The 56,656-nt window shown below is 64.5% G+C and carries 54 protein-coding genes (1 of these 54 cut by a window edge); 18 read left to right on the plus strand and 36 right to left on the minus strand.

Annotated elements, in window-relative coordinates:
- The 6 genes from livG to PanNE5_RS02115 form a co-directional block, all read left to right on the plus strand.
- A protein-coding gene (gene livG, locus PanNE5_RS02090; RefSeq protein ID WP_261939137.1) for a high-affinity branched-chain amino acid ABC transporter ATP-binding protein LivG crosses the window boundary here: on the plus strand, window positions 1-437 show its 3' portion. It extends 331 nt beyond the left edge of the window; 437 of the gene's 768 nt are visible here — the last part of the coding sequence; the start codon falls outside the window, past its left edge; it ends in the stop codon at window positions 435-437.
- Window positions 437-1,138 (plus strand): ABC transporter ATP-binding protein, encoded by a 702-nt coding sequence (locus PanNE5_RS02095; RefSeq protein ID WP_261939138.1) that lies wholly within the window; start codon window positions 437-439, stop codon window positions 1,136-1,138. Before livG ends, PanNE5_RS02095 begins: the two co-directional genes overlap by 1 nt.
- 253 nt (window positions 1,139-1,391) lie before the next feature.
- Window positions 1,392-2,513: a bifunctional 3,4-dihydroxy-2-butanone-4-phosphate synthase/GTP cyclohydrolase II gene (gene ribBA, locus PanNE5_RS02100; RefSeq protein WP_017235287.1), complete on the plus strand. Its 1,122-nt coding sequence runs from the start codon at window positions 1,392-1,394 to the stop codon at window positions 2,511-2,513.
- Between the two features lie 131 nt (window positions 2,514-2,644).
- On the plus strand, window positions 2,645-3,160 hold the full coding sequence (gene ribH, locus PanNE5_RS02105; RefSeq protein WP_017235286.1) for a 6,7-dimethyl-8-ribityllumazine synthase: 516 nt from the start codon (window positions 2,645-2,647) through the stop codon (window positions 3,158-3,160).
- Window positions 3,160-3,612 carry a transcription antitermination factor NusB gene (gene nusB / locus PanNE5_RS02110; protein ID WP_017235285.1) on the plus strand — a complete coding sequence of 151 codons (453 nt, stop codon included), beginning with the start codon at window positions 3,160-3,162 and terminating at the stop codon, window positions 3,610-3,612. Before ribH ends, nusB begins: the two co-directional genes overlap by 1 nt.
- Before the next feature lie 146 nt (window positions 3,613-3,758).
- Complete coding sequence (locus PanNE5_RS02115; RefSeq protein ID WP_017235284.1) at window positions 3,759-4,964, plus strand: pyridoxal phosphate-dependent aminotransferase; 1,206 nt, start codon at window positions 3,759-3,761, stop codon at window positions 4,962-4,964.
- A gap of 172 nt (window positions 4,965-5,136) precedes the next feature.
- Here PanNE5_RS02115 and PanNE5_RS02120 read toward each other — a convergent pair whose 3' ends face one another.
- Complete coding sequence (locus PanNE5_RS02120) at window positions 5,137-6,180, minus strand: lytic transglycosylase domain-containing protein (RefSeq protein WP_051060320.1); 1,044 nt, start codon at window positions 6,178-6,180, stop codon at window positions 5,137-5,139.
- Between the two features lie 570 nt (window positions 6,181-6,750).
- On the opposite strand from PanNE5_RS02120, the gene PanNE5_RS02125 reads away from it, so the two are divergent.
- Window positions 6,751-8,301 carry a UbiD family decarboxylase gene (locus PanNE5_RS02125; protein WP_261939139.1) on the plus strand — a complete coding sequence of 517 codons (1,551 nt, stop codon included), beginning with the start codon at window positions 6,751-6,753 and terminating at the stop codon, window positions 8,299-8,301.
- A gap of 536 nt (window positions 8,302-8,837) precedes the next feature.
- Window positions 8,838-10,454 carry an APC family permease gene (locus PanNE5_RS02130; protein ID WP_017235281.1) on the plus strand — a complete coding sequence of 539 codons (1,617 nt, stop codon included), beginning with the start codon at window positions 8,838-8,840 and terminating at the stop codon, window positions 10,452-10,454.
- A gap of 94 nt (window positions 10,455-10,548) precedes the next feature.
- Here PanNE5_RS02130 and PanNE5_RS02135 read toward each other — a convergent pair whose 3' ends face one another.
- From PanNE5_RS02135 to PanNE5_RS02170, 8 genes are all read right to left on the minus strand, one after another.
- Window positions 10,549-12,441: an EAL domain-containing protein gene (locus PanNE5_RS02135; RefSeq protein ID WP_261939140.1), complete on the minus strand. Its 1,893-nt coding sequence runs from the start codon at window positions 12,439-12,441 to the stop codon at window positions 10,549-10,551.
- A gap of 420 nt (window positions 12,442-12,861) precedes the next feature.
- Window positions 12,862-13,674: a MetQ/NlpA family ABC transporter substrate-binding protein gene (locus PanNE5_RS02140; protein WP_017235279.1), complete on the minus strand. Its 813-nt coding sequence runs from the start codon at window positions 13,672-13,674 to the stop codon at window positions 12,862-12,864.
- A 57-nt stretch (window positions 13,675-13,731) separates the two neighbouring features.
- Window positions 13,732-14,385, minus strand: coding sequence for a methionine ABC transporter permease (locus PanNE5_RS02145; protein WP_017235278.1), 654 nt, complete (start codon window positions 14,383-14,385; stop codon window positions 13,732-13,734).
- Window positions 14,375-15,409 carry a methionine ABC transporter ATP-binding protein gene (locus PanNE5_RS02150; protein WP_261939141.1) on the minus strand — a complete coding sequence of 345 codons (1,035 nt, stop codon included), beginning with the start codon at window positions 15,407-15,409 and terminating at the stop codon, window positions 14,375-14,377. The genes PanNE5_RS02145 and PanNE5_RS02150 overlap by 11 nt, the downstream gene beginning before the upstream one ends.
- A gap of 158 nt (window positions 15,410-15,567) precedes the next feature.
- The gene (locus tag PanNE5_RS02155) at window positions 15,568-15,990 is read right to left on the minus strand and encodes a response regulator (RefSeq protein ID WP_017235276.1); all 423 of its coding nucleotides are present in this window, start codon (window positions 15,988-15,990) and stop codon (window positions 15,568-15,570) included.
- A 13-nt stretch (window positions 15,991-16,003) separates the two neighbouring features.
- Window positions 16,004-16,648 (minus strand): response regulator transcription factor, encoded by a 645-nt coding sequence (locus PanNE5_RS02160; RefSeq protein ID WP_017235275.1) that lies wholly within the window; start codon window positions 16,646-16,648, stop codon window positions 16,004-16,006.
- Between the two features lie 139 nt (window positions 16,649-16,787).
- Window positions 16,788-16,949, minus strand: coding sequence for a DUF1328 domain-containing protein (locus PanNE5_RS02165; RefSeq protein ID WP_017235274.1), 162 nt, complete (start codon window positions 16,947-16,949; stop codon window positions 16,788-16,790).
- A gap of 97 nt (window positions 16,950-17,046) precedes the next feature.
- Window positions 17,047-17,223, minus strand: a complete 177-nt coding sequence (locus PanNE5_RS02170) for a DUF1328 family protein (RefSeq protein ID WP_017235273.1) — start codon at window positions 17,221-17,223, stop codon at window positions 17,047-17,049.
- A 200-nt stretch (window positions 17,224-17,423) separates the two neighbouring features.
- Here PanNE5_RS02170 and PanNE5_RS02175 point away from each other — a divergent pair, with 200 nt between their 5' ends.
- The 5 genes from PanNE5_RS02175 to PanNE5_RS02195 all read left to right on the plus strand — a co-directional run bounded on the left by PanNE5_RS02175 (window position 17,424) and on the right by PanNE5_RS02195 (window position 21,226).
- On the plus strand, window positions 17,424-18,974 hold the full coding sequence (locus PanNE5_RS02175) for a CHASE3 domain-containing protein (RefSeq protein ID WP_261939142.1): 1,551 nt from the start codon (window positions 17,424-17,426) through the stop codon (window positions 18,972-18,974).
- Window positions 18,975-19,227: 253 nt separating this feature from the next.
- A complete protein-coding gene (locus PanNE5_RS02180) occupies window positions 19,228-19,434 on the plus strand; it encodes a CsbD family protein (RefSeq protein WP_017235271.1) in 207 nt (68 codons plus the stop codon).
- Window positions 19,435-19,540: 106 nt separating this feature from the next.
- A complete protein-coding gene (locus PanNE5_RS02185; RefSeq protein ID WP_017235270.1) occupies window positions 19,541-19,678 on the plus strand; it encodes an entericidin A/B family lipoprotein in 138 nt (45 codons plus the stop codon).
- 117 nt (window positions 19,679-19,795) lie between these two features.
- Entirely contained in the window at window positions 19,796-20,386 is a 591-nt protein-coding gene (locus tag PanNE5_RS02190; protein WP_232424699.1) for a hypothetical protein, read from the plus strand.
- Between the two features lie 537 nt (window positions 20,387-20,923).
- Window positions 20,924-21,226 carry a hypothetical protein gene (locus tag PanNE5_RS02195; protein WP_017235268.1) on the plus strand — a complete coding sequence of 101 codons (303 nt, stop codon included), beginning with the start codon at window positions 20,924-20,926 and terminating at the stop codon, window positions 21,224-21,226.
- A gap of 124 nt (window positions 21,227-21,350) precedes the next feature.
- On the opposite strand, the gene PanNE5_RS02200 is transcribed toward PanNE5_RS02195, so the two are convergent.
- Entirely contained in the window at window positions 21,351-22,763 is a 1,413-nt protein-coding gene (locus PanNE5_RS02200; protein ID WP_017235267.1) for a methyl-accepting chemotaxis protein, read from the minus strand.
- Window positions 22,764-23,071: 308 nt separating this feature from the next.
- Between PanNE5_RS02200 and PanNE5_RS02205 the strand changes: the two genes are divergently transcribed.
- A complete protein-coding gene (locus PanNE5_RS02205) occupies window positions 23,072-23,980 on the plus strand; it encodes a LysR family transcriptional regulator (RefSeq protein WP_017235266.1) in 909 nt (302 codons plus the stop codon).
- A gap of 67 nt (window positions 23,981-24,047) precedes the next feature.
- Here the strand turns inward: PanNE5_RS02205 and PanNE5_RS02210 are convergent, their stop codons facing one another.
- The 6 genes from PanNE5_RS02210 to PanNE5_RS02235 all read right to left on the minus strand — a co-directional run bounded on the left by PanNE5_RS02210 (window position 24,048) and on the right by PanNE5_RS02235 (window position 29,307).
- On the minus strand, window positions 24,048-24,224 hold the full coding sequence (locus PanNE5_RS02210) for a flagellar hook-basal body complex protein FliE (RefSeq protein WP_261939143.1): 177 nt from the start codon (window positions 24,222-24,224) through the stop codon (window positions 24,048-24,050).
- Between the two features lie 182 nt (window positions 24,225-24,406).
- Complete coding sequence (gene ahpF / locus PanNE5_RS02215) at window positions 24,407-26,005, minus strand: alkyl hydroperoxide reductase subunit F (protein WP_261939144.1); 1,599 nt, start codon at window positions 26,003-26,005, stop codon at window positions 24,407-24,409.
- A gap of 206 nt (window positions 26,006-26,211) precedes the next feature.
- Window positions 26,212-26,775, minus strand: coding sequence for an alkyl hydroperoxide reductase subunit C (gene ahpC, locus PanNE5_RS02220; protein ID WP_017235263.1), 564 nt, complete (start codon window positions 26,773-26,775; stop codon window positions 26,212-26,214).
- Window positions 26,776-26,966: 191 nt separating this feature from the next.
- Window positions 26,967-27,644 (minus strand): glutaminyl-peptide cyclotransferase, encoded by a 678-nt coding sequence (locus PanNE5_RS02225; RefSeq protein WP_261939145.1) that lies wholly within the window; start codon window positions 27,642-27,644, stop codon window positions 26,967-26,969.
- Window positions 27,645-27,688: 44 nt separating this feature from the next.
- Window positions 27,689-28,921 carry a helix-turn-helix domain-containing protein gene (locus PanNE5_RS02230; RefSeq protein ID WP_261939146.1) on the minus strand — a complete coding sequence of 411 codons (1,233 nt, stop codon included), beginning with the start codon at window positions 28,919-28,921 and terminating at the stop codon, window positions 27,689-27,691.
- A 143-nt stretch (window positions 28,922-29,064) separates the two neighbouring features.
- On the minus strand, window positions 29,065-29,307 hold the full coding sequence (locus tag PanNE5_RS02235; protein ID WP_150563235.1) for a hypothetical protein: 243 nt from the start codon (window positions 29,305-29,307) through the stop codon (window positions 29,065-29,067).
- A gap of 241 nt (window positions 29,308-29,548) precedes the next feature.
- Between PanNE5_RS02235 and PanNE5_RS02240 the strand changes: the two genes are divergently transcribed.
- Window positions 29,549-29,986: a MarR family winged helix-turn-helix transcriptional regulator gene (locus PanNE5_RS02240; RefSeq protein ID WP_051060326.1), complete on the plus strand. Its 438-nt coding sequence runs from the start codon at window positions 29,549-29,551 to the stop codon at window positions 29,984-29,986.
- A 52-nt stretch (window positions 29,987-30,038) separates the two neighbouring features.
- On the plus strand, window positions 30,039-31,793 hold the full coding sequence (locus PanNE5_RS02245; protein ID WP_017235259.1) for a chloride channel protein: 1,755 nt from the start codon (window positions 30,039-30,041) through the stop codon (window positions 31,791-31,793).
- A gap of 77 nt (window positions 31,794-31,870) precedes the next feature.
- Here PanNE5_RS02245 and PanNE5_RS02250 read toward each other — a convergent pair whose 3' ends face one another.
- Entirely contained in the window at window positions 31,871-33,247 is a 1,377-nt protein-coding gene (locus tag PanNE5_RS02250; protein WP_017235258.1) for an MFS transporter, read from the minus strand.
- A 268-nt stretch (window positions 33,248-33,515) separates the two neighbouring features.
- Window positions 33,516-34,694, minus strand: a complete 1,179-nt coding sequence (gene pobA / locus PanNE5_RS02255) for a 4-hydroxybenzoate 3-monooxygenase (protein WP_261939147.1) — start codon at window positions 34,692-34,694, stop codon at window positions 33,516-33,518.
- 279 nt (window positions 34,695-34,973) lie between these two features.
- On the opposite strand from pobA, the gene PanNE5_RS02260 reads away from it, so the two are divergent.
- Complete coding sequence (locus PanNE5_RS02260) at window positions 34,974-35,903, plus strand: helix-turn-helix domain-containing protein (RefSeq protein WP_261939148.1); 930 nt, start codon at window positions 34,974-34,976, stop codon at window positions 35,901-35,903.
- 94 nt (window positions 35,904-35,997) lie between these two features.
- On the opposite strand, the gene pcaD is transcribed toward PanNE5_RS02260, so the two are convergent.
- From pcaD to pcaH, 5 genes are all read right to left on the minus strand, one after another.
- A complete protein-coding gene (pcaD, locus tag PanNE5_RS02265; RefSeq protein ID WP_017235255.1) occupies window positions 35,998-36,804 on the minus strand; it encodes a 3-oxoadipate enol-lactonase in 807 nt (268 codons plus the stop codon).
- A 13-nt stretch (window positions 36,805-36,817) separates the two neighbouring features.
- On the minus strand, window positions 36,818-37,243 hold the full coding sequence (pcaC, locus tag PanNE5_RS02270) for a 4-carboxymuconolactone decarboxylase (RefSeq protein ID WP_017235254.1): 426 nt from the start codon (window positions 37,241-37,243) through the stop codon (window positions 36,818-36,820).
- Entirely contained in the window at window positions 37,240-38,616 is a 1,377-nt protein-coding gene (locus PanNE5_RS02275) for a 3-carboxy-cis,cis-muconate cycloisomerase (RefSeq protein ID WP_261939149.1), read from the minus strand. Before PanNE5_RS02275 ends, pcaC begins: the two co-directional genes overlap by 4 nt.
- Before the next feature lie 140 nt (window positions 38,617-38,756).
- Window positions 38,757-39,347 (minus strand): protocatechuate 3,4-dioxygenase subunit alpha, encoded by a 591-nt coding sequence (gene pcaG / locus PanNE5_RS02280; RefSeq protein WP_261939150.1) that lies wholly within the window; start codon window positions 39,345-39,347, stop codon window positions 38,757-38,759.
- A gap of 3 nt (window positions 39,348-39,350) precedes the next feature.
- Window positions 39,351-40,061: a protocatechuate 3,4-dioxygenase subunit beta gene (gene pcaH / locus PanNE5_RS02285; RefSeq protein WP_017233227.1), complete on the minus strand. Its 711-nt coding sequence runs from the start codon at window positions 40,059-40,061 to the stop codon at window positions 39,351-39,353.
- Between the two features lie 119 nt (window positions 40,062-40,180).
- Between pcaH and pcaQ the strand changes: the two genes are divergently transcribed.
- On the plus strand, window positions 40,181-41,128 hold the full coding sequence (gene pcaQ / locus PanNE5_RS02290; RefSeq protein ID WP_261939151.1) for a pca operon transcription factor PcaQ: 948 nt from the start codon (window positions 40,181-40,183) through the stop codon (window positions 41,126-41,128).
- Window positions 41,129-41,171: 43 nt separating this feature from the next.
- Here the strand turns inward: pcaQ and PanNE5_RS02295 are convergent, their stop codons facing one another.
- The 13 genes from PanNE5_RS02295 to PanNE5_RS02355 form a co-directional block, all read right to left on the minus strand.
- Entirely contained in the window at window positions 41,172-42,077 is a 906-nt protein-coding gene (locus PanNE5_RS02295) for an amidohydrolase family protein (RefSeq protein ID WP_261939152.1), read from the minus strand.
- Entirely contained in the window at window positions 42,074-43,816 is a 1,743-nt protein-coding gene (locus PanNE5_RS02300; RefSeq protein WP_261939153.1) for an acyl-CoA dehydrogenase family protein, read from the minus strand. Before PanNE5_RS02300 ends, PanNE5_RS02295 begins: the two co-directional genes overlap by 4 nt.
- A 1-nt stretch (window position 43,817) precedes the next feature.
- Window positions 43,818-45,692 (minus strand): feruloyl-CoA synthase, encoded by a 1,875-nt coding sequence (locus PanNE5_RS02305; protein WP_261939154.1) that lies wholly within the window; start codon window positions 45,690-45,692, stop codon window positions 43,818-43,820.
- Window positions 45,693-45,773: 81 nt separating this feature from the next.
- Complete coding sequence (locus tag PanNE5_RS02310) at window positions 45,774-47,225, minus strand: aldehyde dehydrogenase (protein ID WP_261939155.1); 1,452 nt, start codon at window positions 47,223-47,225, stop codon at window positions 45,774-45,776.
- A 40-nt stretch (window positions 47,226-47,265) separates the two neighbouring features.
- The gene (locus tag PanNE5_RS02315; protein ID WP_017233221.1) at window positions 47,266-48,096 is read right to left on the minus strand and encodes a p-hydroxycinnamoyl CoA hydratase/lyase; all 831 of its coding nucleotides are present in this window, start codon (window positions 48,094-48,096) and stop codon (window positions 47,266-47,268) included.
- Window positions 48,097-48,237: 141 nt separating this feature from the next.
- Window positions 48,238-49,380, minus strand: a complete 1,143-nt coding sequence (locus PanNE5_RS02320) for a porin (protein ID WP_017233220.1) — start codon at window positions 49,378-49,380, stop codon at window positions 48,238-48,240.
- A gap of 146 nt (window positions 49,381-49,526) precedes the next feature.
- The gene (gene mhpT, locus PanNE5_RS02325; protein ID WP_261939156.1) at window positions 49,527-50,783 is read right to left on the minus strand and encodes a 3-(3-hydroxy-phenyl)propionate transporter MhpT; all 1,257 of its coding nucleotides are present in this window, start codon (window positions 50,781-50,783) and stop codon (window positions 49,527-49,529) included.
- A 281-nt stretch (window positions 50,784-51,064) separates the two neighbouring features.
- Window positions 51,065-51,607, minus strand: a complete 543-nt coding sequence (locus PanNE5_RS02330) for a MarR family winged helix-turn-helix transcriptional regulator (RefSeq protein ID WP_261939157.1) — start codon at window positions 51,605-51,607, stop codon at window positions 51,065-51,067.
- A gap of 149 nt (window positions 51,608-51,756) precedes the next feature.
- Window positions 51,757-52,122 (minus strand): response regulator, encoded by a 366-nt coding sequence (locus PanNE5_RS02335; RefSeq protein WP_017233217.1) that lies wholly within the window; start codon window positions 52,120-52,122, stop codon window positions 51,757-51,759.
- A 47-nt stretch (window positions 52,123-52,169) separates the two neighbouring features.
- Complete coding sequence (locus PanNE5_RS02340; protein WP_261939158.1) at window positions 52,170-52,811, minus strand: chemotaxis protein CheX; 642 nt, start codon at window positions 52,809-52,811, stop codon at window positions 52,170-52,172.
- A 39-nt stretch (window positions 52,812-52,850) separates the two neighbouring features.
- Complete coding sequence (locus PanNE5_RS02345) at window positions 52,851-53,420, minus strand: hypothetical protein (protein ID WP_261939159.1); 570 nt, start codon at window positions 53,418-53,420, stop codon at window positions 52,851-52,853.
- A 16-nt stretch (window positions 53,421-53,436) separates the two neighbouring features.
- The gene (locus PanNE5_RS02350; RefSeq protein ID WP_261939160.1) at window positions 53,437-54,165 is read right to left on the minus strand and encodes a methyl-accepting chemotaxis protein; all 729 of its coding nucleotides are present in this window, start codon (window positions 54,163-54,165) and stop codon (window positions 53,437-53,439) included.
- Window positions 54,162-56,567, minus strand: coding sequence for an MCP four helix bundle domain-containing protein (locus PanNE5_RS02355; protein WP_150563248.1), 2,406 nt, complete (start codon window positions 56,565-56,567; stop codon window positions 54,162-54,164). The genes PanNE5_RS02350 and PanNE5_RS02355 overlap by 4 nt, the downstream gene beginning before the upstream one ends.
- Window positions 56,568-56,656 lie beyond the last annotated feature (89 nt).

A 56,656-nucleotide genomic window follows, 5' to 3' on the forward strand; every position in this document is an offset into this window, starting at 1 on the left:
GCGGCTTTCTGCAAGGGCTGTTCTCGACGAGCGCGTTCCGTCGCGCCGAACGCGCGGCGCTCGAGCGCGCCAAGGCGTGGCTCGACCGGTTGGGCCTGACGGCCGTCGCCAACCGCGAGGCCGGCACGCTGTCGTACGGACACCAGCGACGTCTCGAAATTGCACGCTGCATGATCACGGAACCGCGTCTGCTCATGCTCGACGAACCGGCCGCCGGCCTCAATCCGCAAGAGAAGGTCGAGTTGCAGCAACTCGTCGACAACCTGCGTCACGAGTTCGGCATTTCAGTGCTGCTGATCGAGCACGACATGAGCCTCGTCATGGGCGTGTCGGACCGGATTCTCGTGATGGAACACGGCAAGCCGATCATGACCGGCAAGCCCGACGAGGTGCGGCGCGACCCGCGCGTCATCAAGGCCTACCTCGGGGAGGAATAATGCTCAAGCTGGAACAAATCCATACCCATTACGGGGCCGTCGAGGCGCTCTCGGGCGTGTCGATCGAAGTGAACAAGGGCGAGATCGTCACGCTCATCGGCAGTAACAGCGCGGGCAAGACGACGTTGATGATGACCGTGTGCGGCACGCCGCGCGCATCGAGCGGACGTGTCATGTTCGAAGGTCGCGACATCACGGGATGCGCCACGCACGACATCATGCGCATGGGGCTGGCGATTTCACCGGAAGGCCGCCGGGTATTTCCGAGTCTGACGGTCATCGAGAACCTGAAGATGGGCGGCTTTTTCGCCTCCAAGGATCAGATCGACGCCGGGATGGACCACGTGTTCAAACTGTTCCCGCGGCTCGCGCAGCGCGGCAAGCAGCGCGCGGGCACGATGTCGGGCGGCGAACAGCAGATGCTGGCCATCGGGCGGGCGCTGATGAGCCGTCCGCGCCTGCTGTTGCTCGACGAACCGACGCTCGGCCTGGCACCGCTCGTGATCGCGCAGATCTTCGACATCATTCGCGCGATTCGCGAAGAAGGCGTCACCGTGTTTCTGGTGGAGCAAAACGCGAACAAGGCGTTGAACGTGGCCGATCGCGGCTATGTGCTCGAGACCGGTCGCGTCGTGCTCGCCGACTCGGCCGAGAACCTGCTCGCGAACGACGACATCAAACGCGCGTATCTCGGCGCGTGACGTAGCGCGCCGCGGCCCAGCGCACGGACGTTCGGCGTCAAAATGAGACATGGGGACGCACCCTTCGGTGGCGTCCTCATGTTCTCATGCGGCAAAGCGCACCCGCGGCCCACGACGTCGCCCGGATTGGCACGTCACGCGGTTCACTGGCCCCACCCGATCCGGATTCGCGCACTTGCGAGATTCGGACGCAGACGGACACCCGCTTGGCGTAGAATAGAGCCTTTCCAAATTCCGCCCCGCGTTGTCCGCTATGCCGTTGGCCACTACAGAAGAAATCATTGCCGAGCTGAAGGCCGGCCGCATGGTTGTCCTCGTCGACGAGGAAGACCGCGAAAACGAAGGCGACCTGGTCATGGCGGCCGAGTTCGCGACGCCTGAAGCCATCAACTTCATGGCCAAATACGGCCGCGGCCTGATTTGCCTCACGCTCACGCAGGCGCGTTGCAAGCAGCTCAACCTGCCGCTGATGACCTACCGCAACGGGACCCAGTACGGCACCGCGTTCACGCTGTCGATCGAAGCGGCCGAAGGCGTCACCACGGGCATCTCGGCAGCGGATCGCGCCCACACGGTGCAGACGGCCATTGGCCGCGACGCGCGTCCGGAGGACATCGTCCAGCCGGGTCATGTGTTCCCGATCATGGCGCAGCCCGGCGGCGTCTTGGTGCGCGCCGGTCACACCGAAGCCGGTTGCGACCTGACGGCCATGGCCGGCCTCACGCCCGCCGCCGTCATCTGCGAAATCATGAACGACGACGGCACGATGGCACGCCTGCCGCAGTTGCTGGAGTTCGCCGAGCAGCACAACATCAAGATCGGTACGATCGTCGATCTGATCCACTACCGCAGCCGCACCGAATCGATGATCGAGACGGTCGCCACGCGCGAAATGCAAACGGCCTGGGGCCCGTTCCAGGCCACGCTTTACCGCGACAAGCCGAGCGGCAATCCGCACCTCGCGCTGGTGCGCGGGGTTCCGAACCCAGCCGACGAAACGCTCGTGCGCGTGCACGAACCGCTCTCGGTGCTCGATCTGCTCGAGACCGGCGTGTCGACCCACTCCTGGACCCTCGCGGGCGCGATGCAAGCGATTGCCGAGGCGGACAAAGGGGTTGTCGTGCTGCTGAACTGCGTGGAGACGCCCGAGCATCTGTTCAATCAGTTCGAAGCGCTCGACGAAACCGAGCAGGCGGCGCGCGCCAAGCGCCGCCCTGTGGACTTCCGCACGCACGGCGTTGGCGCGCAAATCTTGCGCGAGCTGGGCGTCGGTAAAATGCGGGTGCTCTCGAGCCCGCGCAAAATCCCCAACATGGCAGGTTATGGCCTGGAGGTCACCGGCTTCCAGCCGATGCCCGGCGCACCGGGCGCCTGAATAGTCTTGTATCGATGGCCCGCCCGCCAGTGGCAGCGGGGCATCACCTTGCCGAGCCATGCCTGTCTCGGGCATGCCGGCACAACGTTGGCCGCACCGCCTGGACGGTACTTTTTTAGAGGAAGCCCATTATGGACATCGGACAATATCAGCCCGAACTCGACGGTGAAGGCCTGCGCATAGGCATTGTGCAAGCACGATTCAACGACGCCGTTTGCACGGCACTTCGCGCCGCTGCCGTGGCCGAACTCGATCGCCTCGGCGTCGATGGCGACGACGTGCTGCTCGTCACGGTGCCCGGCGCATTGGAAATTCCGCTGGCATTGCAGAAGATGGCCGAATGCGGCCAGTTCGACGCGCTGATCGCGCTCGGCGCAGTCATTCGCGGCGAGACATATCACTTCGAACTGGTCTCGAACGAGAGCGGTGCCGGCATTTCGCGTATTGGTCTCGACTTCGGCATTCCCATCGCCAATGCGGTGCTCACGACCGAGAACGACGAACAGGCCGAAGCGCGCGCCGCCGAAAAGGGCCGCGACGCCGCCCGCGTGGCGGTGGAAATGGCCAATCTGCTCGAAGCGATCGACATGCTCGGTGGCGACGACGGATTGGACGAAGACGAAGACGAAGAAGAGGAAAATCGGTAATGAAGAGTGCTCGCCGCCGCGCGCGCGAATTTGCGTTGCAAGGGTTGTATCAATGGCTGCTCTCGCGCGACCACGCGGGTGAGATCGATGCGCATCTGCGCACCACCCCCGGCTACGACAAGGCCGACCGCACGCACCTGGATGCCCTGTTGCACGGCAGCATCCGTGAGGCGGACGCCTTGTCGCAGCAACTCCAGCCCTACCTCGACCGCCCGGCCGCCGAACTGTCGCCGGTCGAGCATGGCGTGCTGGTCATTGGTGCCTACGAACTGATTCACCACCTGGACATTCCGTACCGCGTGGTCATCAACGAGGCGGTCGAACTCGCCAAGACCTTTGGCGGTGTCGAAGGCTTTCGCTACGTGAATGGCGTCCTCGACAAGTTGGCCGCGGAAGTGCGGCCAGACGAAGTCGCCGCGAATCGCAATGGCGGTCGCGGCAAAAGCGCATAGCCCTACGCGAGGGCTGCGCAAGGTATCGCAGGCCGGCCGGCCTGACGATTCCTCCCGCGTCGCGTGCACGCCGAACGGGGCAATCGCCCCGTAGCGTTCGCCCCGCAAGTCCCCCACCTTCTCCTTCCTGTCTCCCCCCCGACATCATGGATCGAACGCCCGACCTCGCCCCCGCCGCACTGAAGCTGGCGCAACGTGTCGACGACATCGCCCCGTTTCACGTCATGGAGCTGGCCAAGCAGGCTGCGCTGCGCGAAAAGGCGGGGCATCGCGTCATTCACATGGGCATCGGCGAGCCGGACTTCACGGCCCCCGAGGCAGTGATCGAGGCGGCGGTGAAGGCTATGCGTGACGGGCGAACCCAATACACGGGGGCGATGGGCATCCCAGCCCTGCGGGAGGCCATCGCCGGTTATTACCGTAGCTTTTACGGCGTGGAGGTCGAACCGTCGCGTATCGTCGTGACGGCCGGTGCATCGGCCGCCCTCGTGTTGGCGTGTGCCGCGCTGGTCGGCGTGGGCGACGAAGTGCTCATGCCGGATCCCTGCTATCCGTGCAACCGCCATTTCGTCTCCACGTTCGACGGAAAACCCGTGTTGATCCCCTCGGGCCCCGCGGAGCGCTTCCAGTTGACGGCCGAGCGCATCGAATCCCATTGGGGCGCGGCGACGAAAGGGGTGCTCCTCGCCTCGCCGTCGAATCCAACGGGCACGTCCATCGAGACGGCGGAATTGGCCCGCATCGTCAAAGCCGTGCGCGCGCGCGGCGGCTTCACGCTTGTCGACGAGATCTATCAGGGCCTGTCCTACGACAGCCAGCCCACCACGGCGCTGACCTTCGGCGACGACGTTCTGGTCGTGAGCAGCTTCTCGAAGTACTTCAATATGACAGGCTGGCGCCTTGGTTGGCTGGTCGTGCCGCCGTCGATGGTGTCGACGTTCGAGAAGCTCGCGCAGAATCTGTTCATCTGCCCCTCCGCCGTGGCGCAACACGCGGCGACGGCCTGCTTCCAACCGGAAACGATGGCGATCTTCGAGGCGCGCAAGAATGCCTTCCGTGAGCGACGCGACTACATCGTGCCGGCGCTCGAGCGCCTTGGCTTCCAGGTGCCCGTGATGCCTGACGGCGCGTTTTACGTCTACGCGGACTGCACCGGCGTATCGCATCCGGACGCCGCCGACAGCGACCGCCTCACGCAGTCTCTCTTGCAACAAGCCGACGTCGTGCTCGTGCCGGGACTCGATTTTGGTTTTTCCGAGCCGCGCCGCTACATCCGATTGTCATATGCCACGTCGCTCGATCAATTGCACGAGGCGATGGACCGCATCGAACGGGTGTTCGCTGCCGGCTGAGTCGCCGGCCAGCCCCGTATTCGGGACGCAGAAACAAAAAAACCCATCGAATCACTTCGATGGGTTTTTTCTTGGGCCGCGATGGCGCTCTCTATAGAGAACCGTCGCGTGCCGACGGCTCGACGGGAAAAACGATGCACCGGCCCAGGCACACCACGCCGCCGATGGCCGATCAGGCGGCGGTGCTGTCGTCCGCTTCGAGCGACTTGGCGGCCGCCTTGCCCACCGAGGCCGCCGGCGTCGCCACCGAATCCGTCGGTTCGCCCGACTTGCCAGCCGAGACCGGTTTCGCCACAGGCTTGGCCGAGCTGACGATAACCGGCGCTTGCGGCGCGTTCGGCGAGACCTTGTGTCCCATGGCAACGCTACGCAGTCGATCGCGCTCGGCGAGTACCTTGGCACCGTATCCACCGTCGCCTGCGCTGGTCGACCCCACATAGCGGCGCAGACCACCAGCGAGCGAGCCGCCGCTGGCGATACATTCCTTCAGGATCAGCGCACCCACCTTGATGTTGGCAATGGGGTGCAGGGCCGCCTCGGGACCGCCGAAGTACTCAAGCTTGTCACGATGCACCTTCGACATCACCTGCATGAGGCCCTGCGCACCCACGGTACTTTCGGCGTACGGGTTGAAGCCCGACTCGATGGCCATCACAGCCAGCAGCAGCAGCGGATCGAGGCCGACTTCCTTGCCGGTCGAGTACGCCGCGCGCACGAGGTTGCCCGTGACGTCTCCGGCCACGCGATAGCGACGTGCCAGATAGTCGGCGACGGCGATTTGCTCGCGCGAGTCCAGCGGCTTGGTGGCGCGCGCATCGGCGGCCACACGCTGATTCGGAATATAGGCCGCGAGCACGGCGGCCGACGGCACGTGCTGCGCCGCTTGCGCCATCATCGACGCGTCCGACGGCGAGCGCTCAGCGACCACAGCGCCGTTGCCGCCCGGATCGGCCGCATGGGCGGATCCCGTGGCGGCCTCGAGCAGCGGACCGACTTGCGACGCCAGATCGGCGCGCCACGTCGGCTGCGCCCACAGCGCCAGCGTGCCGACCACGGCAACCAGGCCCACCGCGCTGGACGTATAGAGTCCAACACGACCGCCGTGCCATGCGAGGCGACGCCAATCGCGACGAGCCAAGGCTACCGTTGCCGTACCTCGCGCGCCGAGCGCACGGATCACGGCCAGTAGCCAGGGTGATAAACCAGACTTCTTCATACTACGTACTCCGGTTACGCCGTCACCACGGGGTGGCCCCGGGGCGTATGGAAATGAGCCGCGATGCCCGCCAGGCATCCCGTGTAACGCTCATTTACGGCATAGGGAACAAGGCGGGGCATCGTGTGTGTCTTGGACGATGCCACTACCGCCGCAGCACGCCGACCTGTTCAGGTCTCTGGCGCTGACGAGCTATTGCCCGCGCTGCTTCCTAAAACACTGGTTTCCCGACCTCGGTGAGAAAACCAGCGACTGAAAATCCACGTCAATGTTGTAGTTGTCGCTAAGCTTGAGCGGGTCGGCCTACCCGTCTTCAAAGCCGCCTTTTTGGATTCAACGGGCGGATTGTAGCAGCCATATATAAACAGTCAATACTATTATCACGACAGAACATTACCAAAAGTAATTTGTAACAGCTGTTTTGCCGTGACGTCTGGACACCTTGACCGGTAAAATGCCCTGCCTAAACCCCGCGTTTACAAGGGTGTCACTCCGACTTTCCTGGAATTCAAACGGCCGTTTTCACCGGCCGTATGAATTCCGTAAAAATTTTTGGTAACGGTTTGTTTCATGAAATATGTCGATCTTCGTGACTTCACCGCGCAACTGGAGCGATCCGGCCAGCTTCGTCGCATAGACGTGCCGGTATCGCCGGTGCTGGAGATGACGGCGCTCGCCGACCGCGTCCTCAAAGCGGCCGGCCCGGCGCTGTGGTTTGCGCGGCCGACCGGTTACGACATGCCCGTGCTGGCCAACTTGTTTGGCACCCCTGAACGAGTGGCGCTCGGCATGGGCGTCGATAAAGGCGAGAACGCGCTCGGTTCGTTGCGCGATATCGGTCGCCTGCTCTCGACGCTCAAAGAACCCGAACCGCCACGCGGGCTCAAGGATGCGGGCAAGCTGCTGGGCATGGCCAAGGCCGTTTGGGACATGGCGCCCAAGGAAGTCGGCAGCCCGGTGTGTCAGGAGATCGTCTGGGAGGGCGACGATGTCGACCTCGCGCGGCTGCCGATTCAGACCTGTTGGCCCGGCGATGCCGCCCCGCTCATCACGTGGGGCCTGGTCATTACCAAAGGGCCGCATCGCAAACGCCAGAATCTCGGCATCTACCGCCAACAGGTCATCGGACGCAACCAGGTCATCATGCGCTGGCTCGCCCACCGGGGCGGTGCGCTCGACTTCCGCGAGTTCGCACAGGCGAACCCCGGCAAGCCTTTTCCGATGGCCGTCGCACTGGGCGCCGATCCGGCGACGATGCTCGGCGCCGTCACCCCCGTGCCCGATTCGCTGTCCGAGTATCAGTTTGCGGGCTTGCTGCGCGGCAGCCGCACTGAGCTGGCCAAGTGTTTGACACCGGGATTGGAGTCGCTGCGCGTTCCCGCACGTGCCGAGATCGTGCTCGAAGGCTTCATTTACCCCGCCGCGACACCGCCGCGCGCACCCGATGGCGCACCGCCGCCGCCGTCGCGCGGCGCGACAGCGGGTTACGCCCATGCGCTCGAAGGCCCCTACGGCGATCACACCGGCTACTACAACGAGCAGGAGTGGTTCCCGGTGTTCACGATCGAGCGCATTACCCTGCGCCGTAACGCGGTCTATCACTCCACCTACACGGGCAAACCGCCCGATGAGCCGGCCGTGCTCGGCGTCGCGCTCAACGAAGTCTTCGTGCCGCTGCTGCAGAAGCAATTCCCCGAGATCACGGATTTCTATCTGCCTCCGGAAGGCTGTAGCTACCGAATGGCCATCGTGCAGATGAAGAAGGCGTATCCGGGGCATGCCAAGCGCGTGATGTTCGGCGTCTGGAGTTTCCTGCGGCAATTCATGTATACGAAGTTCATCGTCGTGGTCGACGAGGACGTCGATATCCGGGATTGGAAGGAAGTCATCTGGGCCATCACCACGCGCGTCGATCCGACCCGGGATACGACGCTCGTCGACCAGACCCCCATCGACTATCTCGATTTCGCGTCGCCCACGGCAGGACTGGGCTCGAAGATGGGGATCGACGCGACCAACAAATGGCCCGGCGAAACGTCGCGCGAATGGGGACGCCCCATCGAAATGACCGCCGACATCGATGCGCGTATGGCTACCCTATACGCGGATCTCGGCTTGTAAGCACGGTCCGGGGGCCGGGGCGCACCGAGCGTCCTACCCCCTCCCCCGGCATCTGACAGCGACATCACACCGCGCCGTGCCCAGTGGCGAATTCGCGCCTCATTCGGGTCCGATATTCATCTGACCCTTTAATAATCTGTAATAAGGGCTTTCCCGCCCCCTGAGATCCGCATGCTGACTGGCTTGCGCGCATTTCGACCTGATGTCGGCGAACCCGATCCCATCGCGAAAGTGTCACAAAGTCCCACACAACGCCATTCCCTCGGGTAGAATCGCGCTTTTTTTCGCGAATGGGAACTCCGACCCCAATTCGGGGTAGCCGCGCTCGCAAGTACGCCGCGACGTGGAAATCGTTCGATATTCGCGAAACTCAGTAGCAGAAGTCAGAAGTCGCGCCCCGCCAGCGCCGCCCCCGAACCGTCAGGCCCGTGCTGACGGCGACCGGCCTGCGGGAAATTTGTCCGCCCTCGCGCAGCGTACCGCCCGCCCTCATCGGGACCGGTGCCTGCCCCCCCCGGGCGTGGAGAAGACATCGAATGGATAACAATCAACCCCTCATGCGTAACATCGGGCCCTTCGCCCTGATGTTGACCGGTCTTGGCTCGATCATCGGCTCCGGCTGGTTGTTCGGTGCCTGGAAGGCCGCCAAGATCGCCGGCCCCGCCGCCCTTTTCGCGTGGCTCATCGGCGCCGTCGTCATCCTGGCCATCGCGCTCACTTACGCCGAACTCGGCGCGATGTTCCCCGAGTCAGGCGGCATGGTCCGCTACTCGCGTTATTCGCACGGCAGCCTCGTCGGCTTCATCGCCGCGTGGGCCAACTGGATTGCCATCGTCTCGGTTATTCCGATCGAGGCCGAAGCATCGATTCAGTATATGAGTACGTGGCCGTACGACTGGACGCACGCCCTGTTTGTCGACGGCACGCTCAGCACGAGCGGCCTCATGCTCTCCGCGCTGCTCGTGATCGGCTACTTCATGCTCAACTACTGGGGCGTGAAACTGTTCGCGCGCGCCAACACGGCCATCACGTTGTTCAAGTTCGCCATTCCGGCATTGACCATTGCCGGCCTGATGATCGCGGGCTTCCACCCGGGCAACTTCAACGTGGCGGAGCACGGCGGTTTCGCGCCGAACGGCATGTCGGCGGTGTTCACCGCCGTCGCCACGTCGGGCATCGTGTTCGCGTTCAATGGCTTCCAAAGTCCGGTGAACCTCGCGGGCGAAGCACGCGACCCGGGGCGCAGCATCCCGTTCGCGGTGGTCGGCTCGATCCTGCTCGCCACCGTCATTTACCTGCTGCTGCAAGTGGCCTACATCGGTGCGCTCTCCCCCGAACAGCTGGCCGGCGGCTGGCACATGGTGAGCTTCAGCTCGCCGTTCGCGGAATTGGCGATCGCACTCGGCCTGAACTGGCTGGCCATCGTGCTGTATTTCGATGCTTTCCTGAGCCCGAGCGGCACCGGCACCACCTATATGGCCACCACGAGCCGCATGATCTACGCGATGGAGCGCAACCGCACATTGCCCGCGATCCTCGGTCACGTGCATCCGCTGTATGGCGTGCCGCGCCCGGCGATGTGGTTTAACCTGGCGATCTCGTTCATCTTCATGTTCTTCTTCCGCGGCTGGGACTCGCTGGCCGCCGTGATCTCGGTCGCGACCGTGATCTCGTACCTGACGGGCCCGATCAGCGTGATGGCGCTGCGTCGCTCGGCCCCCGAGCTGCACCGTCCACTGCGCCTGCGAGGCCTGTCACTGATCGCACCGTTCGCCTTCGTGTGCGCGTCGCTGATTCTTTACTGGGCTCGCTGGCCGCTCACGGGCCAGATCATCGTACTGGTGATCGTGGCGTTGCCCGTCTACTTCTACTATCAGGCGAAGGATCGGTGGCAGGGTTTCGGCCGTGACCTCAAGGCATCGTGGTGGCTGATCGGCTACCTGCCGGCGATGGCGCTGTGCTCGTATATCGGCAGCAAGGAGTTCGGCGGTCTTGGCCTGCTGCCGTATGGCTGGGATATGGTGATTGTGGCCGCCATGTCGCTTGCGTTCTATCACTGGGGCGTGAAGGCCGGCTGGCGTACGCCGTACCTGGCGGGTGAGCGTGAAGAAGACGTCGCCAGCATGGAAGGCATGCCCGCGCTCTCGCACTAAGCGCTCCGAACATCGGCAGCGCCGACGGAAAAGCCCGCCTGCAATGCATTTGCGGCGGGCTTTTTTTACGTCATGTGCGGCATGCCGGGCACGCTCACCGGTGGGCGCGCCTACGCTCGACGAACAGGCTGTTGCCGAGCGCGCGCTTGGCCATCTTCTTGGCGTCGGCGGCCGCGGCCGAGACTTCCACGTGCGAGGGAAAGCTCTCCGGCGTGACCGCCACCACGCCGATCGACAAGCTCGTGATCGGGTGAAAGATGATCATGCCGCGACGATCTTCCGCTTCGAACCCGCCCGCCGCGATCTGATCCGGATGGAAGTATTCCGTCACGGCCTCGCCGAAGCGCCTGAGCGCCTCGCGGCAACGCGCCTCCCAATCGGGGCTGCGAAACACCACCAGAAAGTCGTCGCCACCGATGTGACCAAGGAAGTCGCGCTCAGGGTTGCGCACCGCCATGAGCACGCGCGCGACCAGTTGGATCAGGTCGTCGCCGCGCCGGTAGCCGAACACGTCGTTGAACGGCTTGAAGTTATCGAGATCGACATAGCAGGCGAAGAACGACTGCCGCTCACCGATCATGCGATCCATGTAGTCGTCGATCGGCACGTTGCCCGGCAGCAGCGTGAGCGGGTTGGCGTACCGCGCCGCGTCGAGCTGCATATCGGTGATGTGACGCATCAGCGCGTGGCCCTGCGCCACGCCCAGATATCGCCCTTGATCGGTGACGATCAAACCGCCCGCGATTTGCCGGCTGGCGCCTTCGGCAATCATGCGGCTCAGATCCTCAATGCGCGCGCTCTTGTCGAATGTGAGCGGGCGCGGCTCCATCACGGCCGAGCAAGGCTTGCGTCCGTAGAGTTCACGCGTAAAAGGCCGAGCGAACCGGCCGATCAGCGACGCGCGTCCGATCAATCCCACGGCACGGTCATGCTCGACCACCGGCAGCACGTCGAGCGTCGCATCGCTCTCGAAACGCGCCACGACATCTTCGCTGCGGATCTCCGGTGAGACTGGCTGCACATACGACGCGATTCGCTCCAGCGTCACATTGCCCGCACCGAGTTGACTCGGTTGTTGATGTACATAGGCGCGGCGCTCGTTGACAACCGCCCGCACGTGGGCCGTGATCGCCCGTTGCGGCTTCGCTTCCGGGCGCGCGATGAAATACCCCTGACCGAGGAAGATGCCGAGATCGCGCACGACCTGCAGTTCCTCGGCGTGCTCGATGCCCTCCGCGATGACCCGCGTGCCGCTCGCCTCCGCGATCTGGCGCATCGACCGCACGAACTGGAGTTTGACGGTGTCGGTGTCGATGCCGTCGACGAAATGCCGGTCAATCTTGACGTAATCGGGCCGCAGCTCGGACCACAGCCGCAGGCTCGCATAGCCCTCGCCCATATCGTCGAGCGCCACTTCGAAACCCAGCGCGCGATACGCCGTGAGCGAAGCGCGCGTGCTTGCCAGATCCAGCGCAGGCGCATGCTCCGTGAGTTCGAGCACGACACGCTCGGGGGCGAGGCGCAGCGGCTGGAGCATGGCAAACGTTTCGTCGAGACCCAGCGATTCGCTCACGCCGCCGACCGGGTGCGCTCGAGTGACCGGACCGATGTTCAGGAAGAGGCGTTCCGGCAGGTCCTGCTCGACGAAGCCACGCAGCACCGTGCGACGGCAAGCCAGTTCGAGCGGCGCGAGCAGACCGTGGCGACGCGCGGCGGCGAACAGCGCCAGCGGCGAATGGATCGCCGTGCCGGCGGGCCCCCGCACCAGCCCCTCGTAGCCGGCAACGCCCGACGTGCGAAAGTCGAGAATCGGCTGGAACACGCAGGTCAGACCGATACCCTCGCACAGCTCGGCGAGCCATGCGGCCTCGTCGGGTTCCGCATCGGGCACTGACGCCGCGACGGACGTCGATATCGCATCGTGCAGTGTTCCAGGCGCGGCAAAGCGCTCCGGCGGACGTATCGCGACAGGCGGGGGAAGGTTCAACGGGAACTCCGTAGGTCGGTGCGGTGCGCCGCCATCATGCAAATCGCATTGCGTTGTGCGGGCATGTGCCGGGCGCGTCCATACCCATCGAAGGCGCGCTGCGCTTCGATGAAGCGTTTCACCCGTTCCCCGTGCTTCGCTTGCGGTAGCTGCTCTATGGCCCGTATCCGCGTCTGTTGACGGTGCCCGCAGGCACCGTCTTTTACTTGCCCTCAGGCTATCGCCGTTGTTTGACAAATCTGTGACAGTGTCGGATTTGCCACACACGCCGAGACGGCGAAACCCCCACCGTCGAACACCCTGGATATCCATCGCGTGCGCCCGGCATTCCTCCGGCGCGGAGACGAAAAAAAACGGCAACGCCGCAAAGCGTTGCCGTTGCTTCGCGAGGGTGCCGCCGACCGGCGCGCCCTCCCGAACTTACCAGGCGGTGACCACCGAGCCGCCGAACTTCTTCTCGATGAAGGCCTTCACTTCCGGCGAATGGTAAGCCTTGATCAGCTTGGCCACCCAGGGCTTGTTCTTGTCGGCCGTGCGAATGACCAACACGTTGGCGTACGGGCCGTTGGCGTCTTCGATGGCAATCGAATCACGCTTCGGGTTCAGACCGGCTTCCATCGCAAAGTTCGTGTTGATGACGGCCACCGCCACATCGTCGAGCGAGCGCGGCAGTTGTGCGGCGTCCAGCTCGACGAACTTCAGCTTCTTTGGGTTATCGACCACGTCGAGCGGCGTCGCCTTCAGACCGGCGTCGGCACGCAGCTTGAGCAGGCCCTGCTTCTGCAGCAACAGCAGGGCACGGCCGCCGTTGGTCGGGTCGTTCGGCAGCGACACCTTGTCGCCGGCCTTCAGATCGGCCAGCGACTTGATCTTCTTGGAATAGATGCCCATCGGGAAGATCACGGTCTTGGCGATCGACTCAAGCTTGTAGCCACGGTCCTTCACCTGGGCGTCGAGGTACGGCTGGTGCTGGTAGCTGTTCGCGTCCAGGTCGCCCGACGACAGCGCGGCGTTCGGTTGCACATAATCGCTGAACTCGATGACCTTGATATTCAGACCGTCTTTGGCCGCGACCTTCTTCACTTCGTCGAAGATCTGCGCGTGCGGGCCGCCCGTGACACCGATCTTCAGATTGACGACATCGGCGGCAACCGCCGACGCGGCGAATTGCGTGGCGAAAACCGTAGCGGCACCGACACCGGCCAGCAGTTTGAAAAGCGTGCGACGTTGCATGGAAAAACCTCGTGTGTGTGATGTGCCGGTGCGCCGGCGACGTTGTTATATGAGATGTTACTTATGGCTCAGGCGACGCACCAGCCAGTCGCCGAACGTCTGTACCAACTGCACGAAGACGATCAGGATCAGCACGACGGTAATCATCACTTCGGGCAGGAAGCGCTGATAGCCGTATCGGATGCCCAGGTCGCCCAGACCGCCGCCGCCGATGGCGCCGGCCATTGCCGAATAGCCGACCAGACTGACGAACGTGATCGTCAGACCGGCCACGATGCCCGGCAAGGCCTCGGGCAGCAACACCTTGGTGACGATCTGGCCGGTGGTCGCGCCCATCGACTGCGCCGCCTCGATCAGGCCACGGTCGACCTCGCGCAGGGCCGTCTCCACCAGGCGCGCGACGAACGGCGCGGCGGCGATGGTGAGCGGCACCACGGCCGCCATCGTGCCGATGGATGAGCCGACAATCAGACGCGTGAACGGGATCACCGCGACGAGCAGGATGATGAACGGTGTCGAGCGCACCGCGTTGACGAGGATGCCGACGACACGATTGGTCGGCAGGTTTTGCAACACGCCGTTGCGATCCGTCAGATAGAGCAGCACGCCAAGCGGCACGCCGACCACGGCACCGATCAGGCCGGAAATCCCGACCATGATGAGCGTCTCCCAGAAGGAGGAGACGAAGAGATCGAACATTTCACTCCACATGGCTCAGCTCCTCAACGACAACACCTTGACTGGCGAGGAACGCCATGGCTTCGGCCACCCGGGCCGGGGTGCCGCCCGCCAGCACGGCGAGCGATCCGAACGCCTGCCCCTGGATCTCGTCGATCTGGCCGTGCAGGATGTTGAAATCGAGTTCGTAGCGACGAATCGCCTCGGAGAGCAGCGGCTGATCGACGCCTGCGCCGGAGAACGCCAGACGATACAGGTGATCGTGACCGTTGCCGATGCGCGACGCGACACGCTCGCGAACGCCCGCGGGCAGCTCCTGCGAAATCACGTCGCCGATAAGCGCACGCGTGACGTCGTGACGCGGGCGCAAGAACACGTCGATGACACGGCCCTGCTCGACCACACGGCCGGCATCGAGCACGGCGACGCGGTCGCACACCTGCTTGATGACTTCCATCTGGTGTGTAATCAGCACAATGGTCAGGCCCAGCTCGCGATTGATGCGCTTGAGCAACTCGAGAATCGAGCGCGTCGTTTCGGGATCGAGCGCCGACGTCGCTTCATCCGAGAGCAGCACCTGCGGCTCGCTCGCCAGCGCGCGGGCAATGCCCACCCGCTGCTTCTGGCCACCGGAAATCTGCGACGGATAACGATCCTTTTGTGCCGTCAGACCGACGAGTTCGAGCAGCGGCAGGATCTTCGCGCGAATCTCCGCCGCCGACAGACCCGCCAACTCCAGCGGCAACGCCACATTCTCGTAGACGGTGCGCGAGTTGAGCAGATTGAAGTGCTGGAAGATCATGCCGATGCGGCGGCGCGCCTGACGCAGCGCGTCGGACGACAGCGACGTGAGGTCCTGCCCGTCGACGCGCACGCTGCCGTCGCTCGGACGATTGAGCAGATTGATGACACGCACGAGCGTGCTCTTGCCGGCGCCGCTGCGGCCAATGATGCCGAAGACTTCGCCGCGCTCGATCGACAGGCTGATGTTGGAAAGCGCGTCGATCGGCCCCTTGGGCCCAGCGAAACGCTGGGTAATGTTCTGGAGTTCGATCATGCAAAAAAATAGCAGCCCCACTGCTGAAACCGCCCGCAGTGCCGCCGCCTTGACTCGATATTCAGTGCAAAGACAACATTCTAGCCCATGCATCTAAATAGATGAAAATAATAAAACTTGATCTCCTTATATCGGATTTCGACTGAACCTGACGGCGATCACGCTTGTCTGCGAGAGGCGAAGTCGTCGAGCACTTCGATCACGCGGTCAAATTCGAGCGATTTGTCGAAGAAGTACTGCACACCCAGTTGCTGGCAACGCTTGCGGTACGTGGCCAATGCATAGTTCGTGAGCACGATGGCCATCAGTTGGGGCAGCAGTCCCGCGTCGTGCAGGTAGGAGAGCACGTCCATGCCCGAGCCGCGTCGCAGTTGAATATCGACGATCACCGCGTCGAACGAATCTTCCTGGAGTGTGCGGACCGCGTCGTCGGCCGTCTCCGCCACGCCTGTCACCTGGAGCATCCCGGTCGAACCGAGCGCTTCGGACAGGCTCTCGCGGATGACCGCCGAGTCTTCGATCAAGAGCACCTTGAGGGGCAAACCGGACCCCGTATGCGTTGCCGCGTTCCCGGTTGGCATGACAACCTCGCTATCAACTGATCAAGCCGTTCTTGAGCGCGTAGAGCGTCAGGTCGGCATTGGTTTTCAAATGCATCTTTTCCAGCACGCGCGCGCGATACGTGCTGACGGTCTTTACCGACAGATGCAACTCGTCCGCAATTTCGGTGGGCGTGCGGCCCTGCGCGAGCTTGCAGAACACCTGGAACTCGCGCTCCGAGAGTTGCTCGTGGATCGGCTCGTCGCCCGGCTGGTCCAGCTTCTGCGCGAGCAGGTCGGCGGTACCTTCGCTGACATAGCGGTGGCCGCGCGCCACTGTGCGGATAGCCCGGATGATTTCCTCGGGCGCCGCATCCTTCATCAGATATCCGTTCGCGCCGGCGCGCAGCAGGTTGACCGCATACTGCGCTTCAGGATACGTCGACAGGAACAGTACGCCCTGCGCCGGGCGCAGTTGTTTGATCACGCGCAACGTGTCGATACCGTTCTTGTCAGGCATGGCGATATCCAGCAACACGACGTCGAAGGCTGTATCGCGAACCGCACGGATCACTTCGTCGCCGCTCGCCGCTTCGCCCAGCACTTCCATGTCCGACTCGTCGGCAATGAATTGCTTGAAGCCGGTACGGACAATCGCGTGGTCGTCGGCAATCAGGATTTTTATTGTTGTCGGTGACATCTAAGCTCCAGTGACGCTCGGTCGCTCGAATAATGAATCATCTGCCGGTAACTCTCAATGGTGCCGCACGAGATCCTGCGCCTCCACAGCCAGCATGCCGGGCCGCCTGGCGAGCTGCCCGGGCGGCCCCAGACGTCATCTATCGTCGGAACACCCCAAAGAGAAGTGTGACCAGGAAGATCACCAGAAAGATGAAGAACAGGATCTTTGCGATCTCTGCGGCACCGACGGCGATTCCCGTAAAGCCGAACACTGCAGCGATCAACGCGATCACGAAAAAAACGACAGCATAGTGAAGCATCGCAACCTCCTTGTAGGGGAACGGGCCGCGCGCGTCTGCATGACGCGTCACAGTATCGCTTCAGCGCACGGACAAGCCCCGTGCGGCAGCGCTCCGTCTAATCGACGATCTTCTTGGCGACAGTCAGTCCAAGCAGCAGGAAGATCACAAACAGCACCAGGAACAGCACGAACAGAATCTTCGCGATCCCGGCGGCACCCGCGGCGATCCCGGTGAAGCCCAACAGGCCCGCCACGATCGAGATCAGTGCGAACATCAACGCCCACTTCAACATAGCGCTCTCCTCGGTCAATGCATCGTTTCCCGGAGACTTCGTTCGCCTCCGACGGCGCGACACCGGTTTGCGCAACGCGGCGCGAACCCTCGGACGCTGAGTGAATGGTAGAAAAACGGCGCGTAGGCGACTGCCCGGACCCCGCTGGTTTTTGCGTAGGAATTGACTGACAATTCGCGAAACAACGCGATTTTCGACTTATGATCGAAACGCGTTCGATCATCGGTATTCCCTGCACGCCCCTCCTCAACACCTCGCCACAGGCCCTCATGTCTCGATTGCTCACGTCCTGGTTGCGTCGCCGAAGCTGGATCATCGCCATGATCGCGGCGATCGCCATCACCGTTGGCAGCCTGATCGGGCTGGAGTCTGCGCACCGCCGACTGGCGTCCACCTACGAGGCGGCCTTGCAGGCCATGACCGCGGCCAACGAACTCAACGAGATCATGGCGCGCACGTCGACCGTGGTGTCGAGCCAACGCGGCTATTTGCTCACGAACGACCCGATCTATCTCGATCCCTACCTGTCGGCCGTGCGTCGCATTCGTGATCTCGCCGCCCTGATCGTCCGGCATTACGAAGCCACGGGCGACACGCAGGCCACGAAGGACTTTGCCAATGTGATGACGCTGTTCTCGCAGCGCATCACCGCCATGGAAACGGCACGCGCGGCGGTCAAGCAAGGGAAGATGAATTTCGAAGAGGCGCTCTCGCCTGCCAATCTCGGCATCGGCACGATGGAGCCGGTGCAAGACGGCATCACCGACCTGTACAACCGCGAGCTGGCGCGCGCGCGCACTGCACAGAACGACGGACGCTTCGATCAGGCGATCTCGGCGATAAGCGCCGGCGCGCTCTCGGTGCTCACCATCCTGCTGTTCGTACTGCTGTTTCGTTCCCTCGGCCGGCAGATGCGGCAGGAGCGACTCGCGCGCGACCGGTTGAGCGAACAGCAAGCGCATCTGGATCGGGTCGTGCGCGAGCGCACCGAGCAACTGGACGAGTTGGCCACCCACTTGCAGAACGTCAGCGAGGACGAGAAGACCCGACTGTCGCGCGAGCTGCACGACGAACTCGGCGCGATTCTCACCGCCTGCAAGATGGACGTGACCTGGGCGCATCACAAGCTGCGCAACGTCGATCCGGTGATTGCCGAGAAACTCGCTCGCGCGCAACGCAATCTCGACGCCGGCATTCAGACGAAGCGCCGCATCATCGAGAATCTTCGTCCGACGGTGCTGATCAACTTCGGTCTCGTGACGGCGTTGCGCTCGCTCGCCGAGGAAACCGCCGATCAACAGCACTGGCAGCTCGATCTCGACCTGCCCGAAGAGGACTTCGCCCTGCCGGAGTCGACGGCCATCGTGCTGTTCCGCGTTGCCCAGGAAGCGCTCACGAACGCGGGCAAGTACGCGCGTGCCACCACCGTGCGCGTGGCCCTGGCATGCGACGATCAGCGGGTGCGTCTCGAAGTCATCGACAACGGTATCGGTCTCACGCCGGATCAGTTCAACAAGCCCAAGACACACGGCCTGTTCGGCATGCGCCAACGGGTCTCGGCCAAGGGCGGACGCATCGACATTCACTCGCTGCCGCTGCGAATCGGCACCGAGATCCAGGTCGTGCTGCCGCTGTGCAATCCGGCGGACGCGCCCAACATCGCGACCGAAGTCACCGAAAGCACCGCCACACAGACACCTGCCCCCGAGAAGCCCGACGACGGCGCGAGCGCCTCGCCGCAAACGCCTTGATCCCCTGATCCTCAAACTGGCGCCCTGGGTACTGCGTCCTCGATACCGAGCACGTCGGAATGCGCCGACAGCGCAACCCGACGCCACCTACGCCGCGATGCTATCGCGGCTGACATCGCGAACACTTCGCACTCCCTACCATGGAATCTCGTGCCGCATCGAAAGCGCGGCAACGAGGCGCGCCGCTTTGCGTGCCGATGCGATGAAAATTCTCCGAACCGAACCTATCCCAACCCAATATGAAGGAGTTGCTATGAACTCGGATCTGATCAAGGGCAAGTGGAACCAACTCAAGGGCGAAGCGAAGAAGCAGTGGGGCAACCTGACGGATGACGATCTGCTCAAGATCGAAGGCAACCGCGACAAGTTCGTAGGGACGATCCAGGAACGATACGGCAAGGCGAAGGCCGAAGCCGAACGCGAAGTCGACACGTGGAACGACCAACACAAGCTTTGGTAAGCGCTTGCCGCCGTGCCCGCCAGGAGGCGGGCGCCCCGACGCGTCCCTTTCACTTCGCGCGCGTGCCGCGCGTCGCACAACATCCTCTGTCAAAGGAGACATTCAAATGAAACGACTGATCGCCATCGCACTGCTCTCCGGCTTCGCGCTGGGGCTCGCCGGATGCAACACCATCCACGGCGCGGGCAAGGACGTCGAACGAGGGGGCGAAGCCATTCAGGGCGCCGCCGATCGCGCCAAGTAATCCGGCATATCGCCGAATCCACGTTCCCCGCATGTCCCCCCGCCCCCCCGAAACTTGTGATGCATCGGCATTGCGCCTCATGCGCATTCCATTGCCCGCCTGAAGGAGGACCCCGACATGTCACATCGAACTGTCATGAACATTCTGACCTGCGCCAGCCTGAGCGTGGGCACCGCGGGAATGCTGAGCACCGCGGCGGCCCACGCGGCGGACGCGGCGACCAAGGATCGCTACGAGGCGACGCAGAAATCGGCCGAGGCCGACTACAAGGCGTCGGTCGCGCGTTGCAAAGCGCTCAAGGACAACGCGAAGCGTGTCTGTGTCGCGAGTGCAAAGGGCAACGAAGCCATTGCCAAGGCCAATGCGCAAGCCGACTATGAGCAAACACCCAAGGCGCGCTACGAGGCCGCCGTCGCGAAGGCCGACGCCGATTACAGCGTTGCCAAGTTGCGCTGCGACGACAAGAAAGGCAACGACGAGGACGTTTGCGTCAAGGACGCCGAAGCCGCCAAAACCAAGGCCTACGGCGATGCCAAGGTCATGCGCACGAGCCGGGAATCGTCTAAGGACACGATGGCCGCGCGGCAGGACGCCAATGCCGAGGCGGACAAGGCGCAGTACAAGGCCGCGCTCGAACGCTGCGAAGCGCTGGCCGGCAATCCCAAGGACACCTGCGAGGCGGACGCCAAGGCGCGCTTCCACCAGTAAGCGCAGGGATCTCCCAAACCATGCGGATCGCGGCCACGGATCCGTCCCAAAAACAGCAGATCCGGACGCACCGGGCGAACCGGTTAGGCAGGGAGGAGACGGCGGCGTTGCGTGCAGCCCCGCGACGTCGATGGCGGGCGAATGCGGCAAAAGCGGCATTCGCCTGCTGTTTTTGTGCCACAGGCGGCGAGCGTGCGTGTAAATGAATGTAACAAGCGCAGCCCGACCTGACGCTCCCCGACGCGAGCGCGGCAACGCAAGACGCTCACCGAAACGAGCGCAAATCGTTGATTCTGAATAGAATGACGACTTGATCTACACGTTTGGCGGCCGCTTTTCCTCGCCCGGACGTTCCCTGTGCCGTGTCAATGCGCATACTTTGCAACAATTGCGCCACGCCCGCGTTTCGGAACTTCAGTAAAGTTAAGCCAAGGAATCTGACGAACAACGGTGCTTAAGGGCACCCGGCGCGTCGCACGGCATGGTGCCGTCCGGGCGCTGTCATCAGTACGCTGCCAAGTCCGCAGGAGAAATGTCATGAAAACCAAGTTTGCCGCCCTTGCCATCGCGGGGATCGCGCTCGCTGCGGGTGCCGTCGGGACAGCGCAGGCTCACGTCTCGGTCGGTATCGGCATTGGCCTGCCGCTGGTCGTCCCGGCACCGGTCTATGCGCCGGCGCCCGTATACGTCGCGCCCCCGCCGCCGGTCTACTACGCCCCGCCGCCCGTCTATGTCTCGCCCGCGCCGGTGTATTACGGTCCTCCGCCGGCGTATTACGGCCGTCCGTACTACGGGTACGGGCACGGTCGCTGGCGCCGCGACCACTGGCATCGCGATTGAGCGACGGCCGGCCCCACGCGGGCAAACGCATCGGATAACACACCGGTCGCCGAAAAATGAACGCGCCACCGACTGCGAAGTCGGTGGCGCGTTGTCTTTGGCCGCGCCGGTCGGCGCAACGCGGCTACCTGCCGACGCGATAGGCGATGCGAAAGCCGCCCCAATGACGCCCATTCACATAGATCGGCGCCGAGGCATCTTTCATCACCATGAACGCCCCGCCGCCCATATCTCGCCGGTAAGTCTGCAGCAACAGCGGTTGGGTGTTGCGTCCGGCGGCCGCGCCCGTGCGGTCGTTGAACAAACGCCGGTTGCGGCAATTCGCGGCATTCCAGACCGGATCGTTGGTCGGTGCCTGCGAGAACTTGCGGTTATGCGTCGGCAGATAGCCGTTCTCGTCGACGGCGGCGCAAAAGGCGATACGCTCGTTGAGCGCGAGCAACGGCTCCTGGATGGCCGGGAGCGTCTCGTCGGTAAAGCGCGTGAAGCTGGCCATCAACTGCTGCGGGTTCGAACCGGGGATCGGCTCGTAGCGGCGGTCAAACAATGCCTGCTCGGTGATCTTGCCCTTGGCAAGCGCCGCCTCGAAGCTCTCCCCCACCTGCTTGGCCGCGCGGCGTACCGCGCGAATGAACGGTGTGTCCTCCGTCTCGACGTCGCTGCCGGCGATCAGGCCGATCAGATGTTCCGAGACGCCTAGCAAACCGTTGATACGCTCGCGCGCACGCTCAACGTGTTCCGCCGAATGCGAAACGCCGTCGGCCATTTCATCGACGTGGGCGACGAGCGTGGCGCATTCGCTTTCGATGGCTTCGCTGGCCTGCGCGATCTGTCCGGCCTGACGGTCGAACGTGTCGAGCGCAGTCCCGGCCGTCTCGATCACGCTGGCGATGGCGCGGGTGCCTTCGCGGGCGTCGTTGGCGCGCGCGACGTTCGCGTTGCTCTCGCGCATCAGGCGCTCGGTGCGCTCGCCCAACGTGGCGAGCGTGTGCTCGATCTGCTGCGTCGCCTCGGCCGTCTTGCTCGCGAGCAGTTTGACCTCGGTAGCCACGACCGCGAAGCTGCGCCCAGCCGCGCCGGCGCGCGCGGCTTCGATGGCGGCGTTGAGCGCCAGCAGATTGGTCTGACGCGCGATCACCGAAATACCCTCAGCCACCTTGCCGACGTGATCGAGCGCGTCGCGCAGCCCGGCGATCTCGCCGGCCATGCCGGAGACGCCCTCCACGAGACCGTGGATCGACGCCAGCGACGCGTCGGCCGTGTGGCGCGACGCCGCAATTTCGGCGCTCGCGCGATCGGCCACATCGCGGGCCTCACGCGCGGCGCTGGCGATACGTTGGTTGCCTTCGCTGGTCTCGGTGGCGGTTTGGTGAAGCGCCTGAAACACGTCGGCCTGACGCTTGATGCGAACGGCGATCTCGTCGACGTTACCGGCGATGTCGCACAGTTCAACGCCGAGGGTGCCGGCATTGGCCGCCACCTCCTTCATGATGTTGACGGTTTGCGCCGCTCCCCGGGTGCGCGTGAATAGCCCCATTGTCAGTCTCCTCGCGTCTCTGATCCACTTGTTATGACGAGGGCGCGACAGTCGCCGTACCGCACGGAAAACATCGGGGCAGACGTTCGCGCCACACGCTGGTGTGTCGAAAGAGATAACGGGAGAAAAAACGGTCGACTTGAGGGTTGCCTCACTGGTCGCCGCCCCGCGCTTCCGACTTTATAGGACCACCCTCTCATGCACGGCTTACGCGGGACTTACTGACCCGGCCGTGTCGCGTCGGCACGCAATCATCCGAATAGTGGCTATGATGGCGATCAATCATCACCCTATCCGATGGATTCGACATGACGCCGGACCAATTGCTGACCTTCGCGACCGTGGCCGAACTTGGCAACATCAGTCATGCGGCGCAAGCGCTGCACCTATCGCAACCGGCCGTCTCCGGCCAGTTGCGGCTGTTGCAGGAGTCGTTCGGCGAGCCGTTGTATCGACGCGATGGACGCGGTATCCGGCTGACGGCCGTGGGCGAGCAGGTCGCCGTATATGCCAACAAGCTGCGGCAGGACTATCGCCAGGCCATGGCACTGCGCGATAGCCTGCGCGGCATGGAAACCGGGGCGCTGCGCATCGGGGCGAGTACGACGCCGGCAAGCTACCTGCTGCCCTACGCGATTGCGGAATTCCATCAACGCTACCCTGCGGTCGCACTGCATATCATCGACGGCAACACCAGTGAAATCGTGGCGCAGCTCGATCGGCTCGACGTGGCATTCATCGAAGGCGCCGTGCCGCCGGGTCTGTCGCCGGAGATCGCGGTGCGTCCGTGGCGCGACGACGAAGTCGTTGCCATTGCCCGGGCCGACCATCCCCTCGCGCAGCATCCGCAAGGCGCATCGCTGCAGGCCATCGCCGAGTACCCGTTGATCCTGCGTGAACCGGGGTCGGGGGTACGCGCGCTGGTCGCGCGCGCGTTCTCGGTGGCCGGACTCGCGCCACGCGTGGCGCTGGAATTGGCCGGGGTGGAGAGTATCAAGGAAGCCGTGCGGGCGGGCATGGGCGTGGGCTTCGTGTCCGCGATGTCGATGCGTCACGAAGACGCGGCGCTCGCCTCGGTTCGCATCGATCCCCCGCATGGCCTCAAGCGACTGCTGACGGCGCTTGTGCCGCATGCCGATGCCCTGTCACGTCCGACCGAGCGATTTCTCGCCCAGTGCTTCGCCAGGGCCGCCGACGAACCGGCAACGTTGCGGTAACCGCGCGCGGTTCGTCCGTACGTCGGTACGGGTGCGCCAGCGACGCATGGCGCTTGCCGCATCCCGCTCAGAACGGCATGCGTACCCACTCCTCCACGGCACCCACGACCTTGTCACGCGTTCGCATCAGCAACGAAAACGACAAATCGGCCTGAGCGCTCGACAGCATTGCACCGGTCAGGTCGTCGCTCTGGCCCAGATCGAATGCGCGCATGCGCTCGCTGGCGTCGCGCCCCCCCGTCACGCTATCCAGTTAGCGCTGTGTCGCATGCATGCGACGCCTCTCGGCCATCAATGACTGTTCCATCGAGACGGGCATCGGCGATCGGCCCCACGCGTGGCCCATATGTAGCAAAGCCCTCACGCGCGTCACACGTGAGGGCTTTGCTGTCTTGCGGCAGCGGCGCCAGGCTGCGTCGGTTCGCGTCAGGCGGCGATTTTCTCAGGCGTTACCGCCTCGTCCTCCACCGAGCTGAGCATCAGATGTTCGAAGGCGCCCAGTGAGGCCTTCGCGCCTTCCCCGACGGCGATCACAATCTGCTTGAACGGCACGGTCGTGACATCGCCCGCGGCGAACACGCCGGGCACCGACGTCGCGCCCTTGGCATCGACTTCGATTTCGCCGTGAGGCGTGAGCGACACGCTCCCCTTGAGCCACTCAGTGTTCGGCACGAGACCGATCTGCACGAACACGCCTTCGAGCGCAATCGTGGACGTCTCGCCCGAGGCGCGGTCGCGATACACAAGACCGTCCACCTTCTGCGCGTCGCCACGGATCTCGGTCGTCTGTGCGTTCATCAGCACACGCACATTCGACAGGCTGCGCAGCTTGCGCTGAAGCACGTCGTCCGCGCGCAGTTGCGTGCCGTATTCGATCAGCGTGACTTCCTTGACGATGCCGGCCAGATCAATGGCCGCTTCCACGCCCGAGTTGCCTCCCCCGACCACCGCCACGCGCTTGCCCTTGAAGAGTGGGCCGTCGCAGTGCGGGCAATAGGCCACACCGCGGTTGCGATATTCGCGCTCGCCCGGCACGCCGATTTCACGCCAGCGCGCACCGGTGGCCAGCACGACCGACCGCGCCCTGAGCACCGCGCCGCTGGCCAGATGCACTTCGTGAATCTTGCCGGGAATCAAGGCTTGCGCGCGCTGCGTGTCGATCACGTCGACGTCATACGTCTTCACGTGCTGTTCGAGTGCTGTGGCGAACTTCGGTCCTTCGGTGTGCGTCACCGAGACGAAATTCTCGATGGCCATCGTGTCGAGCACCTGGCCGCCGAAACGCTCGGCGACCACGCCCGTCACAATTCCCTTGCGGGCGGCGTAGATCGCGGCGGCAGCGCCTGCGGGGCCGCCCCCCACGATCAGCATGTCGTAGACCGGCTTGTTCTCGAGCGCCTTCGCGGCGCGCACGCTTGCACCCGTGTCGAGTTTCGCGAGCAATTCCTTCACGCTGGTGCGGCCCTGCGTGAACGATTCGCCGTTGAGGAACACGGTGGGGACCGCCATCACCCGACGCGCCTCGACTTCGCCCTGGAACAACGCGCCGTCGATGGTGACCTGCTGGATGCGCGGATTGATCAACGCCATGACGTTCAACGCCTGCACGACTTCCGGACAGTTCTGGCACGACAGCGAGATGTAGGTCTCGAAGCGGAAATCGCCGTCGAGCGCACGAATCTGCGCGATGGTCTCGTCGTCGAACTTGACCGGGTGACCGCCCACTTGCAGCAAGGCGAGCACCAGCGACGTGAACTCGTGCCCCATGGGCAGCCCGGCGAAGCGGATGCGCGGGGCTTCCCCCGGCGTGCCGATGGCGAACGACGGACGACGCTCGCCGGCGCTGTCGCCGCCCTCGGCGTGCGCCACGACGGCGATCTGTGGCGAGAGCGGGGCGATCTCGTCGACCAGCGCCTTCATTTCAGCCGACTTCGGACTATCGTCGAGCCACACGGCGATTTCGATCGGACGCGTGACTTTCTGAAGGTACGTTTGCAACTGGGCTTTGAGGTTCGCGTCCAGCATGGCGTTTCTCCGTCTCGATAGGGAGTGATGGGGTGAGCGAGGCCCACCGCGCGGGCCACAGGCAGGCGCAGGTCGGCGTCGGGGTTCGGGGTCAGGGGCCGGCGCGCCAGACTCAAGCGGCTGGCGCGCTGGCGAGGCGCTTGCGGCGGCGATCGTGCGTAGCGCAGGACGCGGCCCGTTAGTGCCCCGTAGCGCTTGGATCTTGCTTAGATCTTGCCGATCAGGTCGAGCGACGGGCTCAGCGTTTGCGCGCCCGGCGTCCACTTGGCGGGGCAGACCTCGCCCGGATGGGCGGCGATGTACTGCGCGGCCTGGACCTTGCGCAGCAATTCCTTGGCGTCGCGGCCGATGCCGTTGTCGTGAATTTCGCACAGCTTGATCTCGCCTTCCGGGTTGATCACGAACGTGCCGCGCAGTGCCAGACCTTCTTCCTCGATCAGCACGTCGAAGTTGCGCGAGATCGCCAACGTCGGGTCGGCAAGCATCGGGTACTGGATCTTCTGGATCGTGTCCGACGTGTCGTGCCAGGCCTTGTGGGTGAAGTGGGTATCCGTCGATACGCTGTAGATCTCGACGCCCAGTTTCTTGAACTCGTCGTAGTGATCGGCCAGGTCGCCCAGCTCGGTCGGGCATACGAAGGTGAAGTCGGCCGGGTAGAACACGACCACCGACCACTTACCCTTCAGGGTCTCGTCGGTCACGGTGATGAAATCGCCATTTTGGTAGGCGTTGGCTTTGAACGGCTTGATCTGGCTGTTGATGATCGGCATGTCGTTGTCTCTCTGACGGGGTGGAAAGTGTTGACAGTATGCCGAAAACTATTGATTTACTAAAATTGATTATTAAAATCTATGTAATTGGCTCAGGCTATCGGCGCCGATAGCCTTCGCGCGCGCTTCCGACATGGCCCGCCATGTCGTCCCTGCCGCGTCAGACCGGCCATTGTCCGACGCTCGGTGGCTCAGCGCTGCGGATAGCGCACCGCGCGAACCTTGCCGCTGCCACCGCCGCCGCAGAAGAACAGATCGGCACCGTTATGCTCCAGGCCGCTCACGCCAATGCCCTGCGGCATCTCCACGTGCATGAGCACTTCACCGCTGGCGGGGTCGACCTGACGCAGTTCGCTCTCGTCGTTCTCCCACGTGCCGTGCCACAGTTCATCGTTCACCCAGGTCACGCCGGTCACGTACCGATCGGACGCGATGCTGCGCAACACCTGCCCGGTGGCAGGATCGATCTGGAGAATGCGGCGATCGCGATATTGCCCGACCCAGAGGCTGCCCTCGGCCCACGTCAGTCCCGAGTTGCTGCCGCTGTCGGGCGCGGGAATCGACGAGACGACCTTGCCGGTCGACGGATCGATCTTGTCGATACGCGATTCGGCGATCTGATAGAGGTGCGTGCCGTCGAAGGCCGTGCCGGCGTCGCTCGGGGCGGCGATCGTGCGACGAACTTCGCCCGTGGCGGGATCGAAGGCGATCAGGGTATCGCCCGTTGCGGCCCATACCTGTCGGCCGTCGAACGTAACGCCATGGATTCGCTCGTTGCCCGCGAACGGACCGTACTCACAGGCGATATCGGCCGCCATCACGGCGGCTTGGGGACGCGGACGTTCCGCTCGTTGCAGTTTGCTTGTCATGTCAGGCTCCGGTTGTGACGCCGTCTTCGGCGTGCAAGTCCACTCTAGCCAAACGACCATCCAACAGGGAGTAACAATGTCGTCGTGAATTCGGCGAGGGGCGGCGATGTCCATCGACGAGCCCTTGCGCGGCCCAGCGCGCACACGCGGCCCTCGTGCTCCAGCGCGGACAAGGCGCGCTGCACGGTGCGTTGACTCGCACCGAGTGCAAGGGCCAGGGCGGAAGTCGACCACGCCGCACCGTCCGACAGCAGAGCGACAAGCGACGCGCGATTGCCGTCGATGGGCGGCAGCAGCACCGACACTGCGCGCCCACCTTGCGTGCGCAGCACGAACCCGCGCGGCGTCGCGTCGATGTCGGCGAGTCCCTTGAGCAACGCGCGCAGACGGCCAATCTCCACACGCAGGTGAGCGCGGTGGGTGTCGTCGGGGCGCCGCAGTCGAAACACTTCCGCGATGAGCGTATCGCGGTCGACGTCGCCGGGCCAGGCGCGCGCGAGTTGCAGCGCCAGGGTGAAGAGCGCCGGACGCCGTGCCAGCGGTCGCCAGCTGCTACCGGCGCTATTGCCGGCGCTGATGCCGCGCCGACAGGCATCGACAACGAGCCCATCCGAATGCAGCAGTCGTGCCACTTCGTCGAGGTTCAAGGCGCGCTCGCCGTCGGACTGCGCAAGGCGAGCCGCCGGTCGCGCCAGAGCGGCGTGCACGGTCTCGACTTCGGCGATCAGCGCGGGAATGTTGGCCGCGGACGCGGCCGTTTGGGCATGTGCGAGCATGGCATGCGCTTGTGGAATGCGCAGTGTGCGCAGCGCCAGCTCGGCGCAGATCAGCGCATGCCCGGCGACGAGGCGCGCCGGGACGGCGTCTGACGGGGTGTCCTGCAGGGCTTGCGCAGCGGCGTCGAGCTTGCCGAGCAGCACGAGGCGGCGGGCAAGGACCAGATGCGCAAGCATGGCATTGGGGATGTCCGCATGCGCAAGCAGCACAGCGGCGGCGGCGTGGAGCGATCGCGTCGACCCGCCAAGGTCACGCATGGCGAGCGCGACTTCGGCGTCGGCGACTACACATCGAGCGCGTGCCAGGGCCTCATGCGGGCCGAAGCTACGCGCCGCCCGCTTGAACAGCTCTCGCGCGCGGGCAAACTCGCCCAGCTGTGCCATCGCGATGCCGCGCAGCGCGAGTGCTGGCGCATCGTCGCGCAACGCGATCCGACGCAAGGCACCCAGCGAATCGCCGGCAGCGAGCGCGCGCGCGGAAGCAGCAATGAGGGAGTCCATCGCGCGATATTACCGGGGATCACGCATGGCGCGCCGGAATGCAACGCAACCCAGAACACCATCACCGTCGGTCTGCGTGACGTTTTCTAAGCGGGAACGACGCGCCCTGCAAGAGGGCGCGGCAGGCATGCCGTGCGGACGATTCAATGGGACTGAGACGCCGGGTCGCCGCGACAATCGCTCCCGGAACAGGACGACGCCGCTTTGCGCACGTGCGCTCCCGGCCCGGACGACGTGCCCTGACGTCCGAAACCGATCTGCTGAAAAACGCCGCCACCCAGTTCAAAACCGGAGGCGTAGTGATAGGCGGCCACTGTGGAGCCCAGCGCCACCGATAGCAACAACAACGTTCCCGTACGCCAGCGGCGTCGGACCGTGGAAGCCATGTCTCCTCCCTGTCAGAGGTCGGCCCGCTCGAACGGCGCTTGTCACCGACTATCGGCAACGAGCGTTCCGTCATCTCGGCGGGGATCGAGTTCCCGTCACTACTGAGTCTCGTTTTTTCGCGATTCTGCACGCACTGGCCCCCATTTGTCATCCCGGCTATCCCTAAGCCCGCCAAATGTATCGCGATATGATATATTTTTTTGTTTTTGGACTATGCGGCGCTTCTCGCCCGCCCGACTCATGCCTGCGCCTGCCTCGCCCAATCCAACGGTCACCACCGATGCGCTGACCAAGAGCGATTTCGAAGCCCTATCGGAATTCCGCTATCGGCTGCGCCGTTTTCTCAATTTCAGCGAGTCCGCCGCACGCGACGAAGGCATCACGCCGCAGCAGTACCTGTTGCTGCTGCACGTCAAAGGTATCCCGGGGCGCGACTGGGCGTCCATCAGTGAATTGGCCGAGCGCCTGCAAGCCGTGCATCACAGCGTGGTGGCGCTCGTTGCGCGCTGCGAGAAAGCCGGGCTCGTCACGCGCCGCCAAAACGAAAGCGACCGGCGAGTGGTGGAAGTGCACCTCTCAGCGGCGGGCGACGCGTGCCTCATGAATCTCGCCGCCCAGCACCGCAACGAGTTGAGCACCTTTGCGGACATCTTCCACATTCGTGGCGTTCATTTGTAATCACGGCATTGTCATGGCTTCCGTTCCCCATACTCCTTCGCCTCACTCCACCATGGCCGCGCCCGCCCATGCACGGGACTTTTCGCGTGCGCCGGGCCTGCCTCGACTCATTGCGCTGGCCGCCGTCATCGGCTTTTGCGGTGTGCCTGCCGCGTGGCTGCTGCTGCACCTCATCCAGGGCTTCACCAACCTTTTCTTCTATCAAACGCTCTCGTTCGCGCCACGCTCGCCCGCCAATAACACGCTCGGCGCAGCGGTCATCGCTCTACCGGTCATCGGCGGACTGATCGTCGGCGCGATGGCCCGCTTCGGCAGCGACAAGATTCGCGGTCACGGCATTCCCGAAGCCATCGAGGCGATTCTGTTCGGCAAGAGCAAGATGTCGCCGCGCGTCGCCATCCTCAAACCGTTGTCCTCGGGCATTGTGATCGGCAGTGGCGGGCCATTCGGCGCGGAAGGCCCGATCATCATGACGGGCGGCGCCGTCGGCTCGCTCATCGCCCAATACTTTCACCTGAGCGCCGCCGAGCGCAAGACACTGCTCGTGGCCGGCGCCACCGCCGGCATGACGGCCGTATTCGGCACGCCGGTCGCCGCCGTGCTGCTCGCCGTGGAACTGCTGCTTTTCGAATGGCGTCCGCGCAGCCTGCTGCCGGTGATCGCTGCATGCGCGGTCGCCGGTTTCGCACGGCCGCTGATGCTCGACGCAGGTCCGCTCTTTCCGATGGCGGAATCCGTCGTCGCCCCCATCGCCCTGCTGTCGTGCGTGATCGCCGGCGTATGTGCGGGCGTTCTGTCCGCCGGCATGTCGCGCGCCCTCTACGCCATCGAAGACGGCTTTCACAAGCTTCCCGTGCATTGGATGTGGTGGCCGGCCATCGGCGGTGTCGCCATCGGCATTGGCGGCTATCTCCAGCCGCGTGCGCTCGGCGTGGGCTATGACGTCATCGCAGACCTGCTCGCCGGACACTTCACGCTGCATGCCGCGCTGGCGCTGCTGGTGGTCAAGGCGATCATCTGGGCGATTGCCCTGGGATCGTGCACCTCGGGCGGGGTGCTCGCACCGCTGCTCATGATCGGTGCCGGGCTCGGCACGCTCCTCGCACCGGTGCTGCCGGGTGGCGACGTCTCGCTGTGGGCACTGGTGTGCATGGCGGCAACGCTCGCGGGCGTGCTCGGCGCGCCGCTGACGGCCATCGTCTTCGCCCTTGGTCTCACACACAACGTGAACGCGTTGCTGCCGCTACTGCTCACTTGCGGCATCTCCTACGGCATCACGATCTGGATCATGCCGCGCTCGATCATGACGGAGAAGATCGCGCGACGTGGCCGTCACATCCACCGCGAATACGGCGTCGATCCGCTGGAGCGCCTGCACGTTGGCGAGTTGATGACCCGAGAGCCGGTGTCATTGGCCGCCAACATGCTCATCGACGAAGCCGCGCAGCAAGCCTTCGGCGCGGGCCAGCGCCATCGCGCCTACCCCGTGGTCGACGCCGAGCACAGCGTGCTCGGCATGGTCGACCGGCAAGCACTCACGCGCGCGCAGACACAAGGGTTGCAAACGCTGGGCCAACTGTATGGCGCGAATCCGCCGCTCGTCGCGCTGGCGTCGGAGACGGGGCGTATCGTGTCGGCACGCTTCGCCGCGCATCACCTGGAACGACTGCCGGTCGTGAGCGATGCCGCCTCACGCAAGCTCGTCGGCATCATCAGCCGCAGCGATCTGGTCAAACCGGCTGAGCACTGGCGCTCGGAAGAAGAAGTGCGCGAGCGCATGCTTCATCTCGGACGCCGACGTAGCTGATTCTCGATACGACGACGCGCCGTCAACCAGGGTTGACGGCGCGTCAGAGCGAGAAGCGACGAGACGACCGTTATTGGTCAGTGCATCGGCGCCGAGTTGCGCGCGTCGCGCGACGCGGACGTCGAATTGCCGTGGGCCCGTTCCCAGGCATTCTTCGCTAGCAACGCCAGCATGGCGATCACAGCCGGCATGGCCAGCAGCGAGAACGTCGATGCGAACCCCATGTGACGGCGCATCAGTTCCGCGCCCAGCAACGCACCCGCAATCCCGCCGAAGCGCCCCACACCGAGCATCCACGCCACGCCCGTGGCGCGGCCGTGCGTCGGATAGAACATTGCAGCCAACGACGGCATCGACGACTGCGCACCGTTCATCGCCGTGCCTGCCAGGAAAATCAGCACGACCAGCGCGCCGATGTTGCCCATCGCCTGCCCCACCGCATACACCAGCACGGCCGTGAGCGCGTAGCCTACGGCGACCACTTTCTGCGCGTTGAACTTGTCCATGCACCAGCCCGACAGAATCGTGCCGATGCCGCCGCCCAGCGGGAACAGGGCCGTGATCAGCGCAGCCCGTTCGATGGTGAACCCGGCATCCTTGAACAGCAGCGGCATCCAGCTCGTGAGCAGATAGAAGATGACGAGTCCCATGAAGTAGGTCACCCACAGCATCAGCGAACCGAAGCCATATTGCTTCGAGAGCACGACACCGATGGCGGAACCGGCCCGCTTCGGGGCCGCTTCATTGACCGTAAAGGTGCCGACGTCATCGAGCGACTCGCCCGAAATCCGCGACAGGATGCGGCGCACCCGCTCGATCGGCTTTTGACGCACCACGAGAAACTTGACCGACTCCGGCAGGCAAAGCATCAGCAGCACCGACAGCACCAGCGGCAGCACGCCGCCGAGCACCAGCACGCTATGCCAGCCAAAGTGCGGAATCACCCACGAGGCAACGAATCCCCCCACCGACGCACCCAGCGGGAATCCGCAGAACATGGTGTTGACGATCACCGCGCGACGCGCTTCCGGCGCGTACTCGGAAATCAGCGTCACGGCATTTGGCATGGCCGCGCCGAGCCCCAGCCCTGTCAGAAAGCGCAGCGCCGTGAGCGTTTCGAGATCCTGAGCGAAAGCCGTCGCGAGACTTGCGATGCCGAAGAATACGACCGAGAGCACCAACAGCGTCTTGCGCCCGAGCTTGTCGGCGAGCGGCCCGGCGAAGATCGCCCCGCCCGCCAGACCGAAGAGCGCCGCAGAGAGCACCGGACCCAGCGAACCTCTGTCGATGTGCCACTGCTGCACCAGCGAAGGCGCAATGTAACCGATGGCCGCGGTATCGAAGCCGTCGATGGCGACGACGAAGAAGCACAGGATCAACGCCACCCACTGATAGCCGGAAAACCGGTGTGCGTTGATATAGGTGGGCACATCCACCGTTCTCGTCTGATGCATGAAACTGTCTCCTCGGGGCGTGGCCGCCCCGGTTGTCGTCCCGTCATTATTTTGGATTTCGCCGCCACCGATGCGCGTCCGGTGCCATGGCGTGGCGCGCTTGTCGGTCGGCTTGATTCGACGGATTTGCGGCGTCGATTTTGTGCCGCTACTGTAAGGCCTTCCAGTGGTCGTCAAAATGATCTTTCGTCAGATCATCCATAACGGCCGGTTATACGCGCGAGCAGGCGAGCACTGGCGCCCGCGCGCCGATGCCCCGCCCTGTGCCTCAGGCAAGCGGCAGCCCGACATAATTCTCCGCGAGCATGAGCGATGCCGCGCGCGAACTGACAACGTACTCCAGTTCCGAGCGCTGCATCTGTTGCTCGAACGGCGTGGCGTCGTCGAGGCGGTGCATCATGCGCGTCATCCAGTACGAGAAGTGCTCCGCGCGCCAGATCCGCTTGAGCGCCGCCTCCGAATATCCGTGCAAACCGGCTTCATTATCGCGATGGAAGAAATCGTCGAGCGCGCGCGCCAGACGCCACACGTCGGCCACGGCCAGATTCATGCCCTTGGCGCCAGTCGGCGGCACGATATGCGCCGAGTCGCCCGCCAGGAACAAGCGACCGTACTGCATCGGCGTGGCGACGAAGCTTCGCATCGCGATCACGCTCTTCTGGAAGATCGGCCCCTCCTTGAGGCGCCAGCCATCGTCGCTTTCCGTGCGCATGTGCAGCTCTTGCCAGATACGCTCGTCGCTCCACGTCTCGGCGCGCTCGCTCGGATCGCATTGGAAGTACATGCGCTGCACCGTCGGGGAGCGCGTGCTGATCAACGCGAAGCCGCGCTCGTGTGCCGCGTAGATCAGTTCGTCGGACGACGGCGGCGCCTTCACCAGCACACCGAACCAGCCGAACGGATACACGCGCTGATATTCCTTGCGCACCGAGGCGGGCATGGCCGGGCGGCACACCCCGTGGAAGCCGTCGCAGCCCGCGATAAAGTCGCACGTCAGCCGTCGCACCTGGCCGTCCACTGTGAATTGCACGCTCGGTTTCGTGCTATCGATGTCATGCACCGAGACGTCCGACACGTCGAACAGAATGTCGCCCTGCACCGCTTCGCGCGCTGCGATCAGATCCTTGATGACTTCGTGCTGCGCATAGACCGTAATGGCGCGGCCGGTCAGTTCGGTCAGCGCAATGCGATGACGCTGGCCGCCGAATGCCAGCTCGATACCGTGATGCAGCGCACCTTCGCGACGCATGCGCTCGCCCACGCCCGTCTCGTTGAGAATATCCATCGTGCCCTGCTCCAGCACACCGGCGCGAATGGTCGATTCCACGGCAGCGCGCGTGCGCGATTCGAGCACGATCGATTCGATGCCTTGCAGATGCAGCAGATGGGAAAGCAGCAGTCCGGCCGGACCGGCACCGACGATGACGACGGGGTAATGGGTTCGCATGCGTTGTCTCCTGTAGTGGCATTGCCCGTGCCTGGCACACCCGTGCCGGGGCATCTCGCGACGGGTCGACGGCCTGCATGCGGCTTGCATTTCTCTGCTGCCTTGCGCTTGCTGCACCGAATTGGGACTACGCGTAAACGAGCATCCCTGAACCGATGGACACGCCTTGTCACGAGGGGCGAATGCGTCATATCTTATGGACCGCACGCGTCGAGTTGAATGGATGAATCGACGCCTTTCTTGTACTTTTTCGACAACTTCGACCAAGGGAAAACCAGTATGTCAGGCGCGTCACCCCGGCTGCGCGCGGCGCGCGAGGCGATTCCGGAATTCTCGCTGTATGGTGAATTGACGGGCACCGACAGCGCCGATTTCGTCCATATCGAGTGGATTGAGACGCGCAGCCGCCTCTACGACTGGCATATCGACACGCACCGGCATCTGGGACTGTTCCAGGTGCTGGCGATCTTCGAAGGCGCGGTGGAGGCGAACGTCGACGACGCCACGTGGGAGGTGCAAGGCCCGGCCGTCATCACGGTGCATCCGTCGGCCGTCCATAACTTCCGCTTCTCGCGCGGCGCGCACGGCTTCGTGTTGACGATGGCGCAGAGCGTGCCGTTCGATGCCGCGCTCGGCGCCGATGCCGACATGGCGTCGCTGCTGCGCAAGCCGTGGCTATTCCCGCTGGGCGACGCACCGCAAACGCGCGACCGTCTCCATACGTTGCTCGGTCTCATCATGGACGAGTTTTCACGCCCGCAACTCGGGCATGAGGAAATGGTGGGATGGCTCACGCGCAGCGTGCTGCTGCTGCTCGCGCGCCTGCATGCGCATCACGATTCGGCGACACGGGCCGGACGCACGGAGCTGGATTTGTTCGCGCGCTTTCGCGCCCTTGTCGAGACGCATTACACCGAGGCATGGGCTGTACCGGCCTACGCCGAACGACTGCACGTCACCGAGAGCAAGCTCAATCGGTTGTGCCGTCGCATCGCGGGAAAATCGGCCTTCGATCTGGTGCAGGACCGATTGATGCTCGAAGCGCGCCGCAAGCTGATCTATATTCCCGCGCCGGTCTCGCACGTGGCTTACGAACTCGGATTCCAGGACCCGGCGTATTTCTGTCGCGTCTTCAAACGGCATGTCGGCGTCACACCGTCGGCGTTCCGCCGCAACGCGCAACATGCCCACTTGGGCGACGCCTCATAACCTGATGCCCCGGGGGGCGGGCCTTCCCTGTTGAAGGCCCGCCCCCCGGCGACGCACCGATTCGCAGATTCCCCGATGCGTCGGCGCTCAGTGCTTACGCATTGGCCGGCGTCGGCACGCGCAGGAAGCTCAAGAGCGCCTCAGTCACGGCCGGGGCACACTCGATATTGGAGAGATGCGCGCCCGGCACGACGATCTGCTGCGCGCCAGGAATCCGTTCGAGCATCGCGCTCGACATCGCGGGCGGCGTTGCGAGGTCCCCCGCGCCGGTCACGATCAATGTCGGCGCGGTGATCGACGCGATCTCGTCGAGCTGATTCATATCGCGCACGGCAGCGCAGGCGGCCGCGTAGCCCTGCGGCGACAGCGAGCGGAACATCGCCTTCATGCGCTCGATCAACGCCGGCTCCTGCTCCGCGAATGCGGGCGTAAACCAGCGCGACACCACGGCGTCGGCGACGGCAGCCATACCATCGGCCAGCACCGTGCGAATGCGCGCATTCCAGCCGTCTTCGCCGCCGATGTGCGCCGAAGAGCAAACGATAGCGAGACGCTCGATACGCTGTGGTGCGTGAATTCCCAGCCACATGCCCGTCATGCCGCCCATCGACACCCCCGCCACGCTCGCACGCTCGATATGCAGCGCGTCGAGCAGCCCGATCACGTCACGTCCCAATTGGTCGATGACGTAAGGGCCCGGCGTGACGGACGAGCCGCCATGTCCGCGCGCGTCGTAACGGACCACCCGGAATTCACGGGCGAGCGCCGGCACCTGCGGCGCCCACATCTCGAGCGTCGTGCCCAGCGAATTGGACAGCACCAACGCCGGTGCGCGGTCGTCGCCGTCGATCGCCACGCGCAGCGTAGCGTCGCCCACCTCGATAAGACGTTCCGTCGTCATTCGTTTCGGCTCCTCAGCGTTGTGCGGCGTCGCGCGCACGGGTCGTCGAACCGGGCTCGGCGGCTTCCATCTCCGCGAAGATCGTCTCGGCGTCGTGGATCGCCTGATTGGCGGCAGGCAGGCCGCAATACAGGGCAGCGTGCATGAACAGCTCCTTCATTTCCTCGCGCGTCACGCCGTTGTTGAACGCGGCGCGCACGTGCATGCGAAACTCGTCGCCGCGATTCAAGGCGATGAGCAGCGAGAGCGTCACCATGCTGCGCATATGGCGCGTGAGACCCGGACGCGTCCAGACATCGCCCCAGGCGAAGCGTGTGATGAAGTTCTGGAAGTCGTCGTTGAATTCGTTGCGGCGTGTGAGGGTGCGATCCACGTGCGCGTCACCGAGGACGGCGCGGCGCACCTGCATGCCGTTGTCGTAGCGTTCCTGATCGTTCATGTTGATTTCCTGCCGGGTTGTGAGGGTGTCACGACGGCGTCGGCAAGCGCGAGAACTCGGCCCACAAACGTCTCGGCAGCACCCAGATAATGTTGCGGGTCCGTCAGTCGCTCGAGCGTTGCAATGCCGAGGCTGCGGGTAATGTCATCGTCTTCGCGCAGGATGTCGAGCAAAGGACGGTGCTGCGCGAGCGCACTGCGGCAATGTGCTTCGACACGCCGATGGGCTTCGAGACGCCCCATCGTTTCGCCCAACGCCATCGTCACGGCCTCGGCCATGATGAGGCCGTGCGTGATGTCGAGGTTTGCCCGCATGCGCGCCGTGTCGACCGTCCAGTCTTGCACGAGCGTGCGCGCGGTGGCCAGCGCACCACCGCACAGCATGAGCAGTTCGGGCAGCGTTTCCCACTCGGCGTGCCACGTGCCCAAACCGCGTTCGTGATCCTGCTGCATCGCAACGAACAACGTGGCGGCCAGTTGCGGCGTGCGGGTGGCCGCCGCGAGCATTGCCGCACAGCCAACCGGATTGCGCTTGTGCGGCATGGTCGACGAACCACCACGCCCGGGACCGGAGGCTTCGGCAATTTCGCCGACTTCGGTTTGCGTCAGCATCGCCGTGTCGCGCGCGAACTTGCCCAGCGAGCCCGTCAGCGACGCCGCCCAACTTCCCACGCGCACGATGCGATCGCGCTGGCCGTGCCACGGCGTGATCGCCTCCGACAGCCCCAGGTGACGCGCCAGCGCTGCGGCGACCACCGGGCCCAGCGTGCCGAGCGACGCCAACGTGCCGGCAGCCCCGCCGAACTGCGCGCACAGCACCTGCCCACGCACGTTCGCGAGATCGGCGCGCGCGCGCAACAAAGCGTCGAGCGTACCCGCAAGCTTGAGGCCGAACGTAATCGGCAAAGCGTGTTGCAGCCACGTGCGGCCGACCATGACGGTCGCACGATGCTGCCGAACTTGCACCGCGAGTTCGGCGATGAGGCCGTCGAGGTCGGCGCCAAGGTCGTCGAGCGCGCCACGCACCTGCAGGATGAGTCCGGTGTCGATGGCATCCTGACTGGTCGCGCCCCAATGCACGAAGCGCGCGGCATCGGCATCGAGCGCTTTTACACGCGCTGTCAGTTGCTTGACCAAGGGAATCGCGAGGTTGCCCGCGCCAGCCGCGGCGTCTCGCAGGGCGGGCCAGTCGAGATCGCCGGCCCGCGCGGCGGCGGCGATCGGGGCGACAGCGGCGGCCGGGATCAGGCCGGCCTCGGCCTCGGCGGCAGCCAGCGCCGCTTCGAAGTCCAGCATGCCCTGCAGCGTGGCGTCGCGCGAGAAACGCGCTGTCACGGCAGCGCCGCGCAGCAAAGAGTCAAGCAGTTCCGTCATCGGAGCGTCGAGAGTGATTAGGGTTGGGTCAGGCCGGGTCGCCCTGTTCCGTTGCAAAAAGGCGGAGACGGCCGCGGGCTGTCAGCACTTTCATGCCGACAGCCCGAAGCCGCGCCAGTGTCAGCCTTGCATGACCAGCATCAAAGGTCGAGGAAAACCGTCTCCTCGTCGCCCTGCATGCGGATGTCGAACCGGTACGACACACGCCCGCCGCTCACCTCGCGGCGTGCGATCAGCGTGTGGCGACGCTCGGCCGGCACTTGTTGCAGCACGGGGTCGAGCGCATTGGCCGCGGCCTCGTCGTCGAAATAGATACGCGTAAACAGATGATTGAGCAAGCCCCGCATCGTCAGAATCACATCGATGCGCGGTGCCTCGCCGGGCGCGGCCGCGCCCGGCTTGATCGTGTCGAAGACAAAACAGTGCTCGGCGTGGGAGCCGGTGCCGCAGCGGCCCGTGCCGGCAAAGCCGGTGCGCTCGATGTCCTCGGCGCTCTGCACGTAGCGCCCAGCGGCATCGGCCTGCACGACCTCGATCAACGCGTCGTTGATCGGTTGACCGGCGCCGTCGAGCACCTGTCCGATCACGCGGATGGCCTCACCTTCGGCACGATCGAGCGCCACCACGGGGGTGAAAGCGCTCTTGAAGTCGTAACGGTACTGCTCCGGCGACAGGCCATAAGCGAAGTACGGGCCGACGGTCTGCGACGGCGTTTGCTGATAATCGGACATGACTCAGGACTCCATCGGCGTTTGGTCGGCACCGCGCAGGACGATGTCGAATTCGTAACCCAGTGCGTACTCAGGCTCGGTGATATCCATCGAGAAGCGCGCAATCAGACGGTCGCGGGCATGCGCCGGCGTGGCCTGAAAAATCGGATCGTAGCCGAGCAGCGGATCGCCCGGGAAGTACATCTGCGTGACCAGCCGGGTCGCGAAATACTCACCGAACACCGAGAAGTGCAGATGCTGCGGACGCCACGCGTTGTGGTGGTTCTTCCACGGGTAAGCGCCTGGCTTGATGGTCAGGAATTTGTAACGGCCCTGCGCGTCGGTCAGCGCGCGGCCGGCACCGAGAAAGTTCGGGTCCAGCGGGGCGTCGTGCTGGTCGACTTTGTGCACGTAGCGGCCGCATGCATTGGCCTGCCACAGCTCGACAAGCGTGTTCGGCACCGGACGACCGCCTTCGTCAAGCACGCGGCCCGTGACGATCATGCGCTCGCCAAGCGGCTCGCCGTTGCGCACTGCATTGCGCGTCAGGTCGCTATCGAGCGCCCCGACGATTCCGTGACCGTAGACCGGCGAACGCAGGTTCGCGAGGTTCTGCTTGACGGGCACGAGCAGTTGCTTGGGGCCGCGCAGCGCCGTGGACTTATACCCGCTGTCGATCAGCTTGGGATGCGAATCCCAGTCGCGGGGGCGCAGGACGGTCGTCGAATTCGACATGGTCTCACTCCATTTTGTGTTGACGAATCTGGCTTGCCGCCAGCTGGTTTTCGACACTATATCCATAATCAATGGATATATTTATTGACATTTTCTTAGGTTTTTCATAACTTTTCGGCATGGAAAGACATCGACTCGACGGACGCATCAAGCTGCGCCATCTGCAATGCCTGCTGGCGGTTGCCCAACACGGCAGCCTGCAGCGTGCCGCGGAAGCCCTGTCCATTACGCAACCGGCCGTCAGCAAGACGATTGCCGAACTCGAAGGCCTGCTGGGCGTGCGTCTGTTCGAGCGCGGGCGCAATGGCGCGCGCCCCACCGCACAGGCCGAACTGTTTCTGCGGCATGCGGGCGCAAGCGTGAGTGCACTGCGTCAGGGCATCGACGTGCTCTCTCGCGCCAACGGCCAGACGGGCGGCGTGATCGAGATCGCCGTATTGCCCACCCTGGCGGCCGCCATGATGCCCAGCGTGCTCGAAACGTTCCGGCGCGAATGGCCGGGCATCGTCGTGCAAGTCCACACCGGCGCCAATCAACAGTTGCTCACGCAGTTGAAGTCCGGACAGGTCACGCTGGCGCTCGGCCGGATGTCGGACCCCGAGGGCATGGCGGGCCTCACCTTCGAGCACCTGTGCGCAACCCCGTTGAGCGTGGTGGTGCGTGCGTCGCATCCGCTCGTTCAGCAGCGTAGCGTGTCGATGGCCGACATTGCGCGCTATCACGTGGTGCTGCCGCCGAACGGCACAATCCTGCGGCATACCGCCGACGGCTTCTTGCGCGCGCATGGCGTGGGCATGCTCGACGACTATTCCGAGCTGCTCTCGATGTCGCTCGCGCGCGCGATGACCTTGCGCGACGATGTCATCTGGATCGCCTCCGAAATCACCGTGCAGGACGACCTTGCCGATGGCGTGCTGTGTGCTTTGCCGTTCGCGACGAAGGGCACCGAGGAGTCCATCGGCATTCTGTGGCGCAACGACACCGTCCCGACGCCGCCGGAACAAACGCTCATCAGCGCCATGCGCGAAGCGGCACGCGTGCGCTACGGCACACCGGGCGTACGCTGACCACAGCACGGCGCGACCGTTCACGCCCGCCGCCCGCCGCCCGTCACGCCGCCGACGCGATGTTCTGCTGCGTGTCCGCAAGCCCGAGCATGCGCACTGCGTTGTCCTTGAGCACAAGCGGTTTGACCTCGTCGCGAAACCCCGCCGTCTCGAAGTCGCGCAACCACCGGTCCGGCGCGATGAGCGGAAAATCCGAGCCGAACAGCATCTTCTCGCGCAGCAGCGAATTCGCGTATTGCATCAGCTCCGGCGAAAAATACTTGGGCGACCACCCCGACAGATCGATGTAGACGTTCGGCTTGTGCAGCGCGATGGACAGGGCTTGCGATTGCCACGGCCACGACGGGTGTGCGATCACGATGTTCATGTCCGGGAAGTCGGTCGCCACGTCGTCGAGATGGATCGGCTCCGAGAACTTGAGCCGCAACCCGCCGCCGCCGGGCATGCCTGAGCCGATACCGGAATGACCGCTATGAAAGACCGCAGTGAGCTGGTATTCGGCAATCAGCTCGTACATCGGGTAGGCCATGCGGTCGTTGGCGAAGAATCCCTGCATGGTGGGATGGAACTTGAAGCCGCGCACGCCGAATTCCTCGACGAGCCGCCTCGCCTCGCGCACGCCCATGCGTCCCTTGTGCGGATCGATGCTCGCAAATGCGATCATGATGTCCGCGTTCTCCTGCGCGAAGCCCGCGATCTCCTCGTTCGGAATACGGCGACGCCCGATGTTCGCCTCGCAATCGACGGTAAACATCACGAAGCCGATATTGCGCGCGCGGTAATGCTCGATGGTCTCGGGAATCGTGGGGCGGCGATTCTGCTTGAGCACCGTGCCGAAATATTTATCGGCCGCGTCGTCGAACGCCTTGCCGAACAGGTCCGGTGGCTCACAGCACGACACTTCCGCATGCACGTGCGTATCGATGGCGATGAGCTTGTCGAGATTCATTCGGCGGTCTCCGGGTCACGGATTTGCGCAGCGACGATCGCCATCGCACGACGCGTCTCCGGCAGGCTGAACTTCAACCAATAGCGCGCCGCGCGGCGTTTCCCATCGGCGACGGGCCCTTGGACGCGGTGCGCCGCCAGCGCCGCCTGCGCCCAGAGGCCTGCCATCGACAAGCCGTGCACCACGCGCATCACCTCGCCCGCGACACACAATGCCGCGCGGGGCGATGTTCGCGCCAACGCGATGACCGACGGCATCAGCAACGTCCACTCGTCGAGCACCGTCAGCGCGGCGTCGAAGCCATCGCGCGTGTCGACGACGATGCGCGCCTCGCTCACCTGCGCACGCGCCCACGTCAGCCATTGCGACAACGTGGCGCCGTCGTCCTTGACGACCTTGCGCAGCATCAGGTCGATGGCCTGAATTTCATTGGTCCCTTCATAGATCATCGGGATACGCGCGTCGCGCAGAAACTGCGAGATGCCGGTCTCTTCGACATAACCGTAGCCCCCGAAAACCTGTAACGCATCGCTGGCGCCCAGGAACGCCTGCTCGGTGAGCATCGCCTTGACCACCGGGGTGAGCAGCGCCGCCAGCGCATCGGCCTGCACGCGCGCCTGCGGCGTGTCGGCATGGTGAGCCTCATCGATGGCGAGCGCCGCGCGATACAACAACAGTCGCGCGCCCTCGACCGCCACGCGCTGCCCCTCGAGCAAGCGCCACACCGCCGGATGCCCGGCGATGGGCACGCCGGCATCGGCCCCCGGCACGCGCGATTGCACACGCTCAAGGGCATGTCGAACCGACATATCGTAGGCGCTCTGCGCCAGCCCAACGCCGGACGCCCCCACATGCAGCCGCGCCGAGTTCATCATCGCGAACATCGCCTCGAGTCCGCGATGCGGTGCACCGATGAGGTAACCGGTCGCGCCCTCGAACGCCATCGAGCACGTCGCGCTCCCGCGAATCCCCATCTTGTGCTCAATGCCCGTACAACGCACGGCATTGCGCTCGCCATGCGCAAGCACCTTGGGGACAAGAAAGAGTGACAACCCGCCGCTGCCCGGCGGGGCATCCGGCGTGCGCGCAAGCACGAGATGAACGATGTTCGGGGTGAGATCCTGCTCGCCGCCCGAGATGAAAATCTTCTCGCCGGTCACTCGCACCGTCTCGCGCGCCCCGTCGATCCATTCGGCGCGCGTGCGAATCTGCCCGAGGTCGCTGCCGGCGCCCGGTTCCGTCAACGCCATCGTGGCGAGCCATTCACCGCTGACCAGCGGCCCCAGCCACGCATCGCGCAGTGCGGCGCTGCCGAATCGGTGCACGCATTCATACGCGCCATGCAGAATGCCTGGGTACATCGTCCAGGCGAGATTCGCGCCGGCCGTGAGTTCCTGCACGGCCACCTGCACCACGACAGGCAACCCCTGTCCGCCCAATGACGGATCGCACGGCAGCGACGGCCAACCGGCGTTGCAATACTGGCGATAGGCATCGGCGAAGCCGCTGGGCGTGCGCACCTCGCCGTCGCGCCAGGTGCAACCTTCGCGGTCCCCCACAGCGTTGAGCGGCGCAAGCACTTCACGGGCGAAACGGGCGGCTTCGTCGACGACTTGCACGAGTGTGGCCGTGTCGAATTCACGAAACGGGGCGAGGCGTGTCAACGCGTCGCCCACGCCGAGCGTGTTCAGCACGAACGCGATGTCTTCGGCCGCGCCAAGCGATTGCGGGTACATCATGTCAGCGCCTTGCGGGTGCGAGGATGACGCGCGGGTCGCCCGCCTGCGCGGCATGCAACGCATCGACGGTCGCGGCACGCTGGTCCTGCACCGCACGCTGGTTGATCGATCCCTTGTCGGTGACTTCGCCCCGGTCGAGCGAGGGCGGAGTGTCGAGCAGCATGAGTCGCGCAACATACGTGGCGCTTCCCCCGGCGCTCGCATTCAGTCGTGCGAGCAGTGCCGAAAACGCTTCACGCACGGGACCGCTCGCCAGCACGTCGCTCAGCGGCGCGTGTGACGGCAAACCGCTCAAGCGCCGGCAATCCTCGACGCGCGGGAAGACCATCAATCCGATATCGTCGCGATTGATACCGGTGACAACCGCGTCCTGCACATAGGGCGCCCCTTCCGAAATCACGCGAGCCCGCAATGGCCCCACGCTCACGAATGTGCCTGAACTGAGCTTGAAATCTTCGGTGATGCGTCCGTCGAATTGCAGACCGACCTCCGGGTGCTGCGCGTCGACAAATGTGGCGGCATCCCCCGTGCAGTAGTAGCCCTCGTCGTCGAACACGGGATCGCCCGACGGGTGACGCCAATAGCCGGCCATGACGTTCGGTCCGCGAAAGCGCACTTCGAGCTTGCCGCCGACCGGGGCGAGCTTCACTTCGCAGCCGGGCGCGGGCAAGCCGATGTAGCCCGCACGCATGATCGGCCCGGTGGTGAACATGCAACTCGGCGACGTCTCGGTCATCCCCAACCCCGACATGATCCGGATACGCTCGCCGCAATGCGCCTCGGTCACGCGTTCGAGCCGGTCCCAGGCCGCCTGGGACAGCCCGGCACCGCCGAAGAAGTAAAGATTCACACGGGCGAAGAAGCGCTCGCGCAGGGCCGCGTCGTTTTCGAGGGCGATGGCGAGATCCTCCCATCCCTTCGGCACATTGAAATACACGGTCGGCGAGATCTCGCGCAGATTGCGCAACGTTTCCTCGAACTTGCCTGCGACCGGCTTGCCGTCGTCGATGTAGAGCGTGCCGCCGTTGTAGAGCGCGATGCCGACGTTGTGACTGCCGCCATACGTATGATTCCAAGGCAACCAGTCGACCAGCACGGGCGGCGCCTCGCCGAAGGTCGGGAACGTTTGCAGCAGCATCTGTTGATTGCTGCACAGCATGCGCTGGGTGGTCGGCACGGCCTTCGGCAGACGGGTTGAGCCGGACGTGAAGAGGATCTTGGCGATGGTGTCGCCGTTGACTTGCGCGTGAATGGCGTCGATGTCGCGCGGCACGGTATCGCGCAGCGCATCGAAGGCCAGCGTGCCCCCGTCGCCGCGCGCGGTGACGCGGACCACATTGTCGTCAAGCACGGCGTCCATGGCGCGACCGTAGGCGCCCGCATCCGTCGCGTACACCAGCCCCGGCTGCAGCAATTCCAGCGTATGACGCAGCTTCCCGAAGTCCGTCGACACGATCGAATACGCCGGCGAGATCGGCGCGAACGGCACCCCGGCGTACATCGCGCCGAGCGCGAGTTCAAAGTGTTCCAGATCGTTGCCGGAGAGGATCGCGATGGGACGTTGCGGCGACATTCCGCGATCACGCAATGCCTGGCCGATCGCACGCGCACGCTGCAGCATCTGCGCATACGTGATGCCGATCCATTGACCGTCGGGGCCGCGACGCGCTACGAGCCACCGTTCCGGGTGCCGTGCCGCGCCGGAGATGAGCCGGTCCGTGAGACGCGCCGGAAAATCGCCGAGCGGCTCACGCGAGCGCAGATACCAGCATTCGCCATCGAGAATCACGTCGACCCCCGGGTTGCCGATGGCGACCTGGCGATAGCGATGAGCCGCCACGTCGTGCGTGGCGGCGGTGTTGTTGCCTTGATTCAAAACACTGTCTCCTGCTTCGATCCCGCCGCGGCGCTCTCTCGGTAGCGTCCGCGCACGGGCACAGCCTCATCCTGCGAACGATCAGATCGGGTAATGGCGCGGCGTTGTCTGCACGGTGATCCAGCGCAGTTCCGTGAATTCGCCGATCGACGCCTTGCTGCCGAATCGGCCGTAGCCGCTGGACTTCACGCCGCCGAACGGCATCTGCGCTTCGTCGTGCACGGTCGGGCCATTGATGTGGCAAATTCCCGACTCGATGCGCTTGGCCAATTGCAGCGCTCGCGATACGTCCCGGCTGAAGATCGCGGCCGACAAGCCAAATTCGCTATCGTTGGCCACTCGCACCGCCTCGTCATCGCCGCTTACACGCTGGATCGTCACCACCGGACCAAACGACTCCTCGCGGTACAGTCGCATCGCCGGGCTCACGCCATCGACGATCGTCGCCTGCATGATCGCACCGTCAACCCGGCACCCCAGCGGCAGATGCGCGCCATGCGTGCGAGCGTCCTCGACCAGCGCCGCCACGCGCGACGCCGCCTGCGCGCTCACCATCGCACCGAGCACACTGTCGGGCGACGTCGGCGACCCGGCGCGCAAGGTCGCCGCCTTCGCCGTGAGCTTTTCGACGAAGGCGTCCGCGATGCGCGCGTCGACGATCACTCGCTCGGTCGACATGCAGATCTGCCCTTGATTGAAGAACGCGCCGAACGCAATGCCGTCGACGGCGGCGTCCAGTTCGGCGTCGTCGAGCACGAGCACCGGGGCCTTGCCGCCCAACTCCAGCAGCGCCGGCTTGAGATGTTCCGCGGCGAGGCGCGCGATGATGCGACCCACGTGCGTCGAGCCGGTAAAGTTCACGCGCCTGACAGCCGGGTGCGCAATCAGTCGCGCCACGATCTCGCCGGCATCGTGCGGCGCGTTCGTCACGACATTGACCACCCCGTCGCCCAGCCCCGCATCGTGCAGGCAGGCACCGATCAACGCATGCACGCCGGGGCATTGCTCCGACGCCTTGAGCACGACCGTGTTGCCGCACGCGAGCGGCATGGCAAGCGCGCGCGTCGCCAGAATCACCGGGGCATTCCACGGCGCGATGCCGAGGACCACGCCGACCGGCGAGCGCACTGCCATTGCAAGACTGCCAGGCACATCGCTCGGAATCACGCTGCCGTCGATTTGCGTGGTCATGGCCGCCGCTTCGCGCAGCATGTTGGCCGCGAGCATGACGTTGAAGCCATACCAATTGGCCATCGCGCCGGTCTCGGCGGCCCCGATGGCGATGAACTCCGCCGCGCGGGCGTCCATGCGCTCGGCGGCCGCAAGCAAGCGTTGCCGACGCGCCGTCGGCGACAGCGCCGCCCAGGCGGGAAAGGCCGCTTGCGCCGCGTCGACGGCCGCATCGGCATCCGCCAGCGTCGCGGCCGGTGCCCGTGTGGCAACTTCGCCCGTCACCGGATCGATGCGCTCGAACGTTGCCCCACCCTGCGCGCCGCGCCACTGGCCCCCGATCAGCATCTGCACTTCATGCATTGCGCTCTCCCTCTTTCCGGTCACCGATGAACGTTGCGCCTCAGCGCTTGTAAGCCTGCAGGCCCGGCTTGATCGCCTTGTCGTCGAGGAACTGCTTCAAGCCTTGCTCGCGGCCGTGTTCCGGGTCGCGCAGCTGGGCCTGATCGAGTTTCGCGTACAGATAGTCTTCGCACTGCTCCCACGTCAGCTCACGCGAACGCTTGAAACCATGCTTCGCAGCGCGCAGCACGACCGGATTCTTCTCCAGCAACTTGGCGGCCAGGGCCAGCGTGGCATCACGCAGTTGGTCGAGCGGCACACTCTGGTTCACCAGCCCCATGTCCGCCGCTTCCACGCCCGTGAACGTGTCGCCGGTCATGATGTAGTGCAGCGCGCGGCGATGTCCCACCGTGTCGGCCATGGCCTTGCTCACCAGATTGCCCGGCGGAATGCCCCAGTTGATTTCCGACAGACCGAACACTGCCTCGTCGGCAGCGATCGCCAAATCGCACGCCACCAGCGGCGAGAAGCCACCGCCGAAGCACCAGCCGTTGACCATGGCGATGGTCGGTTTGGCGTACATGCGCAGGCGGCGCCATTGCCAATCCGACGCGTCGCGGCGTACGCGCTCCTGCACGACTTCCGGCCCGCCATCGATCTCGCGGAAGTATTCCTTCAGATCCATGCCCGCCGTCCATGCCGCTCCCGCGCCCGTGAGCACGACAACGCGGGCATCGGCATCGAGCTCGAGCGCGTCGAGCACCTGGATCATTTCCGTGTTGAGCGTCGGGCTCATGGCATTGCGTTTCTCCGGGCGATTGAAGGTGACCCAGCCAATGCCCCCCTCCACCTTCACGTCGATCGTCTTCCAGCGTCCTTCGTATGCAGTCATTTTGCGCAATTCCCAAGTGTTCCGGGCAACCTGTGCCGCGCGCCGGGAGTGGCGCGCGGTGTTGCCGACAGACACATTTAATATCAGGTAACCTTACATTGCAAGCATCACGCTTTCAGTGAAAACCCTGATCTCGAAATATCAGAACGTATGACGCATGCCGAGCATCACACCGGCCTGGCCCTCGCCGGCGGGCGGCGTGGTGCCGCCGCCTCCGCCGCTGACCGAGTACGCTGCGTGGGCGCTGTTGAAGAGGTATGCCGCCTGCGCGTAGACCGCGGTGCGCACCGAGAGCGAGTAAGTGGCGCGCAGCGTGGTCATCGTGCCGCGCGTGTTGTGATCGCTGTTGACGATGCGGTAGACCTCGCCGTCCACCAGCCACGCCGGCGTAATGCTGTACGCCGCGCCCAGGTAGAACAGGTTGGTGTGCGTATTGATGGCGGACGTCGACACGCGACGGCCCAGCCAGCCGCCGCCGACCTTCAATGCGCCGTACTTGTAGTACGCGCCGAGGGTCGTGCGGGTGTCCTTGTCGCCGCTGCTGGCGAACACCGAGGTGGGTTGTCCGTCGAAGAAGTTGACCGCGGCGTTGGTGCCGCCGCGCAGTTCTTCGTATGATGTGGCGACGCCGAAGTTGTTCGCGTCGTACTTGAGCATTACCGACCAGTCACGGCATTGCACCGACTGCCCCGGCACCTGTCCGGCGCAAGTGCCCTGCCCCGGCGAATTGCCCGTACCCGCCGCGTCGCGGCCGAACGAGTACCCCGCGCCGAAGCTCAGCCCCTGCCAGCCGACCTGATACGTGACCGAGTTATCGGTGCGCGCATTGGGGACGTACGCATCGAACGAGCCCATGCCGTAAATATCGGGGCCAAGGATATCGGAGCCCAGCAGCGCGTAGAACGTCATAGTGTACTGGCGGCCAAACGAGAGCGTGCCATACGGGCCCTTCACGCCCACGAAGGCCTGGCGGCCGAACAGGCGACCGCCCTGGCCAAGATCGCCGCCACGCAGGTTGAAGCCGCTCTCCAGTTGGAAGATCGCCGCGAGCCCGCCGCCGAGATCTTCCGTGCCGCGCAGACCCCAGCGCGACGGAAATTCGCCGGTCACACCCGGCATGCGCAACACGGCACCGTTCACACTGGCGTGCGAGACGTACTCGATTCCGGTGTCGACAATGCCGTACAGCGTGATATTCGATTGTGCGCTGGCGATACCGGGCGCCACCAGCGCGGCGGCCACGGTCAATGAAGCGAGCGCATGAGCGCGATGGGGAAATGCCATGGGTGTCTCCAAATAATTGATGTTGTTATCGGTGTAGGCAAACCAGGAACGGCAGACCTGCGCGGCCCTTGCGCAAGAAAATGCGCGACGGCACAGCCCAGTGGCGTCCGTCGCGCACAAGCGAGGCCAACCGGCGTGACGCCGAATCAGTCAGCCGCGCGGGGACGACGAATGAGCATGAGGGCGGCCAGCGCGGCCACGATGGTGACGGGAATGCTCGCGCCGATCACCAGGGCGGCACTGCTGCCCACGGCAAGCAGCATGCCGGCGGCCAGTGGCCCGACCACCGAGCCGATGCGTCCGAACGCCACCGCTGCCCCCACGCCCGTTCCGCGCATGGCGGTCGGGTAGTAGGCGGCGGCGAGCGCGTAGAGCACCGACTGGCCGCCGATGATGAACATGCCGGCGAAGAACGCCGCCGTCGCCAGTACACCGAAGCCCTGGGCCGCCGCGAGCCCGACAAGCGAGGCGATCATGCCCAGGTACATGCCGCCAATCACGAGCGACATGCGCGCGCGATCCATCAGGTAGCCGAGGGCGAGCACGCCAACGGCGCTCCCCACGTTGAAAAGAATCTGCACCCAACCGATATCGCCGCGCGCCAGACCGCGCGCCCCCATGAGCGACGGTAGCCAGTTGAGCAGGAAGTACAGCACGATGAGCGTGCAGAAGTAGGATAGCCAGAGCTGAATCGTCGAGATGCCGCGCCCCTCGGAGAACAGCACCGTCATCATCGGCGCGGGCGTGGCGCGCTGGCCTTGCGAGGTCGCGGCCGCAAACGCGCGAGACTCCGGCAGGCACCAGGCGAGCAACGGCAAGAGCAACAGCGGGCCAATGCCGCCCGCGTAGAAGATATGCCGCCAGTCGGCGTCGCTCACCGCCAGCATGCCAATGGTCGCGGCAATGCCACCGCCGAGCGGAATCCCGCAATACATGATGCTCACGGCCGTGCCGCGCAGGCGGGGCGGCACGGCTTCCGACGACAAGGCAATCAGGTTCGGCATTGCACCGCCCAGGCCGATGCCCGTGAGCACGCGCACGATCACCAACATCCAAAAGTCCGACACGAACGCCGTGGCAATCGACAACACGCCGAAGACCGCGGCCGAGAGCATCAGCACGCGCTTGCGGCCGATGCTGTCGGCCAAACGCCCGCCTACCATCGCCCCGGGCAGCAGGCCAAAAGTGCCCGCCGAAAAGGCGAGCCCCATCTGCGCGACGCTGAGTCCGAACTCCTTGGCCATGCCGCGTGCCGCCACCCCGACCGATTGCAGGTCGAGACCTTCGAGCAACGCCACGGCAAAGCAAAGCGCCAACGTGAGCGCCACCGGACTGGCGAGACTCGCTTGCCCGTCCGGCGCCAACGGCAACGCCTGCGCGTTGCCCTCCTGATTCGATTTCATGGTGTCTCCTGTCATCTTCGTCATGGACTTCGGTCGCCGCCCTGCGAGAGCGGCACCTGATGCGCAGTCAGCCGACGCCGGCGGCGACGCCCATTTAATCAGGTAACCTGATATATAGGGCGGACGTACGGCGGGCGCGACAATGCCGCGCGAGCCGCATATTGCGTTCGCCTTACCGTGCCACTGGAATGCTGTCGCCCGCTTCTCTGCGGCGACGGTCTCCATTTAATATCAAGCTACCTGACAATACAAGTGATCGGCAGGTCGGGACAAACCCGGGGTCAGTCGCGCAGATTGCGCACGAACATTTCGAGATGGCGTTGCACGGCGGCGGCGTCTTCGCGGCTCACATCGGCACGCATGCGCGTGTCGATTTCCTTGGCGACGGCTTCGCATTGCGCGAGCACCCGGCGCCCTTCGTCGGTGAGTTGCAACAGCACGATGCGGCCATGATTGGGGTCGGGCTCACGGGTGATCCACTGGCGCCCAGCCATGAGGCTCACGACCTCATTGGCCGATTGCGGCGTGATGAACGAGCGCTGGGCGAGTTGCGCATTGGAGAGCTTGCCGCGGGCGTCGAGCACCGATAGCGCGGTGAACTGGGCGAGCGTGAGGCCGAGCGGTGCCAGCGCTTCGGACATGTGGCGACGCAGCAGACGGTCGAGGCTGGCGATGACGTAGGTCAGACGCAACTTGGCCCGACGCGGCCGTGCCTCGGCCGAGCCCGCCGCCCCTTCGATCACTTCGGTGTCCGGTGCCCGCACGACATTGTCGTCGGCGCCTGCGGCTGCGGTCAGCTTCTTTTTCTCAGGTACAACGCTCATGATGAGGAAGCGAGGATGCGCAAACAGCCTGCGTCAGTGCTCGCATAGTGCGGGAAAGTCAGCAGTGTAACGCCGCCGTCGCGCAGTGGCGACGGTCCGGCGGCGAGGCGTCGCGGACCGGCCCCCGCGGCACCGGTTGGCCTGCGATGTCAGCCGGCGAGCCGGCGGAACGTCTCGAGCACGGCGTCGCCCTTGAACGGCTTGACGATCCAGCCCTTCACGCCGGCCGCCTTGCCACGCTCCTTCATGGCCGGGCTGCTCTCGGTGGTGAGCATCACCACGTTGACGCTCTGGTTCGCGAGTTCGCCGCGAATCTTCTCGACCATCGTGAGGCCGTCCATATTCGGCATGTTCACGTCGCTGATGACGAGCTTCACGCCCGGGCTGGCCTTGATCTTGGCGAGACCGTCCTTGCCGTCAACGGCGGTGTCCACGTCCAGGCCGTTCTTGCGCAGAAAGCCGGCGACTTCGTCGCGCACAGTGCTCGAATCATCGACCACGAGAATCTTCGACATGGTGTTGTCCTTGTGTGTAAGAGGGAGTAGAGGTTCGCGTCGGGATCTCAGAACAGCTCCAGCGCCCCGGTTTCGACGGGCTCGGCGCTTGCCTGCGGGGCATCGCGAAACGCCTCCGGCGACCAGTTGAGGCTAAAGACGAAATGCTGATGCAATGTCACGATCTGGCCGCTGACCGGATCGGTGAGGCGATAGACGAAACACAACTGCGGGTTGTCGGTGCCGAACGAAATGTACTTCTGCTTGTGATTGATGAGCAGCGGCACCTGCACCTGTGTGTGGCCCACTGCCGAGGGATCACCCATGTAGCGGTTCTTGAACGCACCCCAGATCAGGTTCGTCAGCTCGCCCAGCATGCCGTTGAGTTCGCGAAAGCCCGCCGGCCCCTCGCAGCGGCCGGTATGTTCGATCAGTTGCATGAACGGAACCTGCTCGGCCTGCATCATCATGTAGCCGCGGCACCAGGCGCTCTCGAGCGGGATCAGGCTGAAGACCTCACCGAAAATGATGCGATCGCGCACCACGCCGGGCGGCTCGCAGTGCACGGCGATGTCGCCGAACAAGCCGCGAAATACACCATCGGTGATATCGACCATGCCGCGCACGAGCGCTTCGGGGTATTCATGCTCGACGCTGTCGTCGAGGATCAGAAACTGGCTGACCGACTCGCGGGGGGTGCTTCGGTTCATTATCGTAATTTCCTAGGGCCTGACAAAACCATTGCCAATTCAAAACAATTCCAGTTCACCGCTGCTGTCTTCCGATTCGCTGACGTCGGCATTGAAGTCGAGCGGGGCGTGCGCGCAAACGCATAGCGTGGCCGCCAGACGCACCGAACCATCGAGCGTGATTTCCCACGAGGACAGCAGATTCGGCTTGAGTTGCGTGAGGTGCGGCACGCAGTGCGCACTCAGTACGTACGGCGTCGACATGCCCAGATCGGGGAAGTAGTTGAGCAACTCTTGATTGATCGCCCCGCAACACAGATTGCCAAGTTCGAGGAACACCTCGCGAAACGGCTTGTCGCGATCATCGCCCGCGAAGTACGCGGCCGTCGCATCGTCCTCGTCGAAGTGCAGCACCAGCAGCATGCGAAAGCCGATGGACGAGATGGTGAACACCACCACGTTGGCATGCCGGGCGGCCAGATCGACCCCGACGTCCAGCGGCGGCGCGTCGTGCTGGCGCACTGAGAGCGGCACAATCTCGCACGCGCCGCTCACCGAGCGTGCGAGCCGGGTGCGTGCGGCTTTATGGAGAATGCGTTCGAAACTGTCGCGGGCGTGAGCGCTGATCACAACGAAACCTGCTGGCTTAGTGAAGACGGGAATGCAACTGCTGCGCGAGGGCTTCAACGCTCGAGAGGGAGGCCGCGATCATCTTGCCGCCCGCCTGAATGTCCTGGAACGTTGCCGTCGTCGTCACGTCGTTGCGAAGCAGGCTGTCGCGATAGCTCTTCGAGAGTTCTTCGGAGCGTGTGGCGAGCGAACGCACTTCGCTCGCGACGATGCCAAAGCCGCGCCCGGCCGGACCCGCGCGGGCTGCTTCGATGGACGCGTTGAGCGACACGATCAGAACGTGCCGAACGATCGACGCCAGTTCGTGGTTCTTCGCGTGCATGTCCTGGTTCTGCGTCATGAGGGAGATCATCTGCTCGTGCCAGCGCTCGAAGGTCGCCGCCAGTCCGCGCAGACGCCCCGCCTCGCCCGCAATGCGCTCGGCCTCGGCTTGCCAGTGACCTTTTGCTTCCAGCACGGCAGCCTCGGACTTGCGCGCCACTTGCAAATCGACTTCGGCCTGCGTCAAACGTGCCTGTTGCGCGGTGAGCGCCTCGTCGTGCGCCTGTCCCTGTTCGTCGAGGCTGGCGATGGCCAGACGCTCGCGTTCGAGCGCCTGCGCCAGTGCCTCGTCATGCGCCTGGGTCAGTGCGCGCCAGTGTGCCGTGGCCTGCGCCATGCGCCACCGGTGCGCAACGAACGCCACAACGCCTGCGCTGATCACGCCCGCCATTCCACCCGCCAGCAACCATTGCACCGAGTTCATACTCGAATCGTCTCCGAGCGCGGCACGTCGACATCCAGCGCAGGTCTGTCGACGGCATCGGCCGCCACGCTGTTCAGGTCGAAACCGTCGACCACGAGGTTGTCCGGCAGACACACCACCGTCTGGAACTGGCGGAACTCAGCCCCCTTGTGCTCGTCGGTGAAGCGCAGCTCGATGCGGCCATGCTCGCGCCGCACGAAGTCCTGCACCGCATCCATGCCCACACCGCGCCCGGACACCTCGGTGACCTGCGCCGCCGTCGAGAAGCCCGGGCGGAAGATGAACTGGGCGATCTGCTCGTCGGTCACGTAGGTTTCGGCCGTAATCCAGCCGCGCTGCACGGCGATGTTGCGAATGCGGTGCAGCGCCAGGCCGCGTCCGTCGTCGCAGAGCGTGACTTGCAGCATGTTGTGATCGAGGCCGACTTCGATGTCGATGGTGCCGGCCTCCGGCTTGCCCTTCGCACGACGCTCGTCCGCGCTCTCCAGCCCGTGATCCATGGAGTTGCGCAGCAGGTGCATGAACACATCGCGCAGAATTCGCACGGCGGGCGAACGCAGGCGATAGCCGTTGTCGTCGACGCGCACCGCCGGCGCCGGCTTGCCGAGTTCGCTCGCCAGCGACGGCAGCGAATCGAGCACCCCGCCCAACGCTTCGCCCACGCCCTCGGTGCCCAGCAGGCGCAGGGTCTGATGCACGGCGTCGCGCATTGCGACGAGTTGATGCGGATCGTTCGGATCGGCCGCTTCGAGCATGCGCAGGCTCGCGCGGATGTGGGCACGGTCCACCACCATCGATTCCTCGTCGGCCGTCCTGCCCGGGCCTTTTCGACCGAGGCTCATCTCATTGATATGCGCATAGGTATCGACGGCATCGCGCACGCGCTCCAGTTCGCGCATCAGGCCATCCTGATCCCACAGGCGCGCGACGTCCGGCTGGCGCAGCTCGTGATAGCGCTGCTCGGTCTCGTGCACGACGTTCGTCAGGTACTGCAGGTTGTACGTGCGCGCGTTGCCCTTGATGGTGTGCATATTGCGGAACAACTCGGCAATGGCCGCGCTGTCGGCCTGCGAGTGCTTGCGTATGATGCGTTCATTCTCACGAATGAAGCCGGTCGAGCTTTCGATGAAGTGATGGAACTTCTCCTGGCTCACCGACAGAATCTCGCCGATCATCTCCAGCCGCTGCTTCTGCTCGCTGGCCTCGGCCGCGAGTTCGCGCAGCTCGGTCACGTCGCGTACACACAGCATGAGCCGCAGGATCGTGTCGCTCTCGTCGGTGATCGCCGACCAGGTCAGATCGAGTTGCTTGATGCGCCCGTCCGACATGCGCTTGCCGATCTCGCCCACCAGCAAGTGTTCGTTGAAGACAAAGTTGATGGCATCCTGCCCGATGCAGGCCTCGACGGCGGCTTCGACCTGCGAGAGCGCATCCGCGCCCAGATCGCTGTCGCCGAACACCAGTTCCATGACGGGACGCCCGGCGATGTCCTGCGTCTCGAAGATCGCTTCGAGATAGGCCGAGTATTCGCCATGCACGCGCGCGCCGTCGACCACCGTCAGAATGCCCTGCTGCATGTTCTGCAGCATCGCCTGAATGTCGGCCGTCTTTTGCTTAAGTTGCGCCGAGCGTTCCTGAATCTTCTCGATCATGCCGTTGAATGCCACGATCGAGTGCCCGATTTCATCCATCCGACCGACCGGCACGCGACGGGTGAAATCCTGGCTTTTGGCGATCTCGCTCATCATCGCCTGCATGCGCGAGAGCGGACGCGTGATCTGGCGGTACAGCAACGCGCCGATGGCCGTGAGCAGCACGATCGCGAGTCCGGTCACGATGCCGATGGCCGTCGTGGTGGTCGAGAGCGTGTCATTGAGCGTTGCAATGGCCGAGTCCTGCTGGCGCGTCTTCTCGACGCGCAGCGTGTTGACCACCCCTTCGAGTTCGTCGCGATACTGCGCGACCATCGCGAAGAGGAACGCCTGCGCCATGTCCGTCTTGCCCGCCTGCTTGAGCTTGGCGGTGTCGTTGATGGCATTGAAGTAATTCTCGACGCTCTCGCGGGCCTGGGTCACCAATCCCTTCTGCGCATCGCTCGCCGCGCCTTCGGCCTGACGGGTCAGCGACCGGTCAATGTCGCCGCGCAGCTTCTTGAGGGTGTTGAGCGCCTGTTCGACGACAGTGTCGTCCTGCGCGTAGACCAGCGTCATCGTGGCAATCTGCACCGCCTTGACTTGCGAGACGAGATCGGCGGAAGCGAGTGCGCTCGGCACCACGCCTTCCGTCACCTGCCGAACCTTGTGAGCGCTGGCGCGGGTCTGGTAGACCGCGTAGCCACCGATGATCGAGAGCGCGATAAACGTCAGGATCACCAATAGCGTAATTCGATGACGGATCGTCATGGCATCGTTTCCCCGGGTCGCACCGGCCCCCGGTGCCACGCGCGATTCGACGCAGTAGATCGGTTGCCGAATTAGTTGGTATAGGCTTC

This window comes from Pandoraea sp. NE5 (assembly GCF_024363545.1).
In the GTDB taxonomy this organism is placed as follows: domain Bacteria; phylum Pseudomonadota; class Gammaproteobacteria; order Burkholderiales; family Burkholderiaceae; genus Pandoraea; species Pandoraea cepalis.

Bases quoted from the DNA above. Each gene is read 5' to 3' on its own strand.
- PanNE5_RS02095 (WP_261939138.1), top strand. From the start codon at position 437: ATGCTCAAGCTGGAACAAATCCATACCCATTACGGGGCCGTCGAGGCG.
- ribBA (WP_017235287.1), top strand. From the start codon at position 1,392: ATGCCGTTGGCCACTACAGAAGAAATCATTGCCGAGCTGAAGGCCGGC.
- ribH (WP_017235286.1), top strand. From the start codon at position 2,645: ATGGACATCGGACAATATCAGCCCGAACTCGACGGTGAAGGCCTGCGC.
- nusB (WP_017235285.1), top strand. From the start codon at position 3,160: ATGAAGAGTGCTCGCCGCCGCGCGCGCGAATTTGCGTTGCAAGGGTTG.
- PanNE5_RS02115 (WP_017235284.1), top strand. From the start codon at position 3,759: ATGGATCGAACGCCCGACCTCGCCCCCGCCGCACTGAAGCTGGCGCAA.
- PanNE5_RS02120 (WP_051060320.1), bottom strand. From the start codon at position 6,180: ATGAAGAAGTCTGGTTTATCACCCTGGCTACTGGCCGTGATCCGTGCG.
- PanNE5_RS02125 (WP_261939139.1), top strand. From the start codon at position 6,751: ATGAAATATGTCGATCTTCGTGACTTCACCGCGCAACTGGAGCGATCC.
- PanNE5_RS02130 (WP_017235281.1), top strand. From the start codon at position 8,838: ATGGATAACAATCAACCCCTCATGCGTAACATCGGGCCCTTCGCCCTG.
- PanNE5_RS02140 (WP_017235279.1), bottom strand. From the start codon at position 13,674: ATGCAACGTCGCACGCTTTTCAAACTGCTGGCCGGTGTCGGTGCCGCT.
- PanNE5_RS02145 (WP_017235278.1), bottom strand. From the start codon at position 14,385: ATGTGGAGTGAAATGTTCGATCTCTTCGTCTCCTCCTTCTGGGAGACG.
- PanNE5_RS02150 (WP_261939141.1), bottom strand. From the start codon at position 15,409: ATGATCGAACTCCAGAACATTACCCAGCGTTTCGCTGGGCCCAAGGGG.
- PanNE5_RS02155 (WP_017235276.1), bottom strand. From the start codon at position 15,990: ATGCCAACCGGGAACGCGGCAACGCATACGGGGTCCGGTTTGCCCCTC.
- PanNE5_RS02160 (WP_017235275.1), bottom strand. From the start codon at position 16,648: ATGTCACCGACAACAATAAAAATCCTGATTGCCGACGACCACGCGATT.
- PanNE5_RS02165 (WP_017235274.1), bottom strand. From the start codon at position 16,949: ATGCTTCACTATGCTGTCGTTTTTTTCGTGATCGCGTTGATCGCTGCA.
- PanNE5_RS02170 (WP_017235273.1), bottom strand. From the start codon at position 17,223: ATGTTGAAGTGGGCGTTGATGTTCGCACTGATCTCGATCGTGGCGGGC.
- PanNE5_RS02175 (WP_261939142.1), top strand. From the start codon at position 17,424: ATGATCGAAACGCGTTCGATCATCGGTATTCCCTGCACGCCCCTCCTC.
- PanNE5_RS02180 (WP_017235271.1), top strand. From the start codon at position 19,228: ATGAACTCGGATCTGATCAAGGGCAAGTGGAACCAACTCAAGGGCGAA.
- PanNE5_RS02185 (WP_017235270.1), top strand. From the start codon at position 19,541: ATGAAACGACTGATCGCCATCGCACTGCTCTCCGGCTTCGCGCTGGGG.
- PanNE5_RS02190 (WP_232424699.1), top strand. From the start codon at position 19,796: ATGTCACATCGAACTGTCATGAACATTCTGACCTGCGCCAGCCTGAGC.
- PanNE5_RS02195 (WP_017235268.1), top strand. From the start codon at position 20,924: ATGAAAACCAAGTTTGCCGCCCTTGCCATCGCGGGGATCGCGCTCGCT.
- PanNE5_RS02200 (WP_017235267.1), bottom strand. From the start codon at position 22,763: ATGGGGCTATTCACGCGCACCCGGGGAGCGGCGCAAACCGTCAACATC.
- PanNE5_RS02205 (WP_017235266.1), top strand. From the start codon at position 23,072: ATGACGCCGGACCAATTGCTGACCTTCGCGACCGTGGCCGAACTTGGC.
- ahpF (WP_261939144.1), bottom strand. From the start codon at position 26,005: ATGCTGGACGCGAACCTCAAAGCCCAGTTGCAAACGTACCTTCAGAAA.
- ahpC (WP_017235263.1), bottom strand. From the start codon at position 26,775: ATGCCGATCATCAACAGCCAGATCAAGCCGTTCAAAGCCAACGCCTAC.
- PanNE5_RS02225 (WP_261939145.1), bottom strand. From the start codon at position 27,644: ATGACAAGCAAACTGCAACGAGCGGAACGTCCGCGTCCCCAAGCCGCC.
- PanNE5_RS02230 (WP_261939146.1), bottom strand. From the start codon at position 28,921: ATGGACTCCCTCATTGCTGCTTCCGCGCGCGCGCTCGCTGCCGGCGAT.
- PanNE5_RS02235 (WP_150563235.1), bottom strand. From the start codon at position 29,307: ATGGCTTCCACGGTCCGACGCCGCTGGCGTACGGGAACGTTGTTGTTG.
- PanNE5_RS02240 (WP_051060326.1), top strand. From the start codon at position 29,549: ATGCCTGCGCCTGCCTCGCCCAATCCAACGGTCACCACCGATGCGCTG.
- PanNE5_RS02245 (WP_017235259.1), top strand. From the start codon at position 30,039: ATGGCCGCGCCCGCCCATGCACGGGACTTTTCGCGTGCGCCGGGCCTG.
- PanNE5_RS02250 (WP_017235258.1), bottom strand. From the start codon at position 33,247: ATGCATCAGACGAGAACGGTGGATGTGCCCACCTATATCAACGCACAC.
- pobA (WP_261939147.1), bottom strand. From the start codon at position 34,694: ATGCGAACCCATTACCCCGTCGTCATCGTCGGTGCCGGTCCGGCCGGA.
- PanNE5_RS02260 (WP_261939148.1), top strand. From the start codon at position 34,974: ATGTCAGGCGCGTCACCCCGGCTGCGCGCGGCGCGCGAGGCGATTCCG.
- pcaD (WP_017235255.1), bottom strand. From the start codon at position 36,804: ATGACGACGGAACGTCTTATCGAGGTGGGCGACGCTACGCTGCGCGTG.
- pcaC (WP_017235254.1), bottom strand. From the start codon at position 37,243: ATGAACGATCAGGAACGCTACGACAACGGCATGCAGGTGCGCCGCGCC.
- PanNE5_RS02275 (WP_261939149.1), bottom strand. From the start codon at position 38,616: ATGACGGAACTGCTTGACTCTTTGCTGCGCGGCGCTGCCGTGACAGCG.
- pcaG (WP_261939150.1), bottom strand. From the start codon at position 39,347: ATGTCCGATTATCAGCAAACGCCGTCGCAGACCGTCGGCCCGTACTTC.
- pcaH (WP_017233227.1), bottom strand. From the start codon at position 40,061: ATGTCGAATTCGACGACCGTCCTGCGCCCCCGCGACTGGGATTCGCAT.
- pcaQ (WP_261939151.1), top strand. From the start codon at position 40,181: ATGGAAAGACATCGACTCGACGGACGCATCAAGCTGCGCCATCTGCAA.
- PanNE5_RS02295 (WP_261939152.1), bottom strand. From the start codon at position 42,077: ATGAATCTCGACAAGCTCATCGCCATCGATACGCACGTGCATGCGGAA.
- PanNE5_RS02300 (WP_261939153.1), bottom strand. From the start codon at position 43,816: ATGATGTACCCGCAATCGCTTGGCGCGGCCGAAGACATCGCGTTCGTG.
- PanNE5_RS02310 (WP_261939155.1), bottom strand. From the start codon at position 47,225: ATGCATGAAGTGCAGATGCTGATCGGGGGCCAGTGGCGCGGCGCGCAG.
- PanNE5_RS02315 (WP_017233221.1), bottom strand. From the start codon at position 48,096: ATGACTGCATACGAAGGACGCTGGAAGACGATCGACGTGAAGGTGGAG.
- PanNE5_RS02320 (WP_017233220.1), bottom strand. From the start codon at position 49,380: ATGGCATTTCCCCATCGCGCTCATGCGCTCGCTTCATTGACCGTGGCC.
- mhpT (WP_261939156.1), bottom strand. From the start codon at position 50,783: ATGAAATCGAATCAGGAGGGCAACGCGCAGGCGTTGCCGTTGGCGCCG.
- PanNE5_RS02330 (WP_261939157.1), bottom strand. From the start codon at position 51,607: ATGAGCGTTGTACCTGAGAAAAAGAAGCTGACCGCAGCCGCAGGCGCC.
- PanNE5_RS02335 (WP_017233217.1), bottom strand. From the start codon at position 52,122: ATGTCGAAGATTCTCGTGGTCGATGATTCGAGCACTGTGCGCGACGAA.
- PanNE5_RS02340 (WP_261939158.1), bottom strand. From the start codon at position 52,811: ATGAACCGAAGCACCCCCCGCGAGTCGGTCAGCCAGTTTCTGATCCTC.
- PanNE5_RS02350 (WP_261939160.1), bottom strand. From the start codon at position 54,165: ATGAACTCGGTGCAATGGTTGCTGGCGGGTGGAATGGCGGGCGTGATC.
- PanNE5_RS02355 (WP_150563248.1), bottom strand. From the start codon at position 56,567: ATGACGATCCGTCATCGAATTACGCTATTGGTGATCCTGACGTTTATC.